Raw genomic sequence first — 56,739 nt, 5'->3', positions numbered from 1 at the left:
AAAACGAAATTCTATGATTTCAATGCAAAACCAGAGGATCAGGAAGCAGCTTTAGTATATTACGATAACACCTATAACCAAAGCACAGGTGTCGACATTACCGTGAAAAATGGCGAAACGTTTGACGTTTTGGCATCACTAAGCGGAAAGGTTACTCGTGTTGAAGAAGATGCTGTTCTCGGTAACGTGATTGAAATCGAGCACGACAATGGGGTTGTTACACAATATCAATCCGTAAAAGAAATTAAGGTCAAGGTTGGCGACGAAGTAAAACAAGGACAAGTTCTTGCCAAGGCTGGACAAAGCTTGTTCAATGAAAAAGCTGGAACGCATGTACATTTTGAAATTCGTAAAGATGGTGTGGCTGTAAACCCAACAAACTACTTTAACAAATCGTTGAGTGCTTTACAGGAAGACACACAATCGAACGATAGCACAGAGTCAGTGGAAATGCCGAAACAAAAGCAAGATGATCAAATGATTGAAGATCCTGCTTCTGATGACACTCCTTCTGATAAAGAAGATCAATCTATTGATTCAAAAGACAAGAAAAACTCTTAATTTTGTAATAAAGGGGGAAGAGGGAACTCTCCTCTTTTTTTTGTTTTTAAGGAAAAAAATGTAACTTTTTGAAAAACTAACCTCTCAGAAACTTTCTTCATGGAGGTAGTTACATGCCAGCAATTATTCGTTTCGGTTTACTTATTATTTCTTGGCTGTCCATCTTTTATCTACCAAAAGAATCAGTAAAAAAATATACACCGGTGGCCACGTTTTCATCATTACTGGTCTTGGTTCTAAGTATCTTATCATTTCGGTTTAAATGGTGGAGAGTCAGAGGAGGCGTATCTAAAAAAATCTTTAATGACTTTAGCTTTATTTTTGGTCCGTATTTTGTCGGCACGATATGGATATTCCATTTGAGTTTCGGGAGATTTTGGCTATATGGTTTGATTAATCTTTTCATGGATACAGTGCTCTTATATCCTCTCAATAAAATGTTTGAAAAACTAGGCATGTATAAATTAATCAGAATCACACCAAAGCAGCTATTATACACAACACTAAGCTTCGCACTCGCACTCTACGGATTTCAACTATACATATCAAAACCAAAATCCAGTGAATAAACTGGATTTTTTTCTCATCATTAGCGTACGAACATATGTGTCCTCCTGTGGCGGACAATTCAGTAGAAATGTCTTTTTATGGTGCCTGACACCATGGTAGAATGTAGTAAAAGGAGGGATTTTTTTGAAAAGATTAATGAGGGGCGTGCTCGCAGTATTTGTTGTTGTCCTTATTATCACTGGCTGCAGCAAGGAACCGACGCCTCAGGACAGATTCTCTGACTACATAGCTCTATGGAATCAGCAAAAGTTTGATAAGATGTATGACTATCTTTCAAACGATGCAAGACAGAATATCACCAAAGATGAATTCACCAGCCGCTATCAAAAAATCTACCAAGACCTTCAGATTAAAGACCTCAAGATTAACTTCAAAAAACCAAAAGAGGATAAACAGGCCGATAAGGAGAAGGCCCAATATTCTTTTACCGCTAAAATGAGCAGTATTGCTGGACCTATTCAATTTACCCAGACAGCGAAGTTGTTGAAGGAAGACCCCAGCGAAAATGAAAAAACGAACTGGTATGTAGACTGGAATACAGAGTATATTTTTCCAAAATTAAAGGAGGGCGATACGATTGGCCTGAACACGATTGCACCTAAGCGCGGAGAGATTCTTGACCGGAACGGAAACGGGCTTGCGGTGAATGGCCAGGCGTATGAGGTGGGCGTAATAGCCGGGGAGGTAAATGAGCCGGTGATGGCGCAGCTTGCTCCTCTGTTGAATATGACGCCGGAACAGATCAATAAGGCTTTGAGTGCAAGCTGGGTGAAGCCCGGGTTGTTTGTGCCGCTGAAATCTGTATCAATGGATGACACGGAGCGGGTTGCCCAGCTTGTTGCACTTGAGCCGGTCAAAACGCGGAAAGTAGAGGCGAGGGTTTATCCTTTCGGCCAGGCTGCTGCGCAACTAATCGGGTATGTCGGGCCGATTACGGCAGATGAGCTGGAGAAGCGAAAGGACAAAGGTTATACAAGTCGTGATGTAATCGGGAAGCGCGGGCTCGAGCAAGTGCTCGATGAGCAGTTGAAGGGCACGAGCGGCGTTAAAATCGTGATTAAAAAGAAGGCTGGCGGTACTGCCACGGGCTCCGGCTCCGGTTCAGAGGAAGTGCTTGCGGAAAAACCTGTAGCGGACGGGAAGAATGTTAAGCTGACGATCGACGGCGGGACGCAGAAGACGATCTTTGACGAGATGGGCGGAGAGGCTGGAGCAGCAGCAGCGATGAATCCGGTCAGCGGGGAGACGCTGGCACTTGTCAGCAGTCCGTCGTTTGACCCGAACCAAGCGGCGCTGGGGTTCTCAGCGGATGAGTGGAAGGCGCTGCAGGAAGATGCCAAAAAACCGCTGACGACACGGTTTAAGCAGGATTATGCACCTGGATCTGTTATGAAGGCTATCACCGCCTCTGTAGGACTTGAGAGCGGGTCCATATCGCCAGGCGATACGGTGCCAATCCTCGGGAAGAAATGGCAAAAGGATGCCTCTTGGGGCGGCTATTTCGTGACACGGGTGCACGAAGGCAGCCCGATTAATTTGGAGAAGGCGTTCGTGTTTTCGGACAATATTTATTTCGCGCAGGCGGCGTTGAAAATGGGAAAGGATGCGTTTGCGAGCGGGCTGAAGAAGTTTGGCTTTGAGGAAGAGCTGACGTATCCGTATCCACTTGAAACATCAAAAATTGGTGCGATGGAAAGCGACATATCGCTAGCCGATACGGGCTACGGACAGGGGCAGATTCAAATGAGCATCGTCCATTTGCTTGCTTCATATACCCCATTTATGAATAATGGCAATATGATTAAGCCGATTCTATTGGACGAAGAGCAGCGGAACCAGGTATGGCGGGAATCGGTGGTCTCGAGTGAGCATGCAGGGATGGTCGCGGCTGATTTAAGAAAGGTTGTGGCCGATGCAGGAGGTACGGGTCATTCTGCAGATATGGCTGACTATCCTTTGGCTGGAAAAACGGGCACGGCGGAGATTAAGCAGAAGCAAGGCGAAACCGGCACCGAAAACGGCTGGTTCATCGCCTACAACACCAATTCTCCGAGTCTGATGGTGGCGATGATGGTCGAAGGAGTGCAGGGCCGAGGAGGTTCGCAGGTACCGGTTAAAAAGGTGAAGAACATTTTTATGAAAATGAAGTGAGGCTTCCAAACCAATCCGAGATTCGGGTTGGTTTTTTTGTCGCCGGTTCCGGCTACAGTTCAGTTCTAGTTCCAGTGAAACGTTTATTATATCGGCGAAACTACTTTTGTGATTTTTTTCGGCTAGGATTCAAACGGCTTATATTGATATTTTTCTAAGTCGATCACACCATTCAAGCCTACTTCTACCCCTTCGGCTTCAAGCGACCACAACTGTTCCTGGTAGGATTCTTCGTCCTGCAGGGCGATTTGCCCCTTGGCATTGATGACACGGTGCCAGGGAAGGCGGTGTTTTTTACTCATGGAATGAAGGATGCGGACGACTTGGCGCGCTGCTCTTGGACTGCCGGCCAACGCGGCGATTTGGCCATAAGTCATAACTTTTCCAGCTGGGATATTTCGAATGATTTCAATGACATTTTCAGTAAAGGGAGTCACAGCATTATTCCTTTCTCAGACAACATAAACTTATTATATAAGATTTGAAAAAATACTTATCCCCCATTCTTTATAAATTTTAAATGTTTTTATCATCGTGGTCGAAGTGGTCGAAGGCGATAGCAAAAAAATTGAGGGATTTTGGGGTAGAAAATTTGAGGTGAACGACGTTTCTGACTACAAAATTGCCATTTTTGAATAATTTTTTGCTCGACAAATTTCTCAGGAAATAATGCCGACCATGACTGTATTTCCTAGAAAAACCTTAATAACAAGCGGTTTTAGGCGATACAACAGGATTGTCGAAAAAATGGAAGGTGTCCTATTTATCAAAAAATTTCCGAAAAGCCTTGTCCCGATTCGGGATTTTGTGCATAAACCCGTATCCAAGCTAATAAACTGTTACAAACCTTTACAAAGAGAGTGTTTGAGGTGAAGAGTCGTTTGAAGTTAGCGGGAATTCAGCCGGGGACATGATTATTCATTGTATGATATCAGAAGGTACATTACTTTCTGCCGCATGGTGCCACCTAAAAAATCGAGTGTCCACCCCAAATGGACAAAATGGCGAAAATGTCTTTTTATGGTGCCTGACACCACAAAAAAACACTCCATTCCATGCGGAAGCAGAATTGGTCGAAGTGATAAGCGGGTCTCATTTCACACTACTCACATCCAATTTAGGGAGGGCGAGAGTGTGCACGATTACATCAAAGAGAGAACTATCAAGATTGGAAAGTATATCGTGGAGACGAGGAAAACGGTTCGCGTGATTGCGAAGGAGTTTGGCGTATCCAAAAGTACAGTCCATAAGGATTTGACAGAGAGACTACCTGAAATTAATCCAGAGCTGGCAAACGAAGTAAAGGAAATATTAGATTATCATAAATCGATTCGTCATCTCAGGGGCGGCGAGGCGACAAAAATGAAGTATCAAAAAGAAGAAAAGGAAGGAGAGGCTGTCAAGTAAGCCATGATCCTTTTCGAAAATAGCTAATTTCTTGATGTTTGAACCTCGTTTCAAACATCACTTTTGTTTTAAAAGAGATTAAATTTTCTAACGAGATTTTCACAGGAAACGCACGTATTTCAAGGTGTTCTCTTATATTCTTCTCATAGCTGTCATACTTCTGCAAAATTCTACGTTATTTTTTTATATTGTTATGGAAATTGTAATGAATATGATACAATAGACAATTAGGAAAAGTATGTGGAATTCCGCTCTGAGGAGGAAAGAAAAGAGAATGTTTGCAAGGGATATTGGGATTGATTTAGGAACGGCTAACGTGCTGATTCACGTAAAAGGCCGTGGAATCGTATTAAACGAGCCTTCTGTCGTTGCCATTGACAAAAATACAAACAAGGTGCTTGCCGTCGGTGAGGAAGCCCGCCGCATGGTCGGCCGTACACCAGGAAATATTGTCGCGATTCGCCCGCTTAAGGACGGCGTTATCGCAGACTTTGACGTTACAGAAGCAATGTTAAAACATTTTATTAATAAACTAAACGTAAAAGGGTTTTTATCCAAGCCGCGCATCTTGATTTGCTGCCCAACGAACATTACAAGCGTTGAGCAAAAAGCGATCCGTGAAGCAGCTGAAAAGAGCGGCGGGAAAAAGATCTATCTTGAAGAGGAGCCAAAGGTAGCGGCGATTGGCGCAGGCATGGACATCTTCCAGCCAAGCGGTAATATGGTAGTGGACATCGGGGGAGGAACGACAGATGTTGCAGTCCTTTCAATGGGCGATATCGTGACTTCTTCCTCCATCAAAATGGCTGGCGACAAGTTCGATATGGAAATCCTCAACTACATTAAGCGCGAGTACAAGCTGTTGATCGGCGAGCGTACAGCTGAAAATATAAAAATCAACATCGGTACTGTATTCCCAGGTTCACGCTCGGAAGAAATGGAAATTCGTGGCCGTGACATGGTGAGCGGTCTGCCTCGCACGATTACCGTTCGTTCCGAAGAAATCGAAGGCTCATTGCACGAATCCGTGGCCGTTATCGTTCAGGCTGCCAAAAGTGTCCTTGAGCGCACACCGCCAGAGCTTTCTGCCGACATCATTGACCGAGGCGTCATTCTGACCGGCGGCGGAGCATTGCTGCACGGCATCGATATGCTGCTTGCGGATGAACTGAAGGTTCCCGTTCTTGTAGCCGAAAATCCAATGGACTGCGTTGCAATCGGAACTGGCATCATGCTTGATAACATCGATCGGATTCAAAATAGGAAATTTGGATAATTGGATTCTGACCACTGCAGATAATTGGTATTTTTTTCTGATTTAGGTTGTATGACATCTAACCACAAAAAGTCTAATGTAGCAGGCTCGGATAAGCCTCATTCATTGGACTTTTTTATTTTTATAAATCTGTGATAATGTCACTTGTTGTATAACAATATTGATTGGACTCCTGCGCGCCAGCGGAAAGCGGTAGTGCCTGAAGCGCAAAGCAACGAAAAATTTTTAAAAAAATTCCCCATTTTTCGTGGTTTTTTAACATGAATTGACTTTTTTCTGTAAAAAGTTAATGTGTAATGATGAATAATTTTTTATAATAGAATAAATGTGACATAATATGTATTAACTCACTGATTTCAAAGGCAACTTCGGAATTCGGTTAAAGGGGAAATAAAGCATGTCTGTTAATAATCTAAACCAACATCAAGTGCGAACGAGAGAAGAATATAAAAAAGCGGCTCAAAAAGTAAACGAAGAAAAGACAGAAGTGAAACCACAAGCCGCAGCCCAAAATGGAAAGGAACGGGTCAGGATCCGTTTGATTCCGATCTGGCTACGTCTAGTTCTGTTGGTCGTGTTCGTCTTTATCAGCCTGATGGCAGGAGCTGTCGTCGGCTACGGAGTACTTGGAGGCGGGAAGGTCGCAGATGTTTTTAAAGAATCCACCTGGACACATATTCGCGATTTAATTGATAAAAAATAAATGGAAGGAAGGGAGCTAATTCCCTTCCTTTTTGTGTACCTTAAGTATAGAATAGAAAATAAATATGAGCTACTAGTAGGAGGTACTAATTCTATGCTTGATATCGATCAAATTAAAGAAATTATACCGCACAGATACCCATTTTTGTTGGTTGACCGCATTTTAGAAGTGGAAGAAGGCGTTCGTGCGGTAGGCATTAAAAATGTTTCCGCCAATGAAGAATTTTTCAATGGCCATTTTCCCGATTATCCAGTAATGCCTGGTGTCTTAATCGTCGAAGCACTTGCGCAGGTCGGAGCAGTGGCCATGTTGAAAAAAGAAGAAAACCGCGGCCGGTTAGCCTTTTTTGCAGGAATAGACGGCTGCCGCTTTAAAAAGCAGGTAAAACCTGGCGACCAGCTTCGCCTTGAAGTGGAAATCATTCGTCTGCGCGGGCCAATTGGAAAAGGAAAAGCCGTCGCCTCCGTTGATGGCGAAGTCGCCTGCGAAGCGGAAATCACTTTTGCATTAGGAGACAAAAAAGAATAAATTTCAGGTAACGACCGGGGCTCCCGGTTGTTTTTTTTCAAAAAAGTTCCATAAAATATTCTCGGTCCCCTGGGGAAACTAATAGCAGACCAAAAGGTCAAATTTTAGTTGAAAGGGGCTTTCTGCCTTGAAGAAAAGGATATCATTACTGCTTTCAGGGTCGATCCTATCTGCAATGTTGCTTGGGTTAACAGGTTGTAATACCAATACGAAAAATGATATGAATCCTCCGCCGCCAACCAATAACAGAATTGATAACGATTTGGACAATGATGGGGTTAATGACAAATACGAGAATAATTTGAATAACCGTAACAATGATTTAAACAATAATAATCTCATTAACCGAGACCACTATCCGGAATCTGAGGATAAAAACACACCTACGGACAAAGACCCAGGCAAGGACAATAATACTCCACGAGAAGAAATAATCGAGGATGATATTGACCGCCACGATGCCGATAATAAAGACGAATAAGAAAAAGGGACAGCCCGAGAGCGGCTTGTCCCTTCTTACATTCCTTTCGCAAAAAGAACTGCGCCCAGAACGACCAATATAATCATTAAGATATAACCCAATCCAACGACAATGGTAATAATCCAGCCCAGCACCTTACGGCCAGTTTGAATCAAGTAAATCCCCAGAGCAATTGGTCCAAAAATGAATCCTAAGATGGCCCAAAGCCAGCGACTTTTATTATGCTTGGGAGCATCAATAAACAAGTAAACCGCAAATGCAATTGCAATTAGTAAACTGATTGTACCACTCAAAACGTTTCACTCCTTTAGGCCTCTATTCTTAGTATGTTTTAGGGATGGGGAAACAATGTATAAGACCAGTCCGAAGACTGGTCTCAGATTAAGTGTTCTTCACTTTAAGCTTTGGCTTGCTCTTCATCTTTTCCTTGAATTCGTTGAGAAGGGCCGTACCCTCCAGTCCTTTTTGAAGCAGATTTTCGAGCAGGAGCTCGGAATAGTCGCTTTTATTACGGCGCAGATGGCCTTCAAATAAGACGCTGATGTGCTTTTCAAATTTCGTTAACGAGCTAATTTTTGTTTGGAAAAACGCAGGGGCGTTCTCCTTTTTTGTGATAACCGCTTCGACAATGATGTCGCGTTTTTGCTCGAAAATGTTTTTGAAATAATCATAGAGGGTGAGATCAGTATAAGCCTCCATCAGCCAGGTGGAGCGTTCGTCTTCTTTATTGAGAATCAAGCCATCTTCTAACGGGACTTCAACCGAAGTGTCATTTTCCACAACTTCCAACGAGAATAACTTAAACGATTTCATCATAACCTCCTGTGTTTATTTTACCTAATTATAACATACGCTAAAAAAAAGCAAATGTCGAAAAATATTTGTCGAAATTAGGAATATCCGCTTTTGTTGAAAAACGAACAACTTGCCATGACAAAAACCCCCTGTAAAAACAGTTTTTTGAACAAAAACAGTCTCGAAAAAGCCCTTAACGCGGTTTTACAGGCGACGGGCCCGGAGCGTATGATGAAACCATCAAATGCGAAGGAGTTGAAGACATGATTAATCAAGTCACCCTTGTCGGCAGGCTGACGAGGGATCCGGAATTAAGGACAACAACGGAAGGTACCCATGTAACTCACATTACTTTAGCGGTGAATCGCCACTATCGCAACCACAATGGGGAGGTCGAAGCTGATTTTGTCCAATGCACCCTTTGGCGGAATGCTGCCGAAAATACGTGTAAATATTGTCGAAAGGGGGCTGTGCTGGGGGTAACTGGCCGTCTGCAAACCCGCCATTATGAAAAAGAGGGAAAGAGAGTGTACGTTACTGAAGTTATCGCGGAATCCGTGCGCTTCCTAAGCACCAAGCCGCAGCGTGACATTGTGCCAGAGCAGAGACGTGAAGCTGCGCCGGAGCCTAGGCGTGAGACAATCCCGGAGCCAAGACATGAGTTTTTTCCAGAGCAAGGCCGTGGTCCAGTCCCAGAGCCAAGACACGAGTTTGTGCCAGAACAAAGACCTGATTCTGCGCCAGAACAAAAAAGGGAGGAAGTCTCCATTGGATTTTAACAATAAAGATACGGCCAACGTAGAGCAGATGCTGGAAAGCTTGATCAAAATGGTTGGAAAAGCCAATCAAAATGTCGACAGCCTGCAAAAGCGCGTTAGTCAGCTGGAATGCCTCATTTTAGAGGAACAGCTTGTAATCAGGGAAAGAAGCCCCCTTAGAATCCACTCCAATTACCCGCATAAAAGCTCGAAAAACATTCCATTTCCCATAAGCTAACCAACGATTTCCCCAGTAAAAGAAAATCAATCATGTCTTCGAGACCATCCCCAAATCTGGATTCCGGCAGCAGTTGAATGCCGGAATTTTTTTAGTATAAAAAATAATCTTTTGGGAAAACTAATTGAAAAACCCCCCTGTTTTTTTTTAGGAAGCCGCTGAACACGTGTCAGCGGCTTCTTTGATGTTATTTTTTCTTTCCAAGGAAGGAAAGATTTAAATTATTGTCGAATAATGTATACAAATGAAATATTTAGGGGGATTTTGCTTGAAGAGTAGAAATTCATTAATTTTTATTGGAGAAAAAAAGTGTAAGAAAAACCTGAAGTTCATAAGGAAACCGAGTTTTTACGATGCCATCCTACTTTCAAATCAATCACCGCAATCACCTAAGACCCCATCCTATCAATCAATCCCGCTTTACAGCAATGCAAACATTCAAATCCACTTCTATGATTCCAACATTCATCTTATCTACCAAAAGCAATCTCTGCAGCTTTTTTCACGACATCGCCAATTAACGGAAACAGAAGTATTTGACCTTTTTCATCACTTTGCCGTCAAAGAAGGAGATAAGGTATCCTACTTAAGCTTTTTCCCGAGTGGAAAAACAAGTGTGCGAAAAAGAAAAAAGATGCGCGTTTTGTCGGAGGAAAAGGAACTGGAGGAAGATAAGGTCGAAGATACATATTTTTCAAAAAAATGAGTTCGAAAAACTGACACTGTTATGACACAGGATTGACACTTTCCTTTGTATTATGACAATTTGTGATACTCTTTTAATCTATTTGTAACATAACTGGTACATTGTTCTGATATAACTATAGTACTAAGGAAGGGAGAAAACGTATGCAAACGACAATAAAGCGTATCATTCTCGTGTTACTTACATTGGTGTTATGTGAAACTGGTACTATGGTTACATATGCACAAACAAATGGCCAAGCCCTACATAATGCTAAGCAGCAGCTTGAGCAGCAGCAAAAATTAGTAGAGCAAAAAGCACAAGAAAAGCAAACAGTTAATAAAGAAATCGAGAATATTCAGCAAGAATTACAATCTCTATATACATTTATTACACAAAACAAAGAATCAATGGCGAATACGCAAAAGAAAATAGATGCAACCAACCAGTTGATCGAAAAGAAGAAAGAAGAAATCGTCGCCCTTGAGGATAAAATCCTTGCTCGCAAAGGGATTATGAAGCAAAGGGCAGTCGCTCTTCAGCAGAACGATAGCGTGAGCCTTGTGATAAACCTTTTCTTTGAATCTGACAGCATCTCTGAATTCATTCAGCGTGCAAGTGCGGCATCTGCTTTAATGGACGCGGATAAAGATATTTTAACAGCACAAAAAGAAGATTTGCAGAAGATTGAAGACGATAAAAAAGAGATTGATAGACAAGAACAGAGATTAGAAGAAGATCAAACCGTACTTGCGAAGCAGCAGGCAGAGCTTGATCAAAATCTCCAAAAGAGACAGCAGGCCTTAACCGCCATGCAGCAGAAATTAAGTCAAATTGTCCAGCAAATGGCATTAGCCGAGCAGGAAAAAGCCGGCATTGAATCACAGATGAAAGACATCCAAGCGAAGATTGCCAGCGAAACAGCACCGGCAAAAGCGCGACCAGTATCAGCTCCTGTTCAAAGCAAGCCATCGGCAGCAGTAAAGGGTAAAGAGATGTATGTATCGGCATCCGCATATACTGCTTCCTGCGCGGGCTGTTCAGGTATAACTACTATGGGCTACAATTTAAAGGCCAATCCAAACCTAAAAATAATTGCTGTTGACCCAAGTGTCATCCCTCTAGGCAGTAAAGTATGGGTAGAAGGCTATGGCGAAGCCATTGCAGGCGATACGGGCGGCGCTATCAAAGGACACAAAATCGACGTGTTTATGCCAAGCCACTCTCAAGCTTTAGCATGGGGCAGAAGAACAGTAAAAGTCATTATTATGCAATAGAATTCAGAAGAGATCCACAAACTTTTAGCGTTGTGGGTCTCTTTTTTTGTTGGGCTTTTGTGGTTAGGATTGGGGTTTTAATTGCCAGTTAGCTCTCATTTATTAGTGTTGTGGTAAATGAAGTGTGTGTTCATTGCCCGCGTGAGCACTTTTTTTAGTATAACGGTAAATAAACTGAAGTTTCATTGCCCGCGTGAGCACTTTTTTTAGTATAACGGTAAATGAACTGAGGTTTCATTGCCCGAGGAAGCACTTTTTTTAGTAAAACGGTAAATGAACTGAGGTTTCATTGCCCGAGGAAGCACTTTTTTTAGTATAACGGTAAATGAACTGAGGTTTCATTGCCCGAGGAAGCACTTTTTTTAGTAAAACGGTAAATGAACTGAGGTTTCATTGCCCGAGGAAGCACTTTTTTAAGTAAAACGGTAAATGAACAGGGGTTTCATTGCCCGAGGGCTCCCTTTTTCAAGCATAAAGGGCAATGAACCCAGCCATCAAGCCAGCATAGCCCACCCTACAACATTTACTTAAGGTCCTGGTTCAGGATGTTGTCCTCAAGGACGGAGAATTTGTCGCCATATACTTTGGTGATGTGCTTTTCGCCCCAGTCGCAAAGTGAATTCAGAATCCCCTCCAGGCTCGAGCCGTATTCGCTCAATTCGTATTCCACCTTTGGCGGCACCTGATTATAAACAATCCGGTTGATTACCCCGTCCTCTTCCAGCTCTCGCAATTGCTGGGTCAGCATTTTTTGCGTAATGTTCGGCATCAGCCGCTTCAAATCACTGGTTCGCTTTTTCCCGTGCGTTAAATGACAAAGGATGACACACTTCCATTTGCCTCCGATTACCTCAAGCGTCGCTTCAACTGATATATTGTACTTCTTTTTTTCCATGGCCAGTCCATCCTCCTATTTGATAGGCACTAAAAAGTACCTATATTACTTTTTGGTATCTATAGCACTTTAAAGTGCGTACTTCCTAATTACTTTCATATATCCCATAATAACATTTGTAAGTTAAAAAACAAGCAAGAGGAGGAAGCATCAATGCCTTTAAATAAAAAACAAAGCACGTTGGCGCTGCTGGCCTTAGCTGTGAGTGCCTTTGCTATCGGAACCACCGAATTTATCAGCGTCGGCCTGCTGCCGCTGATCGCCAAAGATCTAAATATCTCCGTCACCACCGCAGGACTGACGGTTTCTTTATACGCACTCGGGGTCACATTCGGCGCCCCCGTCTTAACATCTTTGACATCACGCATGTCACGTAAAACTTTGCTGCTGTGGATCATGATTATTTTTATCATCGGCAACAGCATCGCCGCCAGCGCCACCACCATCAGCGTTCTGCTGGCTGCACGCGTGATTTCAGCCCTGGCACACGGCGTCTTTATGTCCATTGGTTCAACCATCGCCGCGGACCTTGTTCCGGCAAACCGACGTGCGAGCGCCATCTCGATCATGTTCTCTGGCCTTACCGTCGCCACTGTGACCGGCGTGCCGTTCGGAACCTTCATCGGACAGCAATTCGGCTGGAGGCTCGCTTTCGTCCTGATTGTGGCAGTTGGAGTTATCGGATTGGTCGCGAACCTTGCACTCATTCCTTCATTTTTGAAAAAAGGAACTCAGACAAGCCTTCGCAATCAGTTCAAGCCCCTGACCAATAGCCGGCTTTTACTACTTTTCAGCATCACGGCGCTTGGATATGGCGGGACATTCGTTGTCTTCACCTATTTATCGCCATTGCTCCAGGATATAACTGGTTTTAAGGAAGGAACTGTGGCAATTATTTTACTCGCATACGGTGTGGCTATTGCGATTGGAAACATGGTCGGCGGAAAGCTGTCGAACCGCAATCCAATCAGCGCCTTATTCTATATGTTTATCGTCCATGCCCTCGTGCTTTTTGCCTTGATGTTTACAGCCCCATTTAAAACGGCTGGCTTAATCACGATTATTTTGATGGGACTGCTTGCTTTTATGAACGTCCCAGGCCTGCAAGTTTATGTTGTAATGTTGGCGGAACGTTTCGTGCCGAGTTCTGTGGATGTGGCGTCCGCCTTGAACATTGCCGCATTTAACGCAGGTATCGCGATTGGGTCCTTCCTGGGAGGAGCAATCACCGATTCGATCGGACTCATCCATACCACATGGATTGGAGCATTGATGGTTTTTGGGGCAGTTATCTTAACAGGTTTGAGCCGTTCGTTGGAACGGCGTGACCTTAGTTTTTCAAAATTAGAGGAGGTTTGTTAAATGAACTTACAAACAACAACAATACTAAATAACGGTGTAAAAATGCCATGGTTTGGTTTAGGAGTATTTAAAGTGGAGGAAGGCCCTGTTTTGGTGAATGCAGTGAAGTCTGCAATCAAACATGGTTATCGCAGCATCGATACAGCCGCGATTTATGAAAACGAAGCGGGAGTAGGAGAAGGAATCCGTGAGGGGCTTGCTGAGGCGGGGATTACCCGCGAGGAATTATTCGTCACCTCTAAGGTTTGGAATGCTGACCTTGGATACGAAGCGACCATAGCTGCATACGAAAGAAGCCTTGAAAAGCTAGGGTTAGAATATTTAGATTTATACTTGGTGCACTGGCCGGTTGAAGGGAAGTTCAAGGAAGCATGGCGGGCATTGGAAAAGCTATATAAAGACGGACGGGTTCGGGCGATAGGCGTGAGTAATTTCCAGGTTCACCATCTTGAAGAGTTGATGGCCGATGCGGAGATTAAACCAATGGTAAACCAGGTGGAATACCATCCGCGCTTAACCCAAAAAGAAGTCCAAGCGTTTTGCCTGGAGCACGGAATCCAGCTTGAAGCGTGGTCTCCTTTAATGCAGGGTGGGCTGCTGGATAATGAAATTTTGGTAGAAATCGCAAGCAAATACGGAAAATCGACAGCACAAGTGATTTTGCGCTGGGACCTGCAGAATGGCGTCGTCACGATCCCAAAATCGGTCAAGGAGCACCGCATCATCGAAAACTCGCAGGTGTTTGACTTTGAACTTTCGGATGAGGACATGCAAAGGATCGATGAATTGAACCAAAACCATCGCGTCGGACCAGATCCGGATAATTTTGATTTTTAAAGGGGAAACTGGGTTCTCTTCATTGTGACAGTGGAGGAATAAAGTGTGAACTTCGCGGAATTAATACAAGAGTTCGCGGAATTCCACTGGAAATCAGCGAGATAAACAATAAAATCCGCGGAAATTACCCTAAAACTCACGGAATCAACAAATCGCAACATACAAAAAAGGACTTCGGCAACCATAGTCGGGGTCCTCTTTGTGTTCACTGTACGAGGACAAGTGTACACGGATGGTGCCTGACACCAATCATTAAGAAAGTAATTTTTCTAATTTTCTGTTATATTGGTTTGGAGATAAAACTGTTTGAGTTTGGGGGAGTGGGAAATGGCTGGAACGGTTAAAGCGGATGGTTGGAATGCCGGTTTATATGACAGTAAGCATGCTTTTGTTTCTCAGTATGGTGAGGACCTGGTCAACCTGCTCGCACCTCAGCAGGGGGAAAGCATCCTTGATCTAGGCTGCGGTACAGGGGATTTAGCGAACAAGCTGCATCAAATCGGTGTCCAAACAGAGTTGAAAAAGCCCTCAAAGAAGTTTTAAACCAAAATGGTCAATGGCAGGCGGATTATAAGAGAATTCGAGTGGTAGGAGTAAAAGAATAATGTTCCGCCGATTCAAAATCTCAGGACCTTTTTGGGACAGCAAGCCACCAATAAAAGATACGTTAAAGAAACTAAGAAAGCAGGTGTGCCTATGCATCAAAACGAATACGCCTGGGTCCAACAGACTCGGCAAATATTACTCGACTTTTGCAGGGAGCTGGAACCTGAGGATTTTACCCGCCAAAATGGATTTGGCTTTCAAAGTGTGAGAGACACCTTGGTACATGTAGCCGATTGCTATCACGCATGGATTGGCTCATTTGTTTTATTAAAAACAAAAAAGCCGTTAACCCCAAAAGAAGATTTTCCAAAAATGAATGTAAATGAAATAAAAGCACGCTTTGAACAGGCTGATTCATATGTCAACGAGTTATTGGAATTACTCGGGAATCAATTGAATGAGCCGATACAAAGGGACATCCCCTGGAGAGAAACACCGGAACCACTCACCATCACGCCAGGCAAATTGCTTATGCATACCATTACACACGAATACCATCATAAAGGTCAAATTGTCGCGATGATGCGCCAGATGGGTTATGAACCGCCTAATACAGACGTTTTAGGAACTGAAGATTGATGAATCACTCCAAAAGTGATTGTGCCACTTCCACAAACTTACCCATCCCTTCACGCAGCTGCTTTTCATTGACGTAAGAATAACTTAACCGGATCCAGGAGGATGGTAGTTTTAAGGGATCACAAACTTGGCCCGGCACAAAGGAAATCGATTGCGCAATACTTTTGGTCAATAAAAGTTCTGTAGAAAGATGACCGGGCAGCTTCACCCATAAATTCAGGCCGCCGTTAGGACTGGTCCAATACCAATCCGTTGTCTTCAAAGTTTCCTCCATAATTTCTTTTCGAATTTGCAGGGCGATCCGGAGTTTCTCTAAGTGCTGCTGCAATCTTACGGATGAAAAATAATGGAGGAATATTTTTTGATTAAGAAGCGGCGAGCCATTATCGGATAATGATTTTACCGTGATAAGTGATTTCATTAACGATGATTGGCAAATAACCGCGGCAATTCGCAAACCTGGTGAAATATACTTGCAAAAGCTTCGGATGTAAATGACGGTCCCGGCTGTATCAAATGTGTAAATGGGCGGCGGCGGTGTCTGGTCGAAATAGATGTCATGATAGGCATCGTCCTCAATTAAAAGACAGCGATATCGTTCCGCCAATTCGACCAGCTTTTTCCGCTGCCAGGTGGGAACCGTATAGCCGGTCGGGTTATGGAAGGTTGGGTTGAGATAAAACAGGCGCGGTTTATTATTTTTAAAAAATAATTCAACCTCTGCTAAGTCGTACCCATCCGGATGGATTTCCACCGCTTCGATTTTTGCCCCATATGATTGAAAAAGGTCAATCGCCGCACTATAACTCGGACGTTCGAACAGTACAACGTCCCCCGGCTTAATCAAAGCTTGTGCAACTAAATGAATCGCTTGTTGGGAGCCGGAAGTGATTAATAGATGATCGGCAGCGAGATGGGTTTTATAGCGGCGGATGAAATAGTGACTAAGGACCTCGCGCAGCTCTGCATCCCCCTGCACCGTCGAATAGGTGGCAAGGACCTTTGGATAAAGGTCAAACACGTTCTTCACATAATCGGAAAGGAAATGATTCGGCAAAAGATTGGGATCGATCAACGCCTGAGAAAATTGATAGGAAACCGGTGATTGATGGATTTCCGATAAATGATTTTTTTGAACATAGGCGGAAACGATAGGGTTATCGAAATGTTCCAGGTTTTCCATCCCACCCGGCTCGACGAAATAACCGGCCTTATCTTTTACATATACTTTGCCGTCCTGTTTCAGTAATTGGTAAGCCTTTAAGACCGTTAATCGGTGAATGTCCATTTCAAATGCTAACTTGCGGACGGAGGGCAGTTTGTCATGTTCTTTCCATTCCCCGCGTTCGATTCGGTTCAGCACATAATCATAAACCTCTTGAAAAAGCGGCTTCACATCTACCCCTCCTCTGTAATGTGATTGTACCACGATTCCGGTCAATCTGTTCTATTTGATTCCATCTGTTCTAATGCCCTTCTTTTATGATAGAAAAAAAGGGGGAGTTATAGGAATGATTATAATGAATTATATTTTGATGTGTTTGATTTTTGGAACGACGTTTTTGGGGATTAAAATTGGCGTCGATGCAGGGGTGCCGCCATTTTTATCAGCAGGACTCCGTTTCTTTCTGGCAGGCTTACTGCTGTTTGGCTTTATGGTTTGGAAAGAAAAAACACCGCTGCGGCTGTTATTCCGGAAAGAAATGTTTTTTACCGGAATCTGTTTAACGTTTGGGACGTTTTCAACGCTTTATTGGGCAGAACAATATGTGACATCTGGGATTGCCGCTGTTTTATCAGCGACAGGCCCGATGATGATTTTAGTGATTCAGACCTTGATTTTAAAACAAAAAGGGAACCGGCAATCCTTTATTGGTTGTATGGTGGGGCTCATAGGGGTCACGCTGTTAATCCTGCCTAGTTTTTCAATCGAATTAAACCCCTTTTGGATGATTGGCTGTTTCGCCATTCTAATTGGAGAGGTTTTTTATGCAACAGGGGCGATTTATACAAAGCGGGTCGTCCAAAAATTTGAAACGGTATCGCCGATTGCCTTGAATGCAGCGCAAATGATGCATGGCGGGATCCTATTAATCCTGCTGTCTTTGTTTACCCAGGACATTCAGCCTGAAAAACTCTTAACCACTGCTTCCATTGGCTCCCTTGTTTATTTAACGATTTTTGGTTCGATGATCGGCCATACCATTTTTTATTGGCTGGTCTCACGGACCAATCCGGTTTTTCCTTCGACATGGCTGTATATCTCACCATTGATTGCCGTGATCCTCGGCGTGATTTTCTATGATGAATATATTTCTTGGCTGACCGCGCTCGGGACGTTGACGATTATTGTTGGAACGGTGTTAGTTAATTTTAAATGGGCTGTTTTTCGAGGCGTTAGAAGTTTTTCTTTTAAAAAATAGGGAAGGGACCCTTTTCGATTAGGGTCCCTATTTCATCCTAAATTCACCAGATTTTTCAGTTCATCCGTTGACAGCTCGGTGATCCAGTTTTCGCTTTGAATAATTTGGTCGTTTAAAAATTGCTTCTTCTCGAGCATGGCGTCGATTTTTTCCTCGAGCGTCCCAGTGCAAATCAGCTTGTGCACGTGGACGAAGCGCGATTGGCCGATGCGGTAGGCACGGTCGGTGGCCTGGTTCTCAACGGCCGGATTCCACCAGCGGTCATAGTGGATGACGTGATTCGCTGCGGTTAGGTTTAAGCCGGTTCCGCCAGCTTTTAAGGACAGCAAGAATACCGGGAACTCGCCATTTTGGAACCGTTCAATCATATCGTCACGCTGCGTTTTCGATACGCTGCCATTGAGGAACGGCACCTCGATCCCAAAGTTCTTTTTCAACGTACTTCGAATCATTTCACCCATTTCAATGTATTGCGTGAAAATCAGACAGCTTTCACCTTGCTCGAGGACCGCCTCAATCAATTCAACCAGCTTATCCATTTTATTGGAGCGGTCTAGGAGCTGCCGGTCCGCCGATTTTTCTTTTAAATAAAGGGCAGGGTGGTTGCACAGCTGTTTTAAGCGGCTTAGCATTTGTAAAATTAACCCCTTGCGCTCGAAGCCAGACAATTTTTCAATCTCTGCAAAAGTGTCATGGACGAGCTGCTCGTACAATGATGCCTGCTCAGCCGTGAGCGGGCAGTATTCTTTCTGCTCGAGTTTGTCTGGGAGGTTGAGGGCGACCTCTTCATCCTTTTTCGTGCGGCGCAGCAGGAACGGCCGAATCAACGATTGCAGCTGCTGCACTTTTTCCTTTTTCTCATCTTTTTCAATCGGAATCACGAATCGCTTTTGGAATTGCCCCAGGCTGCCAAGATAGCCGTGATTGGTAAAATCAAAAATCGACCACAGCTCGGATAGACGGTTTTCCATCGGTGTTCCCGTCAGTGCGATGTGGTGGCGGCCGCGCAGCTTGCGGACTGCCTTCGATTGCTTCGTCTGCGCGTTCTTGATGTTCTGCGCTTCATCGATGGCAATGGAGCTCCACTGCTGGGACTCGAACTCCTCGGAATCCAGGTGGCTCAAACCATAGGAAGTGAGCACGACATCGGCATCTTGGACTTTTTCGGAAAAAGCCTCCTCTTTCAGGCGATTCGAACCGTAGTGGAGGTAGACATTCATCTCCGGAGCAAAACGCTCGAGCTCCTTCTGCCAGTTTCCAAGCACAGAGGTCGGACAGATGATCAGCGCCGCCTTCGTCGGAGTTTTCGCAGGTGCCTCATCCTTCGTTTTCTTGCTCCGTGTTGTGGGAACGGTGTCAGGCACCACTGTTTCCTCATCCTTCACCTTCAACAAATAGGAGATGAGCTGGACGGTTTTGCCGAGGCCCATGTCGTCGGCGAGAGTGGCTCCAAATCCGTATTGTCGTAAAAACCAAAGCCAGCTCATACCGAGCTGCTGGTAAGGGCGGAGCTCGCCGTTCAGCCCGGAAGGCACGTCTACAAGCGGTATTTCGTGCACCTCGGACAGTTGCTTCATCATTTGTTTCCATTGACGGTTCAGCTCAATTTGAATTTTCGCAAACGCCTTCGGATTTTCCAGTTCATCCTCTGTTTCAGTGGACTCGATTAGCTCCTGCTCAAGTAAATCACGGACATGCAGTCCTTCTTTTTCAGCCCGCTTCATCAAATCTTGAATTTGGCGGATGAATTGTGGATCGAGCTTGACCCAGCGGCCGCGGATATACACGAGCCGTCTTTTTTCTTCGACCATCTTGCCGAATTCTTCTTCGGACAGGTCGACTCCATTCATCGAAAAGCGCCAGTTAAAGTCAAGCATGGCCTGAAGTCCGACAAACGAAGGACGGTGACTGGAGGTTCCTTTCAGCGACGCTTTCACCTTGAGGTTGGCATTTTTCATGGCCTGCCACCAGGAAGGAAGGAGAATCTCAACATCGAGCGCAAGCAGCGTCTCACTTGCCTCCGTTAAAAACATCCACGCTTCTTCTTCGGTAAGGTGTGTTTTAAGATAACCGTCCTCGCTAAGCCATGGAATCAGCCTGATCCAGCGCGCCTGCTCGCGGTCTACTTTTTCTAAAAATGGTCGCCACTTCGCCGGGATTTTCGCGACTCCTTCGATATCATAAACCTCATCAGTATTTTTCTTGCCGCGCAAAAAGATATCCAGTGTCCAGGCGCCTTCACCCTCAATCGGTTCATCCAGCCGGAGCCCGATGGTGAAGGGGGTGTCGCTTTCCTTAATGCCCACCCATTCGAGCCAGCTTTCTTCATCGAAATAGCGGGCCAACTCACCGCCAGAGATATTTTGCTTTTTCAGGAGGTCGAGCTTTGGTCCGAACAGCTCTTTCATTGCTGAATTCCTGGTGAGATAGGCGTCGAGGGCGCTATTGTATAAATCGGAAATGTAGGTGCGTGTGGATTGTGATGCATTTGGTTCGACCTCTTGTTCCCAAAAAGACGGATCAAACTCATCCTGGACCCGTTCCGGCAGCTTCCAGCGGAAATCACCGTTCTCCCAGACCGAGAAGTCGGGGAGCCAGTCTTTTTCCAAGATGCCTTCATGCAGGGAATGAGCCGCGGCCAGGCAAATCTCGGATTGCTCATTCCAGTCCCATTCAATAAAGCGGTTGAATGACTCCTTGGCAAAAAGGGAGACCAGCTGCCAGCCGCTGACCGCCACACCGGAGGCATCGCCGACTGTCTCAGTCTCAAGGAGTGTCCCGAAGAAGCTTTCCGCATGGCTGCTGAAAACGAGATTCTTCCAGATGGATGGGTCCATGTTGTCGCCATGCTCATCCTGAGCAGTAAGAAAAAATCGGTCTTCACCTAATTTAGTTGTCAGCAATTTCATAAACCTTGTTTTAAGCATCGATATGTAAACTCCTTTAAGTTAGGAAGGGGTTTGTTTGGTTGGGTACCATTTGGATAATATGTGATTTCCATATAATGTCTAATAGTCCAAAATGTTTATGAAAATGTCCAAAGCCCCCGAAAAAATGTCCAATATAACTCTATAAATGTCCAAAACAATAGGAAAATTGTCCAAAGCACATTAAAAAATGTCCAAAAGCTCACAAATGGTGCCTGACACCAAACTTGGCACTACTCTGTTGAAACCTCAATTAACTTGCTCCGCTGGCATTCTTCATGAAATGCCCGCAATCTTTTGGTGCGTTCCATCAGGGTATCCAAAAAGTATTGCCAGTCGTCGACGCGTTTCAGCTTTTTGTACAGGGTCCGAAGTTTTTTCAGATGCCGTACGGCCATTCGGTAACTCGCCCGGTTTTTCTGGTCGATCTCGCGCTGGGCGGTTTGGTGGAGCATCGCCAGCAGCACCTCTGGACGCTCCTTCTCGACAATCTTCAGCCGGTCCTTCGGTAAATCATAAAATTCCATACCGGCAAACGCATGGAGCTCGCCCCAGCGATCGTACTGCCCGCGTTCAAACAGCAAATTCTCATACTCGGCAAAACTGTAAGGAAGTGTCTGCAGCAATGCCCGCTCATACAGATCCGCCCGGTCGCTTTCCGCGCAATAAGAGGCAATCGCCCGGAGCGCAGTCCTTGTGAACGTCGTACAGCTGCGATATCCGCCCAACACCTCTAAATACCCTTTGATTTTTTGTAAAAATAAATCAACCACCGGCCCGACGCGGCGCCATGCCTTCAATTGACTCAAATAATCAATCCAATAAACCAGATAGGGCGTGAACGTGGCATCGTTAACCATCCCGAGCATTTTCATGGCCAGCTCATCGTTTTGCAGCAGAAAATTCAAGTGAATCCTCCCAGCCACAAGTGGAAGAGGATTTTCCCAGTCTTGAAGCTCCTTCCCGCGTGTCTGGATTTTCTCCAATTCAGCCTCGCGCCAAGGCTTCTTTTTAAAAAGCTGGGCCCACAGAAGGCGGTACAAGTAAATCCGCTCATATTCCAGCACCGAAGCACAGGTCAGCAGTTCGAACGCATCGTCCTTCAGTTTCTCGATAAACTCATCAAAGGCAAACGGCAGCGATTGCACACCAAATTTGCCGACTAGCTCCTCGGCATCATCCATTAAATTATGGAATAAATGAAGATAGACACGCTTAACCATTTCTTCACCGTGCCCCAGATCCTCTGTCAGCACAGCGAGCTTGCGGAAAGATACCACAATCCCGATCAAGTCATAGAGCATGCGCCATTCCTGTTCAACCGGTGCACTGGCATGGATACGCCTAGAATAGATATCGTACAACTCGGGAATGACGTATGGACTCGTGTATTTTTTCGTAGCGAGCAGGGTATCAAAACTGACCTCAAATGAGTGCACCCAGCGGCTGTAATCCGGCTTCAGCACACCGTTTGCCTTGATTAAATCCTTCGCCGTCTGCATGCCCCAGTCCGAGAGAGACTTCTTCTCCTGCATCGGTTCACGCCATTCTGCCACCCAGTCCGAGACACTGCCCACCTTCGCATAGGCCGCAAAAAAAACAGCCATCTTGTGCCGGCACCAGCCCTCGTGCGGACATGCACATTCGCTCAACGTATAAAAACTAAGGTCGAGTAACACCTTTACAGGCGTCACATCCTGCACAACCGCTGTAACCTCATCTTTTTCTCTATGTAATTGGGTAACCAGTCCTTGCCGGTACAGCATAAGCCCTTTTTGGACGAGTCGCGCATCCTCGGCAGAATTCGGACTCAGCAAATCCCGGATTTCCTCTGTAAAGGAATCCATTAATTCATTTTCAGGTATCGACTCCAAGGCCGCGACCCCCTTTATTTGAAAAATAAATACGTTTTTTAAAAAAATCCATATTCCTTTATTATACCCAAAAATTTGCGGTTAGAGGAGGGGAACGCACGAAAAGCGTGTTACGGGAACTTAACAGACTATACATAAAATCGCTAGGGCTATATGCCTATTATTTTTTTACTAATGGATGGAATCTTACGTCCAAGTTGGCAATATATTTTTCAGTGTATAACAATTTAAGGAGGCGATAATTAGTTTGAGGAGAAAGATTTTTCTATTAATGCTAAGCTTTTTGCTGTTGCTGCCGGGAGCGGGGCTGGCAGCTACTAGCACAAAAACTATTTTAAAATCCACTAGCAATCAAGTAAAAACTCAAGCGGCTGCGAATGCAAATGACACGACCGCGCTAGTTGTGCAAAATTTTCAAACCTCAACGTCTACAGCAAAGCCGGATGAGGCCGTGCAATTTACGGCAATGGTGACAGACGATTCAGAGGTGGAGGGGGTGGATGTCCATCTTTACAGCAGTTCAGGGCAATTCCGCTACATCTCACTGTCCGCCGATCCAGCATCCGGAAAATGGACGGGAACGTATAAAGTGCAGTCCATCGACGAAAATGGACCGTGGACGGTAGAGGTTTCAGCATGGGATGCAGCCGGCAACTTTGGGCAGCAGGAACAAGGCAAAGTGACCATCGTGAATCCGGCCGTGGATGCTACACCGCCTGTCGTAAAGGACTTGCAAGTCTCTCCGAGAAGTGCAAAACCAAAGGAGACCATAAACTTTACGGCCATTGCGGCAGATGAAACAGGCGTAACGGCAACAACCGTATACCTGACAAGCGACTCCAGAGATTTCCGCGAAGTCCCGTTAAAGTTTGACGCGGCGGCGGGAACATGGGCTGGCTCCTATCAGGTACAAGACAATGATGAAGCCGGATCCTGGACGGTAGAAGTGAATGCCAGCGATGCCGCAGGCAACAATACTTGGTTTAGCGATCCAAGCGGAATTACAATCAATAACGCAAATGCTGACACGACCGCACCAGTGGTGGATAGTGTCGAGCTTTCCACAACACAGGTCAGCCTTGGACAGGAGATCGGTATTTCTGCAGCATTGCAAGATAATCAATCAGGGGTAAGCTCAGCGGCAGTTTCTTTAGCAAGTCCGAGCGGCTTAATGCGTTCTGTTGACCTTACATACAATGAGCAGTCACAAAAATGGGGCGGCATGTATAAAATTAGCCTTGGGGATGAGCCAGGGGAATGGACCTTAAGGGCGCTGGATGTGACCGACAAAGCCGGCAACCGCACTTGGGCTTGGCAAAACGGAAAGACCTTCACCGTCACAAACCCGGATGCAGATACGAAGGCGCCAACGTTTGAAACCGTGGCAATCAGTCCATCAAACGCAAAGACCGATGAAAAAGTAAAAATTGCCGTGACAGCACTCGATGATAAATCTGGTGTTGCAGCGGTAGACGTTCGGTTATCAAATCAGGAGCACCATGCACAGGATTCAGTAAGCCTCACTTATGACGAATCGGCACGTGAATGGGTGGGCTGGTACCAGGCCACGAAGGATACGGTGCCTGGTGTCTGGAAAATTGATTCTATTTTTATAAAAGATAAAGCGGGTAACAGCACGACGGTTTTTGCCGATGGATCATTCACAATTGAATCGGACACAACCCCTCCGGCGAAGCCAGAAGTGAAGGAAGTAACGGATAAGGATGAGGCGGTCACAGGTACGGCGGAGGCAAGCGCGAAGATAGAAGTAAAGGCTGGCGGGTTTGTTTTAGGCACTGCGACAGCTGGTGAAAATGGTCAATTTTCAGTTGCAATTAAACTTCAGGTGTCAGGCACCGAACTGAGCGTCACGGCCACCGATCAAGCTGGTAATGTAAGTGATGCGACAGTAGTGGTGGTAAGAGATGTGGATGCACCTGGCAAGCCGGTCGTGAATGCCGTAACCGATAAGGATCAAGCGGTCACAGGCACGGCAGAAGCTGGTTCCAAGGTAAAAGTAAAGGGCGGCGGTCAAGTAATCGGTTTAGCGGAAGCTGGTACGGACGGCAGTTTTTCGGTCCCGATTCCGATGCAGGTGTCAGGCACCGTATTAACTATTGTCGCTATTGATAAGGTTGGAAACATGAGCGAGTCTGCAACGATTGTCGTCTCGGGGACAGCGGCAAATCTTTCTGGCTGGGTGTTCCAGGACGGAAAATGGTTCTATTATGATCCCGTCAGCTTTATGCTGAAAAAGGGCTGGTATAAGGTAGGAGGCACTTGGTATTATTCGAATACCAATGGCGTTATGCAAACCGGCTGGGTGAAGGATGGCGCCAACTGGTATTACCTCAAATCAAGCGGTGCAATGGCAACGGGCTGGGTGAAGGACGGCGGAGTCTGGTACTACCTCAAGCCGAGCGGAGCGATGGCAACCGGCTGGGTGAAGAGCGGCAAGTACTGGTACTACCTCAACCCGAGCGGGTCGATGGCAACGGGCTGGCTGAAGGACGGCGGGGCCTGGTATTACCTTAACTCGAGCGGCACAATGGTAACAGACCGGGTGAAAATCTCAGGAAACTGGTATTTCTTCAATAGTAATGGGACTTTAAAGTAGAGGGTAAGTGGACTCCCATGGCCGGATGGCTGAGGGGGTTTTTTGTTTGGGGCGGGGATAGCGGGCGCCAATCAGGGAATAGCGGGTGTCAATTAGCGGATAAGCAGAGCCAATCAGCGGATAACGCAGCTCAATCAGCAACTACTAGAAAAAATCGTTCCCTTCCAGTCCCTCTCCCCAAAAAAGACAGGCCCATCCAATTTATGGTATGATAAAAATACAGAAAATTCAAACTAAATAAACGGAGGCCATGGAAATGAAACATTATAATCAATTAAATAAGGTATTAACCGGAGAAGCTCCTAGAGCACCGATTACGGAGCTGCTCGGGATTGAACTAGTAGAACTAGAAGAGGGAAGGGTAGTCTTGGAGATGGAAACCTCGGAACGGTTATACAATCCAATGGGGACACTACATGGCGGAATCCTCTGCGACCTATCGGATGCTGCGATGGGGTATGCGTTCGTAAGCACCTTGGCAGACGATGAAGCTTTTACCACAGTAGAAATAAAACTAAACTTCCTGAAACCAATCTGGAAATCAAAACTTCGTGCGGTAGGACAAGTTATCAAGAAGGGGAACTCAATTGGTCTCCTTGAATGCCATGTTTATGACGAAAAAGAAAGCCTTGTTGCCCATTCCACCAGTACATGCATGATCTTACGAGGCGACATGGCCAAGGGCAGATCGACAAAAGAATAACCTACGACTTTTGATGGAGAAATATTCCCACCAAAGCACAATGTCTCTAACGCAACAAACCACTAAAATGAAATCATCAAATACAGATTGGTGGTATGATCAATGAAAAATGCAAAACTATATGAAACCCATGTTTATTGCAAAAACCTAGAAAAATCAATCGAATTCTATCAGTCTCTCGACCTGGATCTTGCCTATGTGCTTAACGAAAGAAGGGTCGCCTTTTTCTGGCTTGGTGAACTTGGTACAAAAGAGCAAATGCTCGGAGTTTGGGAAGTCCCGGAGGACCAATTTTTCAAAAAGCATTTCGCTTTCGCCCTACCCCTAGAACAATTACATGAACTGCCACAATACCTTGAAAGCAAAGGAATCGAGCTGCGGCCCGCGTTTGGATTAGATGCTTCAGAACCGGTTGTCCATGCCTGGATGCCTGCGGCTTGTTACTACTTTGAGGACCCGGATGGAAACTCGCTTGAATATTTGGCTGTACTAGAGGGAGCCCCGCAGCCCGAATTGGGCGTCATCCATCTCAGCCAATGGAAGCAGCTGCAAAATGTATAAAGAACTCCTTGGTCATATTGGCCATGGGAGTTTTTTATATTATGGAATAAAATATAAAAGATTGGAAAAATTAGATTTGAATTCAAAAGCAGAGGTTGTGACAACATGTATCAACAAATGGAGGATCTACATAAAAGCCTCAACCAAATACAGAAAGAATATTGGATTCATACCGATTTATTTTCCTTTCAATGGTGGGTTATTGCAATTGTTAATTTCGGTCTAATTTTACTATTCATATTCCTCATTGACCGACAAAGAATATTGCCCATCACTATTGCCTTTCTTGTAGCCTTCATTATAGTTGGTACTTTGGATGAAACAGGAGTTAAATACAACCTGTGGGAATACCCCCACCAATTATTCTTTTTTACAGCAAGATTTAATGCTGCAGATTTTGGAATCGTGCCGAGCCTAGTTGCACTTCTCTATCAGTATTGCAGTAAATGGAAGGCTTATATCATTGGCAATCTTCTTTTGTCTGCCCTTATTTCCTTCGTGGGCGCACCTCTTTTTACCAAAATGGGCATATATAAGCTCTTAAACTGGAACTATCTCTACTCATATCTTGTTAGCCTTGTCAGCTTGATGGTGATTAAGGCAATCGTGGATTTGATTGTAAAAAAGAGTAAAAGTTACAATTAGGATACGGAAACAATTATAAAAAATGGCTTCATTTAAAAATTAAAAAGATGTACAAATAGTTCATGAAAAAGGTTCCCTTTGAATATAATTTTTTCGTACGTTATTTAAGAGGGGGATGGGTTCTTATGAGCTGGAATCAAGATTATGCCAATTCGAATAGGAATAGGAAAAATCAAAGTGCAAGTCCGTCTGGGTATACTGAAAACACCGTTCAAACCCACGTGCATGAATTCACCGCGAGTACGAAGTTAGCAGAGGAAGATGATGACAGGCATAATCATCGTTTCGCAGGCGTGACCAGTGAGGTGATCCCGATGGGGGATAGTCATGTTCATAGCATCTTGGTGAATACGGACTTTTTAGATCACCATCACGAAGTCGGGATTACAACTGGTCCTGCTATCGATGTCGGCGGAGGAAAACACATACATTTAATCCAGGGAACAACCACACTGGACGATGGCCATGTTCATGACCTCTTTTTCACTACTTTAATCAACGCGCCGCTTGTATAAAAAAAGCCAGTCCCAAAGGTTCAAGGGACTGGCAATTAATTTAATTATACTCATAATCATATTTAGAAGAATGATAATGATGGAACTTGTGGTTCGCATCGAAATAATCCATTGACACCTGGAATGCTTTCTTCGTGCTATCCCAAAACACGAGCACAATGACATCGGCAGAACCATTCGCCAAATCCTCCGCTCCGAAATCATCGGCATCCCACTTCACTGCCTTATAAGTGCCAGGACCGCTGACTTTCAACGTATACAACCAATACTTTTCGTTCTCAATCCCAACCATATCATGATACCCGGTACCCAGCCGCGACTGCAGCCCGGACTGCGTCAACCCCACATCAATCCACTTTTTCAACCCATCCACAACCGAAACAACATTCGCATTGCCAGCCAGCGTCATCCGGCCGTTATCCATCAAATATAATCCATCAGCAAAATTCTGCCGCAGCATCCCGCCATCACGCAAACTGAAATAATACCAGCCCGAGCCAATCCATTTCCACCCCTTCACCATCGCGCCCTTCGAATCCAAGTAATACCAGGTGCCTGACACCATCACCCAACCCGTTTTCATCGTCCCATTCTGATCCAGGTAATACCATTTGCCGCCATCCAGCACCCATCCAGTCTTCATCACGCCATGCTTGTCCAAATAGTACCAGTGGCTCCCGTCCTGCACCCAACCAGTCCGCATCGCGCCGTCACTGCCTAAATAATACCAGCGGCCACCATCCAACATCCAGCCCGTTTTCATCACTCCAGCAACATAAAAATGCCACGTTCCACCCTCAAGCCTCCAGCCTGAAGAATTCTCCTCCGCCGAAACCACACTTGGAAACAGATGCAGCAGCACACTAGCTACTAGTACAACCAATAACTTTTTCATTTTAAGCAAACGAACCCACCTCACGTTTCTATTACTGGTTTAGTCTTAATATTAGTTCCAAACCCCGTAATTCCTTCCAAAATCGTCAGACAAAAACTGCACCCCTAAATTTAGCTAGTAACTAGCAAAATTAGATTTTTTCCGGGGAAATACTACAAAAAAAGTCAAAATTTCAGGAAATGTACATAGGAATTCTATGTACATGTGTGATACAATTACCAAAAAATGTAGGGATGAGTGTTTTTTAATGAAAAAAAGAATAAAACCTCTTTTTATAATATTAATAGTACTAGTTGCTGTGTTAATATCAGGAAAATATTTATTGGATTTAGTATTTGCAGGTGCATGTGGAAATCAAATTTCAAAAAGTGTCCCATCTCCAGACGGAGATAACATAGCGTATGTTTTCTTAAGAGACTGCGGAGCAACAACGGATTTTTCACCGCAATTATCGATTTTAAAGAAAGATGAAGATCTTGAGAATGAAGCAGGAAATACATTTAGGTCGGATAAAAGTTTTTCGATTGAATGGCTAAACGAAAGCACTTTAAAGGTTACTTATAATAAATCTTCAAAAACCTACGAAAAGGATACTAGTGTAAATGGCATAACGATTAAATATATCCCGGAGTAATATTTAAAAAAGCCAGCCCTCACTTCGGGGCTGGCTCTGTATTCATATTGTCGCCATTTGATAGATTAGAAAATACCTCAAACAACTGGGTGATATACCTACTAAGCTCGAAACCATCTTCTGTAGCAAACTCAGATAATAACAATTTATTCTCCTTCATTTAGCCATTCCCCCTCGATTTCTGAACTATCATCAGTATGGACAAACTATTAGTCTCATATACATGGAGTTATTCTACAAAATAAGAGGTGCATTCTACAAAATTCACTGGGTATTCTACAAACGAAGAGGTGCATTCTACAAATCTAGGTGATAATTCTACAAAATTCTGCCTCTATTCTACAATTGCTTTTTATCCCATAAAAAAAACCCCTCAAATTGAGGAGCAAAGGGGGAACAACTCTTGGTATCTATATGTTTACCATTCTTGCTGAAATTTATACATTGATCATTGTTTTATTTTAATAGGTGATTTTTCTTAAGGGAATATAGGAAAAATTGTAAAAATGTTGAATATGTTAATCTGTTAATAAAAATTTGAAGGGAGTGTCAGGTTGAATAAACTATCTTTAAAACCAATAGACAAAAATAACTGGAAAGAAGCGATTCAATTATCAATCAAAGAAGAACAGCAATCATTTATTGCATCCAATCTTTATTCTATAGAAGAAGTTCAATTTCTGGATAATTTCTATGCGAAAGGTATTTATTTGGATTACCAAATGATTGGATTTACGATGTTCGGGATCGATTCTGACGATGATAATTATTGGATTTACCGACTCATGATAGATAAGGAATTTCAAGGGAAAGGGCTGGGAGTAAATTCTATCCTTCTAGTTATTAATGAGATAAAACGCATTAATAGAGCAAACAGACCTTCTATTATAATTGGTTACCATCCTGAAAATCTAGCAGCAAAATTCGTCTATCAAAAGGCAGGATTCATCGAGACGGAAATTGCACCTTGGGGCGAGCAACTGGCAAGGTATTCTTTTTAAAGGGCGAAAAAGGATTGAAGTGGTTATTAAATTTTGGGTGGGTTCTCCTGCTGCTATGTTCTATTCTAGAGTTAAAGCCAGAAAAGACTGCTCTATGGCAGTCTTTTTGTCTATGATTGTACTCTTTCCAATCTTTTTAATGCTTGTTCCCAGTCATCTATGCTGGATCCTTCCTTCCGTGGTTCCTTAGTTGCGGAAGCTTTGTTGGAACGAACTTTAGCACCCTTCCAATATTGTTTACCCATCCAAGATATGAGGGTTCCGGCCGTCATAATCGGTAAGAAGGGAAGAAAGCCGATGAAGCTAAGGACATATCCCAGCCATTTTTTCCTACCAAACCTGCGAAGGTACCATCCAACTACTAAAGCTGTTAGAGTGAAGGAAAATAGTAAAATACTGAACAAAGATATATAAAAATCACTAATCCCCAACTTTACGCTCCATTGAGAAATAATTGATCCCAAATTACCTGGTACCAGCTCTTTCACATCAACTAGTATTGCTTGCAGGCCAGACTCCAAATTTTCTATGAAACTATTTGGAGTCATTATCACTTACTTTCCTTTAGCAAGGCCAACTCACGCTCTACCGCTTCTTGTATTTCCAAGTTTACCGTTGGGGCAGACGGGATGAAGTAGGAAGCAGCCGAAGCTTGTGCCTCTAATTGTTGGACATAATCTTCCACACGGCGGAATCCCTTCAAGGCATTGTCCGTACTGAAGGAAGCGACTGCTTTTTGGAGCTGCTGTTGTGCCTTTGCCGCGTGTGCACGTGAGATTAGCACAAGTCGTCTATTTGATAATTCGTTGTATTTTTCAAGCAATACATCAATTTGTTCATGAAGAGCGGAAGTCTGTTGTTTCATTGCTGCATGCTGCTCTTGATAGAGCTTCAGTTTTGCTTCTTGCTGTAATTTTTCTTGAAGAGCAATTCTTGCAATCGTGTCTTCACCTTTTTCGACTGCAAGCTCAGCTTGACGTGTCCGTTTTGCAACTACTGCCGAGACCTCTGCCACAAGCAGCTCATGACGTTTTTCTAAGTAAAGCTGATGACCTAATGTTTCCTTTGCCTTCTCAACCTGCTCGTCCAATTCACGCATATATTGATTTAATAGACTGATAGGATCTTCCACCTTATCCAATAATTCATGTAAGTCCGCCTTAACGATTGTCTTTACTCTATTAAAAATACCCATTTTACTTTTCCTCCTTAATAATATTTTTTTCCCATGCATCTAATATTTGTGAGTTGCTGCTTACCACAGGTGTTGCCGTATAGCCGCTTTTGCTGAACCCCTTTTGTTTAGAGGAACCTGCTTTCTTAAACAACCAGTAAGCACCCGCTCCAATTGCTAGAAACGGAAGGGCTCCCTTTAAGGCTGCTGCAAGGCCTACACCAATTAATCCGTAACCAGCCCACTTCTTCCAAATTTTATTTCCAGCATGTTTGCGAAGGGAGATACCGAAGAGTGTAATACCTGCACCGACAAGAGTTCTTGTCCAACCAAAGTCAAAACCAAAGCCATGCTTCCCGCCATGGCGCATCATGCCCTGTCCAGGGCCGCCCTGGGCCATGCCAGGACCTTGTCCGACTTGCATCATGCCTTGTCCAGATCCTCCCTGCATCATGCCATGACCGCCAAAGTGGCCAAAGTGTCCGATACCTTGAAGTAGATGCGAACCAGCCCAGATAGCAGCGGCACCAACCGGAAGCCAAAATAACCATTTTTTCTTCATTGTGTAATTCCTCCAAAAACTGAAATGTATATGTTTTTTTGTTGTTATCTCGCTTACAAGGATGAGTATGCCTATCCCCCCTTAACTTTTTCTTAATAAAAAAATATGATTTTCATAGGAGGAAAGTCCCCAATGAGTAAAACGGCTAAGACCAGCTGTTCATCAAGAGGAATAATTCCTTTTCTATCTGTTGAAGGTTTATAGCCAGCTAGCAGAGAATTTATCACTATAATCAAAATATATAGGTGGAGCTTATGAGAAGATATTTTTTGTTTGGGGTAATTGTAGGTATAGCAGTATTAGTAGTTTTTTGGAGTTATAAACAGGTGTTGGAAGCGAAAGAGAAGGAGAGGGACTTGGCACACTTGAAATACATTCCTATTGTTCGTGTAGGTGGGCAACAGATAGAAATATATGAATATGGTCAGTGTAAAAAGGATTCCAATAAGGAAGAAAAGGCGGAAATAGGTCCACGTTCATGTGACACTGTAACAGAGGAAGAAGCACTGAAAGGAAAAACAGCGGAATTATTTAATAAGGAGTCTGTTCTAACTATAAAAAATATCGAGCCCTCTGGGGAACTCGAAGACAAGGCTGGCCCTGCCAATGGAGTGAGAAGGACAGTTAGCGGCGGTTATACAAAAGATGGTAAGAGTCTGGGGCCAAGTGAAATAAAATTTATTATCAAGGACATGAAGAATGAATTTCTCGAGACAGTTATGTTGCCTAAAGAGCCTGGTTACTATGTAGGCAGAATAACCTTCAGTACTCCTTCAGGAAACAAAAATTATGTATATCACTTTTACTATAAGTAGTTTTTCTTAAATGAAACTGTTACTAAGAGGTGGATATATTGAAAACTTATCGATTACCCATTTTCATTTTACTTATGAGCCTTATATACATATTTGCCATTCCCAGCAAACCAGAATCAATCAAAATGCTATTTAAATTAATCCCAATGTGGCTAATTCTTTTCTATGCTTATAAACAAATAGCTGATAAAAAATCACGCCCTCATTGGATTATTTGGTGCGGATTATTTATCTGTATGCTAGGTGATGGGCTAATTAGATGGTTCGTTATCGGATTAGCAGCCTTCCTAATTGGTCATCTGTTTTATATTGCAGGGTTTACCCGTTATTGGCGTTTTACCAAGCTTTCACTTCTTATGATTCTACCTATTGCATTATATGGCTTTGTTATGGGATATCACGTAATCGCTGCATTGCTTCAGAATCATCTTGATACCTTAGTAATTCCCGTCCTTATTTATATTGTGATTATATCCCTGATGAATTGGACTGGATTTTTGTCACATAATATATGGGCAATAATAGGAAGTATTTTATTTGTTGTCTCAGACTCAATTCTGTCATGGAATATGTTTGTTTCAGAGATTCCCCATTCTGATATCCTGATTATGACAACCTATTATTCAGCGCAATTTTTAATTGCACACAGCTTGCGCTTCTTTCCTAGTTTTGGTATCTATTCTTTGGGTAAAAAATAGGCAGGATTTATTGTCTCGCCTTTTATGTTTTATGCAGCAATTACGGGGGCGATTCTTCTATAACGAGGAATCGCTTTTTCCTTATTGAAGGAACGAGCGGGTCAGTGAAGAAGGATTTTGTATTTTATTCCAGAATATACTTAATTAGTAATATCAAGGAGGAGAAAATCAGTGACGGCAATTATGGTAGCATTAGCGATAACAATCCTAGGTTCAGTAGTTGCTTGGCAATTTAGCAAAGGAAAGTCGAATAAAAGAAAGTATATCATTTGGGGCATTACCATAATGGTAGCAATAGCACCTTTCCTATCATTTTCAATAGGCTTAACATATGCATTTATTGTAAGAAATACTTGGGCGGGATTGATTATGTGGGTTTTGTTTCCAATTATCTTCATCTTAGGGCTTATTGTATTATTGGTTGGTATCTTTAAGGAAAAGGGAACCAAAACAATGTAGATTTATTTACATAGGGTGCTAGCATAAAACTTCGCAATTTTTTATAGAAAAACTTATTATGATGTTTTGCTTAATATTAGAATAAGTGATAATGTACAGGATGTTTTTGTAGAAATAATGAAACTTGAAGAAATGAAGAATATTTGGCTTTTTCAGAAAGAGTTTATATTTTAACGATGCAGAAAAAACAAATGTAGAACAATGGGTAAATGTATTAGACCCTTCTGAAGTAGATGAAGGCTATGCTTTTAGTGAAAGTTGTCCTGAAATTAACGGGTGCATTAATAAATAACAAAGGGTGATCAATAATTGAATAATCCAGTAAAGCTCCAATCTATTGTTGAAGAATTGGAAATACAGTTTGAAGAGTCTCGGACATTTTTAAATATAGAAACGGGTGAAATTATTTCAATAACTTCGGAAAATTTAAGAGTTGCAGAAGAGGAAGAGTCGTTTGATCATTTACCTGGTTGGGAACAGGAGGATATAAGGATTGCTATTGATGTATTTGAAAACTTTGAGAATTACAAAGAACTACCGACAAAATATGAAGTTAATGAGTATGAAATTATGGAAGATTTTTGTCTAAGTGTTAGTGATCAAGTCATACGGAATGCGTTATTAAAGGTAATTAAGGGAAAGGGTGCCTTTAGAAGATTTAAGGATAAGATCATTGATTTTGATATTGAAGAGCAATGGTATTCATTTCGCAATGAACGATATACAGAGATTGCTACAAAATGGTGTCAGGACAATAACGTAAAATACATTGAATAATCTTAATAGGTAGTAGACCTTGCCCCTTTTTCATACATAATTTAGATTCACCGAAGGAGTGATAAAAATGGCACGTGTTTTATTTATTAATGCCGGATCGGAAGGACATATCAATCCAACGATTGGAGTTGTAGAAGAGCTTATTTCACGCGGAGAAGAGGTAGTGTACTTTACAATAGATGCTTTTCGTGAGCGGCTGGATAAGACGGGAGCTACTGTACGAACATTGGACGGTCAAACATTTATTAAAGCCTTTATCTCGGGTGGAAGAAATTATTTACATGAAAGAATTAACGGACTTTTACATACGGCAGATATTGTCATACCTAGCGTGCTTGAACAGGTTGAGGGAGAACATTTTGATTACATCATCCACGATTCCATGTTTGGTTGTGGACGGTTACTTGCCCAAATCCTTAAACTTCCGGCCATCAATTCTTGTACATCCTTTGCGCAGACAAAGGAATCATTCGATAAATTGCTGGAACAGCTTTCTAAAAACATTCCTACAGAACGGCTTAAAGAAATAAACGATGAATATCAAAGCCTGACGGCGAGGTGTAAGGAAAAATATGGTGTTGAAATCCATTCTCCTTACGAAGTTTTTTGTAATCCAGCACCACTTTCAATCGTTTATACAACTAGGGAGTTTCAACCTTTTGGAGAAACATTCGACCAAACTTATAAATTTATAGGTCCATCGATTTCTACACGATTCAATCAAGAAAATGTTGACCTTACAGCAATCAAGGGAGAAAGCCTAATTTATATTTCACTGGGGACTGTCTTTAACCAAGCGATTGATTTTTATAAGCTTTGTTTTGAAGCATTTGGGAACACTGATCATACCGTTGTCATGTCTATTGGGGAAAGAACTCAAATATCTGATTTAGGAGAGATCCCCCAAAACTTCATTGTGAAAAATTATGTTCCACAAACGGAAGTGCTGAAATACACGAAATTATTTATCACGCATGGTGGAATGAATAGTACCAATGAGGGTCTCTACTACGGGGTTCCGCTAATTGTCATTCCACAAAGCGCGGATCAGCCGATCATTGCCAGGCAAGTCGCCAATATCGGAGCCGGTATTCAATTACCAATGCAAGGCCTGACTGCAAAACAACTGGGTGAAGCCGCGGATCATGTGTTAATCGATCCATCTTTCCATAAAGCTGTTTCAAACATAAGGGAGTCCATTCAAAAAGCGGGAGGATATCAACAGGCTGTTGATGAGATTTTCGAATTTAAACGAGAATACGATATCTAAATTTAGAAATAGATGGGGAAGCTTAAGCGCTCCCCATTTTTTGTTGAACTAATGGAGAAGTTTAGTGTAAGAAGGAAAATCGCGTGAAAAGAAAATTACATTTAATAATTACAAAAAATATCTAGTTCCTCTATGGATGAATAAATAGCTTTATTTTTATAATTAGGTAACACTTATATAACATATTGTTAAAATCAACATAATGCTATATCCACTGTAAAAGATTGTATTTTTAAACCGAATAAATTTCCGTGAAAGGAAAATTTCGCTAAAGAAATCAATTATTTGGAAACATTAGATGGCGGATAGCCCTTAATCGATTTAAACACATTGCTAAAATATGAGACATCATTGAATCCGCACCGTGCAGCAACCTCAGTTACAGAAAATCCACCTGTAGACAACAACATCTCAGCATTATTGCAACGAATTAAATTCAAATATTCCTTGAACGAGTAACCGGTATTTTCTTTAAAAATCTTTCCGAAATAAACCGGATGAAGATTGAAGAGCGTGGCTATTCCAGACAATTCAAGTTTATACGGGTAGCGCTCATTAACGTAATCCAACACTTTTTTCACTCTTAGATCTGTTTGTATATAGGACGACTTATGAGAGGAAATCAATAGAAGCTTATGGATAATCAGCATAAATAGAGCTCTAGCTTGCATGATATATCCCGGCTGCTTACTCATCCATACTTGTGTGAACTGCTTGATATAACCTCTAATCTCACTCGTAATGACATTTTTCGTCACGGGTTCCAATGGCAGAGCGATAGGACTGCCCTCTGGTGTCCAATTGAAATTAAAAGCGAAAGAATGCATTGGATTTTCGTAGAATGTATGTGCTTCGCGAACGCTGCCCTCAGGTATGTATATGACGTCCCCGGGTTCGACAGTGTATTTTACTCCATTAATGAAATAGTTGGATTTCCCGGCCACAACGAAAGTCAGGTCCTGGAAGCCGATTTTTTTGTTAATGATTTCCCATTCGGGAAAACAACGTCTATCAACAAAAAGAAGAATATGTGGAACCAAGTTTTGTAGCATTTCCATATCCATGTGTACACCACCCATTTATAAACTTAATAGAATGGGGCTAAATTCTCAAGAGGTAATTATAGGTTCATATTATTAAGGAAATCTTTTAAGGTCATAGGACAATGAAATTAGAAAAATGAGCTTTTGGTACTGTCTGTAGCAGTATTCTCACGTAAAGGAGGTGGTGAGACGAAAAATAATTATTTTGCAATGAATGACACCAATGGAAATGAACATAGAGTACCCCACTCAAAATAAAATCGGGGAAATATTCTTCTTGGAGGACATATTCATGGAAAATAAACGATCTCTTAAACGGCTGATTAAAAAAGCCGCTATGGGGGCTTTGTCTCTATCACTGTCAGTAATGCTGGTGGCACCAGTCTTAAATAGCGGCTCGTTAAATGCCGATGCGGCTACCACCACAGAATTACCTCCCGCAGGACAAACCTACGAACATTACCCGGCACTAAAGGATGTCTATAAAGATTACTTCACCTTTGGAATCTTTGGAAGTGGTGCAATGGATGAATTGCTTTACAATTACGCTTCCTATACACCGGGTAATGAGATGAAACCTGAGAATACACAGAGAGAAAAAGGCATTTTTACATATGATAGTGCGGATAATGCGTTTAAAACCTATTTTGATAGAAACCCAGATATGCTTTTCTACGGACATACTCTTGCGTGGCATTCACAGACACCTACGTGGATGTGGGATGCACCACCAGCTAGATACGGTCAGCCCGGTACATTCGATAGAGAAACGGCTCTAGAAAACCTCAATACCCATATTGAAAATGTACTCGGCCACTACGGCAGCCGTATTCAAGCTATAGATGTTGTAAACGAAGCAATCGGAAACGCCATCCCTGGCGATTGGAAAGCGTCCTTAGCCAAAGGAGAAGGCTGGTATATGGCGCTAGGCTCGGAATGGGTAGAGCGTGCCTTCTTGAAAGCAGCCGAAGTTGTTGACAGAAATGGATGGGATGTCAAACTGATCTACAACGATTTTGGTCTTGATTCCCCGGCTAAAGCTCGTGTTGTTTATGAGATGGTAAAAGCTATTAATGAAAAGTATGCAGGTGTCCGGCCAAATGGTAAACCCCTGATTGAAGTGATTGGTATGCAGGCACACTACAACCTCTCTACCAATGTGAAAAACGTTGAGGAAAACATCAAACTGTTTGCGACACTCCCAGGGGTCAAGGTTAACATTACCGAGATGGACATTGCTTTACCACCAGGTGAACTTACACCTGAGAATGAAAATAATCAGGGTATGAAGTATGCAGAATTATTTCAAATCTATCGGAATTATGCGGCAGGACCAGCCAATACTACGGGCAATCCAAAGGTCATCGATTCAGTGAAACTGGCAGGCGTAAGAGATGTACGAACTGGTTGGAAGGGCGGCGAATTTGCCATGCCGTATGACTATGATGGACGAGCCAAACAAGCATTGCTGGGTATCCTGTACCCTGCCGAGTTTCTTGCAACCCACGATTACATTGAATCGGAAAAAGAAGAGCAAAAGCAAATCGACGGTGTCTATGTGTATGATACTGGAAAAGGAGACAGTTGGTCAGGAGCAAATATCATACTAGGTAACGACGAAACCCAGTGGCCGTGGTCCACAACAGATGTGGGCGGCAAAGTAGCTTTCACTCCCGAGAAAGACGCAACCTACCGTTTAAGTTTCAACTATACCGCAAAAGGTACTACCTCTATTCGTGTACGTTGGATAAAAGATAATTTAAATGGTAGTTATACAAGTGCTGATGGAGCGAACGTAAGCAGTCACCCGTATTCTGCTAACCAAGTGGCTAAGTATATACCTGCGTATTTTAACAGTGGCATGGTGAATATGGGAAGCTACACATTAACGACTGAATTTAAATTAGATGGTTCACAACCTGCTGATGGTCTGATTGGTAACATCGCCATCCGTGGCGGCGGAGGTGGTAACGCCTTCTCCATCAACTGGATTAAGGTGGAAAAACTTGGAGCCAACGGAGAGCCCGAAACACTTCTTGTTAATTGGCCAGAGGGTATAGATAGTGAGGCTCCAGTAACTACAGCAAGCGGTGTACCAACTAATTGGACCAATCAAGACGCTACGGTAAAATTATCAGCTACTGATGAAAATTCAGGTGTTGCGAAAACCGAATATAAGATTAACAATGGTGAGTGGGTCCCTTATACAAATGGAATTCAAGTCACCACCGAAGGTGTGAATACGGTTTACTATCGGAGCGTGGATAAAGCCGGGAATACGGAAGTTACAAAATCGGTTAAAGTGATGATTGACAAAACTACACCAACCTTAGACTTTTCATTTAATCCATCAGTCATCATGGATCGAGATCATCAGATGGTTCCAATAACAGCAACCGTCAATGCTAATGATTCTTTATCGGGCGTTGCTACTGTGCAGCTGATATCTGTTGCTAGCAATCAGTCCGATAATAGAACCGGTGATGGAAATTCCACACAAGATATCCAAGAAGCGGATTTTGGAACATTCGATACTAATTTCTTGATTCGTGGAGAGAGAAGCGGCAGCGGAGACCGTATTTATACCGTCACTTATAAAGCAACAGACAATGCGGGAAATTCTACCGTTACGTCTCAAACGATTATCGTGAAGCACGATAATTCCAGTAAGTAAAGAAAGCTAAAAGCAGTGATATGCTCATAATATCACTGTTTTTATTATTTTAGAAAACTAAATTAATAAGATGAACAAACTAAAAAAAGAGTTGCTTTCGCAAGCAACCCTTTTAAAGTGAACTCGGGGGACCGTGTTTTACTTATAAAAGAGAGAGTGCCTGTTGAGTTGACCATGTACCACTGCTGAATGCATGATAATTGGTAATAGCTGCTTGAAAATCCTTCTCGCTTATGGTGGCAGTGGCATCATAAACAACAGCTGTTTGGAATCCATTCTCGATTAAGTCTCTCATATGGGATTCTACACAAATGTTTGATAGAACACCTGCCAAAATCACCTTTTCTTTTCGATGCTGACGTAATTGGTACACAAGATCATTTGTCTGCGGACTGGCAATCTTATGGGCGGTCGCAATCACAGTTTGGCTAGATAAAATGTAGGGCTTAAGTGAAGGAACCCAGTCGGCTCCGACAGAAGTGTAGTCATTTTGCTTTTGATACATTCGAAGCTTTAATAGCATTTCTTGTTCGGCCCCCGTAAATTGCCAACTATAATCATGGGGATATATATAATGAGGGGAGATAAAAAGTTGATATCCTTTACTCATGGCTGTCCTTATTAGAATTTCAAGGTTACCTAGTGTGTTGTATTGCTCAATAATTTTTTTGGTTAAATGGTATCCTTTACCTCCGGGGGACAGAAAGTCATTTTGTGGGTCCGTTATGACGATAGCTGTATTAACGGGTTTTGGTATAAACATTTTTTTCCTCCAATTCATATAAATAAGTTTCCAGTCTTTTAATTCAACTTATGTTCTTTGTTGAATATATATTGATGTGTGCTTGGACAAATTCTATTTTTAATCGAGTTTGGTATTAAATTGGAATAGTCACTGTTTTTAGCGAAGGGAAAGTTTGTGAGGAATTGTCCTTAAAATAACTGTGGCAAGAGGTAAAAATCCAACTGCTATTATAGCAGCTTTTTTTTACACTAAAGGAGCAGTTTAGTGGAACATTGAATTTTTTGATTACCGAATAATAAAACTGAATCCTTTTCTGTGAAATGGTAATTATATGGAAGGGGGGATTAAATGATAGGTCTAATTACCGCAATAATTATATTTAATTTCATTTCATTTAAAACCAATAAAAGACTGACATTTAATCAAATTCTTCATATTTGGACATTTTCCGTTGCGTTTCAAAGTGTATTTGACGTTTTCGTGGTTTATAAATACGACGGATACTGGTTTTTCAAAAAAAATGTTTTAGAATGGGCAAGTATTCTTCCGCATTTGATTTTAGTCCCATCTGTAAACATAATGTTTTTAAATTGGTTTCCTTTTAGAACCAAAGTTACAAAACAAATTTCTTACATTTTCCTTTTCACAATAGCATGCGTAATATATGAGGCAATTACCTTACTTCCTGAACCTTGGGGATATTTTCATTATGGATGGTGGAAATTATGGCATGCAGCTATTTTTGACCCTATACTTTTGCTTATTTTAGTAGGTTATTACAAATTGGTATGTAAGGCAGAAAACAAAACCAGAACAAGCTTTTAAAAAAGATTTTCCCAATTTGTGAAATATTGTACTTAAACAAACGGGTGCAAGAGTTAAAGAAGGGGATCGCTGCAGCGATTCTTTTTTCTTGTTGCACGAACGGGGCATTTACTTGAATAAGCAAAATGCATCCATATTTCGAAAACGCACATTTAAATTCAAAATATGAAACAATCCGATTAAAATTTTAAATACTACATAATGATATACTCTTGAGGTGATATAGTGAAAAAATCAAAATTACTTCTAATTATGCTAATTCTCCCTTGGATAACAGTTCCGTTTATGGGTTTAAATTCCTTTAAAAAATATCTTCCTTCAGCACTTTTTAGTTGCACTTTTACAAAAGCTTTAGATATGTACGGTGAAAAAAAGAAATGGTGGAAGTTTTATAAAGGTATCGGGGCTTTGGATAGTATGAATTTTTTTAACTTTGGTCCTTATCTTGTTACCAGTCTTTGGATGTTAAAAATAACTTATGGTAAATTTCCATTATATTTAATTGTTAATGCAATTAATCACATTACATTTACCTTCATTGGACTAAAAGTTTTAAAACGTTACAAAATTGCTGGTTCCCTAGTTAAAATGAATAAATTACCGTATTTACTGTTACTTACTTTTAGAGGAGTAGTTCTATATGGTTTTCAATTGATAATTGACTTGAAAAAATCAAATTATAAGATTTAGCAGCTTATTAAAGCCTTTTCTTATTCCGCTAACCGGGTTTACCGAATGGGTAAAAAGACCTAGTTTCGATAAAAATAAACTAGGTCTTGAGAATATTATTTATTTAGTAGTTTTTTAACACTCGCTAATTTTACACATACACATAATACCTCAATAGCGGTTTCAAGTTCAGTTACTGTAGGGTATGTTGGGGCAATGCGAATGTTCCGATCTCTTGGGTCTTTGCCATATGGAAATGTTGCACCTGCATTAGTCAAAGTAACTCCTGCTTCAGCAGCAAGCTTAACTACTTCCTTCGCGCAGCCATCAAGAGTATTCAAACTAATAAAATAACCACCGTTAGGTTTACTCCATGAAGCAATATTATATTTTCCCAATTGAGAATGAAGTACTCTCAATACCATATCAAATTTAGGTTTAATGATCTCACTATGCTTTTTCATATGTAGATTAATATTTTCTACGTTCTGAAAAAAACGAACATGACGCAATTGATTAATCTTGTCAGGGCCAATTGTTTGGTACGATAGCTGCTTTCGGATAAAATAGATGTTTTCTTCATTAGCAGCCATTACAGCAATACCAGACCCCGGGAAGGTAATCTTTGATGTTGAGGAAAAAATAAAAACTCGATTTGGGTGACCTGCATCTTTACAAGCTTCAAGGATATTTTTTACCATGGCGTGTTCTTCAGTAAGATGATGGACGGTATAAGCATCATCCCAAAAAATCTTGAAATCATTCGCTTTGGTATACATACTAGCCAGGCGTTTTACAACTTCATCACTGTATGAGGTGCCCTCAGGATTACTATATTTCGGAACACACCATATTCCTTTTATTAAGTCATCTTTACTTACTAGTTCTTCGATTTTATTCATATCCGGACCATCTTCTAACATATCAATGGTGATCATTTCAATATTGAATAGTTCACAAATCGCAAAATGTCTATCATATCCAGGACTAGGACAAAGAAACTTCACTTTCGGTAGTTTCCCCCAGGGGACCTTGCTGTCTATTACGCCATGAAGTAATGCCCTGGAAACTGTATCATGCATCATACTAAGACTGGAATTGCCCCCAATAATTACTTCCTTGGGATTTACCTGAAGCATTTCAGCAAATAATTCTTTTGCTTCTTTCAAACCATCGACCGAACCATAATTACGAATGTCTATCTTTTCAGCGCTTTCTATTGAGCTTGTAGAGTTCAATACGTCAAGCAGCCCTAAGGAAAGGTCGAGTTGTTCTGGACTAGGTTTTCCCCTAGACATATCTAGTGAAAGTTTTTTAGCCTTATATTCATAATATTTTTCTTCTAATTTTGAATACAGTTCCATTAATTTTGAATGAGCCATGTTGTTTAAGTCAGTCAAATTTATTTCCTCCCTCTACACTTATACAATAGGTATTTATTCGGTAACTTTTCAAGTAATCCTTCAAGAATATTAATCCGTAAAAATTCTTTGTTCAATTCATCCAAAAGTAGACAATTAAATGGATTCTTTTGTAGCCATCGAAGCCACTTTCTTTATTCATCTACCGGGCAGGTTAGCTTAACAAAAGTTTGATGAATATGGGATAATCATTCACGATGGTCAAAACTTATTGAAATGGAGGTTTATAAGATGTTAAAAAATGATGAATATTTTATGAGAAAAGCTATAGAAATGGCTTTACAAGCTAGAAAAGAGGGAAATGAACCTTTTGGAGCTATTTTAGTTAAAGATGAAGAAATTGTGATGATTGGAGAAAATAAAATAAATACCTTCTGTGATCCTACTCATCATGCAGAAATTGGGCTTATCAGAAAGTTTTGTTCTGAACAAAATATTTTTGATTTAAGCGAATATGCCTTATATACTAGCTGCGAACCTTGTGTAATGTGCTCTGGAGCAATGGTTTGGTCAAATTTAGGGAAATTGGTATATAGTGTATCACATGATCAATTAGCAGAAATAGCTGGGAGTAACATTATGATATCCTCCAAGGAAGTTTTTGAAAAAAGTCCTCAAAAACCAATAGTGATTGAAAGAATATTAAATGAAGAAGGTTTAAAAGTATTTGAGGGATATAACTTTAAATAATATGCATTTATTATTAAGTCGTTAGTGATGCCATATACTGGTATCACTTTTTATATTTCAACATTTATTCCATAATCTGATTTCGATAAATATTTTTAATAAAGATTAGAAAAAATAAGTTCATCATGAAGGAGGAGGAGCTTATCCAATGAAAAAAATTTTGTTCATTAGCGTGCTTTTATTAATTTCCTTTTTCTCCTTTCAAGTAAATTCGGATGCATCCGATAACAGTCGAGAAAAATATGAAAAAACTGGGCGTGTTATTTGGGAAGTAAACACAAAAGAAAAGTTAGTTGCCCTTACTTTCGATGATGGACCGCATCCTATTTTCACTCCTCAAATACTGAATATATTAGCAAAACATGATGCTAAAGCTACATTTTTTGTAGCTGGCAATAAAGTAGTCAGATTTCCAGATCTTTTAAAAAGAGAAGTTAAAGAAGGACATGAAATTGCCAATCATACATTCCATCATATTTATGGGAATATAACCTCTGCAAAACTATCCTCTGAATTGGATGAAACGGATAAAATTATTAAGAAATTCACTGGTTTAAAGCCGTCTCTCTATCGTCCCGTAGGGGGATTTTATAATGACGTAATTATTAATACCGCTATAAAAAATGGAAAAGAGGTCGTATTATGGACATGGGATCAAGATTCTCGTGATTGGGCAGATCCTCCAGCAAGTCAAATTTACAGTAATATAAAAAAAGGGGTAAAACCAGGTAATATCATTATCTTTCATGATTGGCATGGTAGTGAATATACTCAAACCTGTTCTACAACAAAAGCCTTAGAAAACATTTTGGACTTTTTAGACAAAAACGGGTATAAATGTGTAACGGTAACTGAATTGCTCTACCGTTCAACGCAAATATTTCCAGAGTCTTTTGGAATCTATCCTTCAAAGAAAGGAAAAACTTCTCCCATTGAATTAATGTTTTAAAAATACATTTTTTCGCATCGTTTTTGTGCAATTGTTCTTATCCAGCTGCCATTTTGGCGGCTATTTTTATTAAGCTAACGGATGCAGAAAAGTTGAACAGAGGATAATAAAATAGATTGCTTGAGGCATATTTAGAAAAACTTTTATGAAGGAAGTTGATTTAAGTGAATAAGAAGAAAGCATACTCGGTTTCTTTAGTTAATATGAAAGAAGAGAGATGGAAAATCCATCTCTCTAACCATTAAAACTACTATATCCAAAGTTTAAATAATCCTTCAGTGATCCCTAAGTTGTACATATAGAAGATCCCAAACGCTATACTAATCACACCGGTTACTTGAGTAAGTGTTTTATTCAGCGTTACTTTTTTGGCACTGAAAACGAATGGAATCCCTATTATTGTGGTAAAGAAAAGCATTCCAAGAATTGTCCCTGTACCAAATATAAGGATATAAATAGCTGCTTCCCAAACATTTTTAACGGTACTCATCGTTAATAGAACCATCGCTCCACTTCCAGCAAGGCCATGTACTAAGCCAATCACTAATGATTTTAAATAGGAAACATGTTTATGTTGGTGGTTATGCTCATGTTCACCACCATGGTTATGAGAGTGGACATGTTTATGATTTTCTCCATCGTGCTTATGCTGATGTAAGTGGATTTTCCTAAAGGAAAGGATAGTTGAAGCACCAAGATAAACAAGCATAATACCTACTAAAAACTCTAGTGACATAGCCCATTTTTCAGGTATTTCACCTTTCATAAAAATAAGAATAATACCAATAATAAATAATGTGGCAGTATGACCTATTCCCCAGAATACTCCTGCTAAAGACGAGCGAAGTAATTTTTTACTTTGACTAGCAATGGTAGACACAGCGATCACGTGGTCTGGTTCTATTGCATGCTTAATGCCAAGCACAAATCCTAATGCTAGAATTGAGAGAAAACCTATCTCCACTAATTTTCCTCCTTAAATACATATATGGATAATAAAAAAACCAAAACGAAAACCCTATATAAATAGGGCTTTCTTAATAATAACACAGAAGTGGATTGATAGTTTGTTTATTAAACATATTCATTCAAAAAAAGGCTTAGGGTCCTTCTTTTTAAAAATAAAATTCATTCCCGTTTTCTATATAGAGTGTGTTTTGTAATCCGGTTTGGTTTACTAGATATTCAAATAGATTTTTTGCGGTGTTTCTGATTATCACGCTTAGACCTAAGTTGTCAAACACACGTGCATAGCAGCGGATTATCAAGGTGTCATTTTCTTTTAACAGATGATAATAGACGGTCTCTTTCTGTACTTTCGAAAAACAGTGGATAAATAGATATTCATCTGTTGGTTCGATTCCTTTTATCAAAAGTTCTTTTTGAACAATTCGTGTTATTTCCGCGATTTGTTTTTCTGATAAATTTATTCTCATACCAGATTCACCATCTTTTTTTAAAATTAAGAGAGTGACACTTTTGCCACTCCTCATAACTTATTTAATCCAAGCGCCATCTGCACGCCGATTTACCATTGCTATATTCTAATTACATTTAGAATTTTAACACATACCCTCTAATCTATGAATGGGGCAGGTAGTAAAAGCTGCGTTTATTTAAGCAAAAACGTCTCTCCAGCTTCATCAAATGCGTGCTTATAATCAAACGCAAAAGGAGTCGGTCCATTCTGAATATAATAGTTGTATCTCTTGAAAGCTTCCTCCCAGGATACATCCTTCACCTTTTCCGTCCACCACACTACATAGGTAGGTTGTTTCACCTGTTTGGGTTCAATCCACTTGTTCCTGTCGCGTAAGGCTTGCTGATGTCGACCTGAATAGGTAAAGCGATATAATGATTGCAGGCTTTTCCATACCGTTAGTGTAAGAATTGGCGCACCGTCCCCCTTGATCGCTTCTTCAGGGAATGGCACTCCATAAGGTGAAAACTCCTCTAAAAGCTGCCCTGATTTAGCGGCCTGTCGAATTATTTCGTATCCCACTTCAAAAAACTCGCGAGAAGCAGGATGTTCATACGGATGAGTCAGCCTGCCAACAGTATAGATTGCAACAAAAGCCATTATAATCACTCCATTTCCACTTTTTACCTACATATATTCAAGAAGGAATGGGCTAATTCCTATTGGTTAAATTGATTAAAACTAAATAGCGGTGGTATTCTACAATTTTGTGGTGGTATTCTACAATTCTAGGGGTGGTTCCTACAAATTTAGGTGGGTATTCTACAAAAATAATCCCTCATTCTACAAATGAGGGATTACTTCAATAATTTTAAGGGTATATCCAACAAATTTGTGGTGGTATTCTACAAATTTAGGTTGGCATTCTACAAAAATAATCCCTTATTCTACAAATGAGGGATTACTTCAAAAAATATAAATGTATATTCTACAAATTTGTGGTGCTATCCTACAATTTGTGGTGTGTATTCTACAAAATTGGCTTGGCTTTCTACAAATTCAATTCCTCATTCTACAAATGCATCATTCTTCGCTTTTGTACTCTAAAATATCCCCAGGTTGACACTCTAATGCTTTGCAAATTGCCTCTAGAGTTGAAAACCGAACCGCTTTTGCCTTTCCATTTTTCAATATAGAAAGATTCGCCATTGTGATTCCAACCTTCTCCGAAAGTTCCGTTACGCTCATTTTCCGCTTAGCCAGCATCACATCAATATTGATTATTATCGCCATCGTTTTTCACCTCAGACCGTTAAGTCATTTTCTGATTTTATGTCAATCGCCTCTTTTAGAAGCTTTTGAAGGACAGCGGCAAAGACTGCGATCACCATGGAAGCAAAAGGAACAACCAAACCGACAAAGATGACACCTGGGGCATCGTCTTTCTCCGCAAACAGATAGAAAATCGGCAAGACTAAAACATGCAGGGCAGAGATTGTGATGGCGCATTGTTTGATTTTCTTTAAAGCATTTACAGATAAATCGGAGAAAGCTTCATTTTTGTCAATATAGCGTAAAAGTTTGAAAGCCTGATACAAAGCAAAGTAAAAAGGGATCGCCGATGCATAAAAAACTGCGGAAACGAGAAATTTTATATTAGCAAACCCTGGAAGCAATTTTGCTACAACCTTCTCGATCTCAGGCACCAAAAAAATGCACAAAGCAAGAATTGGGATCCCTATAAGAATAACAGCTATCTTTAAAAACAGTGTTGTCACTTGTTTCATAAAAAGCACCTCACTTATTTATTGTAAATTTGATTTTAATACAATATTTATCGTTTTTCAATAAATTATTATTGATTATAATTATATCTACAAAAATTTCATTACGAAAAAAAGGGCCAAAAAAAAAGCGTTGTATTATGATACAACGCCCAATTTTGCCGTCTCATTTCTCTGAACCTAGTGCCAGAGATTCCCTATGGCATTGTTTATGATGTATACGGAATAAGTGGAGGAAAATCGGAAAAAGTGTATTTGACTAACTTGAATTAATCATTTAATCCCTTCCCATCGAGAATCTGCTGCACATATTTTTCAACCCTTGATTCTCGAGTTTTGGATTGTTTGGGCTGAGAAAAATGAAGGATATACGCTCTTTGCCGTCCCGGCGTCAAGGCTTCAAATGCCGTTTTCAAGGCAGGCATTTCAACGAATTTATTTTCAAGCTCTTCTGGAATTATGTATTCTGTCGTCTTTTTAAAATCCACTTCCAAACCGGCTTTTTCCACTTCAATGGCTTCGTAAATATAGTCTTTCAAGATGGTTTCCATATTAACGATTTCTTGAACATTGGTGAACCGAATCTGGCGCGCCGCCTGTACATTCTCCGTTTGTTGGATCAGAATCCCATGGGCATCCTTTAACAAGGCACCTTTGTGAAACAGAAGCGCACAATATTCTTTGAATCCATGTATTAGAACGATGTTTTTATCCTTAAACGTGTAACAAGGATGCATCCACTTAAATTCTTCGGTCAGCTCACAGTCAAGAACGATAGCTCGCAGCTTTTCATATTCTTCCTTCCACTTTTTTGCTTTACCTAAAAATTCATCAACCTTCGGATTCAATTTACTATTTGTCATCCAGGACACTCCTCATCATTACTTCCGCCAAAAAGTGGAACAGTCTGCCTTATCCAAAATATTAAACTCAATCATTCTCTCAAGTAAGGCGAAATCAACCGGACTACCCCACGGGAGACGTATCAGCCCCTTGGTGTGACTATAGCCAGACTGGACAATTTCTTCAGAAAAACGAGTAATACCTGCCTCTTCAGGGGCAACAGCCAAATGTTGTTTGGCAACGCTAAAGCCAATAATATAGGTGCCGTGATCAGTAAACATAGGCTGATTCCACTTAATTTCTGGCACTAAATGTGGGTATTTATTAGCTACCCAACTCAAAACTTCTTCCGTTCGGTCCCGATGTTGCGGGTTATCAATACGAGCTAAGAATTCTGCAAAAACTTCCATGTCGTTCCCTCCTAAAATAAATATTGGAATAAAAAAGAGGATATAGTAAATACTATATCCTCTAATCTTTAATCTAAACTTCTTTAGTTATATCATACTGTAACAATTGGCGATGATCATAAAATTTTTCAAAAATAACGCCCATTAAATAGAAAAATAATAAGCCAAAACAAATGTGAATGAGGGTAAATGTACCTCCAAATGAAGCAAATTCATATACAATAACCGGTAATTTCGCGGTAGTCCAAACTCCTAAGAAAAATACAATGTAGCGTATGCTTGCTCCTTTTTTTAATAAAAGTGCTGCAATCGGAAAAGCTAGGTAGAGGGGGCCAGCTGCAATTCCGCCCAATAATAGGGAGAACAAAATGCCATAGATGCCGGATTTTTCCCCCATATATCTAATTAGTGTTTCTTTCTCCACCCATTTGTCAAGCAAACCGACGAATATTAAGACAGGAGGGAGTAGAAACAGCATATCTAAAATGCTTTTTCCGGTTAATTGAATTGCTTTCCATCCCACTGATTGGTTTATAAAGGTAAGGATCATAAGACCAAATAACAAAATCAAAAAGAAACGATATCTTTTTAATTTTTTCATCCCATCACCACCCAAATAATATATGAAAATAGTAAAGCCATTAACATTGCAGAAGCGTTGCGAGCATAGGCAAAGCTGCGCCCAAATATCTTTTGTTCCATAGGTAAACTTGTGATTCCTACGGACATTAACGTAGACATTAATACAGCTACTTGAGGGAGTCCTGCACCATTTTGGACTAATGTGTGTCCAAGAGGAAATACAACAAAGCTTGGAACTAGTGCAATAGAACCAATTAATGCTGAATAAACAATACCTGTCAATCCAGATTTCTCTCCAATGATGGATGAAATGAAAGATGGAGTTAATATGGATAGTGATAGTCCAACGAAAAGCATAATGGATAGCATGTCAGGTATAATATTTCGAAAGCTTTTCCATGACTTTGATAGAGCATCTCTAGTCTTATTACGATCTTTTATAAAAGAAATACTCAGAAGAAGAATCGCCAAAGAGTAAAGGATCGCACCACTAATCATGATCGTACTCCTTCCATTCTTTGTATTTATTTAAGAAAAAGGATAAATTCTTCATTTTTTCTTCAATATCTATTTGAAAATCATCTAATTTTCTTTTTCCAACTGGAGTAATTTTGTACATCTTAATCAGCTTATCTTGTTCAGATGTGTCCAAATAAGACTCAACAGCCCCTTCTTGTTCTAAAGTTTTTAAAGTGCGATAAAGAATGGCACTATCAATTGGATTGATGGGAAGCTGTTGTTCACATTTCTGCAGAAGTTTCCCTCCATAGCTATCTCCCTCTGTTAAAAAAAGCAAAAGAAAGGCACCTGTATGTCTCCCTGTATGTTTCATAAATATATAACCCCCTAATCAATATCTTACTGTTAATAACAGTATACTGTCATAGACAGTAATATGTCACTAACAGTATGTTTTTTTTTATAAAAATTAAAAAGGTACACCTCCAAGTATGAAAGTGTACCTTAAAAAATTATCTATTCATCTCGCGTTGTATCTCCGGATGATTCATAAGGATGTCATTTCCGTAATAGTAACTAATGGCCAGTGCAACAACTAGTCCGATGTAGATGAAAAATAACTGTGCTTTTGTTTTTTTATCCGTTTTATAATAGGTTTTCGTTGTCAGTACTTCCTTTTTATATGCTGCTAATTTTCCTTCTAATTGCTGGAGAATCCCCTCAATGACCTGCTGATTGTTGTTGCTATCTTCTTCACTTATAGAAAAGGTTCCTGATAAGTGTTGAAGATAAAGCTCCTTTTTCATTTTTTCAATTTCTGAATTCAGTTTATTGAGTGTTTCGATTATCTCCCGGCTCGTGACTTTCCTTTTTGCCTTGCTGGCCATTTCTTGGACGGAATTTAAATCGTGGGATTCTTGTTTTAATTTTACTAGTAAGTGCTCAAGCTCTTGGACTTCCAGTTGATCGTCCTTTAAACTTTTTTGTTTTTTATATAATTTATACCATTCCATTGAGCCCAGGATGACGATAAAGAATCCCAGGAAACTAATATTCATAATGGAATATGCCAATAATAAGATAATCCCTAATCCCCACAGCTTGGTACTAATCCCTGCGGCGATTCTTCCGCCATCTAATGGGGTGATGGGGATTAAATTAAATAAATTGATTATCGCTCCCAATATTATCAGCAGGGCCCAGAATGGTTCATGTGTGTATAAATACAAAGGTATAGCGGGCAAAAAGGATAATAATCCAAATAGAGGCCCCATGTAGGCGACATATCCCTCATCTTTTGCATTTTTTGGCATTTCCTTCATTCCAATAACTGCCCCCATAAAAGGAATAAATATAGCTGGGCTGACAGGCAGCTTAATCCTTTTAGCCGCAAACAAGTGTCCCATTTCGTGGACAAACAGTAGGTAGACTAGAGCTACTGCAAACTTCCAGCCAAAGATAAAGGCATAGGCTCCGAGCGTAATAAACATGCTCAAAAGCGTTTGCAGCTTAAGAAATTTAAAAACTACTAAAATATATTTTAATTTACCTAATAATAAAACTCCGATTGTTCCTAATATTCCTAAAGAGGTTTCCTTTTTTTTCACATAAACATCTCCTTTTGTAGAAGAAAATGACGCCGTATGTCTATTATACAAGAATATATTGGAAAGATGCTTTAGAATTAATTACGATCAATATAGAAGGGATTTTTGGAGAAAAAGTCTTCAAATGGAAGGTTTTTAATCATTGTGGAAGTACTTCTCACTTTAAACAAGTTATTAAATAAACTATAATTATCGTATAATAGAAATTAATAACCTTAATACAATAGAAATAGTAGTATTTGAGACAGAAAAGGTGTGTTACTTGGTCGCGCCTCAGTTTGGTGTGCCGCTGCATCTTTCTGCAAATTTCAGGAGAAAAGGTTGGTAAAAATGATGAGCATAAAAGAAACGAAGACAGACGTCATTTTAATCGGTGCAGGAATCATGAGTGCAACTTTAGGGACACTCTTGAAAGAATTAGTACCGGAAATGGAAATTACTGTGTTTGAAAAGCTCGCCAACGCTGGAGAAGAAAGCTCTAACGAATGGAATAATGCGGGAACGGGGCATGCGGCACTGTGCGAGCTTAACTACACCGTCGAAAAACCAGATGGTTCTGTAGATATTAGTAAAGCGATTAATATTAATGAACAGTTTCAGGTCTCCATGCAATTTTGGTCTTATCTTGTAAACAGTGGGCTGATCCAAAATCCAGAGGAGTTTATCAGACAATTGCCTCACATGAGTTTAGTACATGGGGAAGAAAATGTAACTTTTTTAAAGAAGCGATTTGAAGCGCTGTCAAACAATCCCCTATTTAAAGGGATGGAATTTTCCGATGACCATGACAAACTGATTAATTGGATTCCGCTTATAATGGAAGGCCGTACCTTGAATGAATCGATTGCGGCAACCAAAATCGATTCAGGAACAGATGTTAACTTTGGTGCTTTAACGCGCATGTTGTTCGACCACTTAAAGAAGCAGAACGTAGAATTGAAATACAATCATCAAGTTGATGATATTACACGGACTAGCGATGGTTTATGGGAAATGAAAGTGTGGAATATGGCTACTGGAAACATCGAACGTCATACTGCCAAGTTCATCTTTATTGGCGGCGGAGGCGGAAGTCTTCATTTATTGCAAAAAACCGGTATTCCTGAGTCAAAGCATATTGGAGGATTCCCTGTAAGCGGACTATTTATGGTATGTAACAATCCGGAAGTTGTCGAGCACCATCATGCAAAAGTATACGGTAAGGCAAAGGTTGGTGCACCGCCAATGTCTGTACCGCATCTTGACACAAGATTTATCGACAATAAAAAGTCGTTACTATTTGGACCATTTGCCGGTTTCTCACCAAAGTTCTTAAAAACGGGCTCCATGATGGATTTGGTGACTTCCGTAAAACCAGATAATCTCGTAACGATGTTGGCTGCCGGTGCAAAAAACATGTCATTGACTAAATACCTGATCGAACAAGTAATGTTATCGAAGGAACAGCGCATGGAAGAGTTGCGTGAGTTTATCCCGAGCGCGAAAGCCGAAGATTGGGATTTAGTCGTAGCAGGCCAGCGTGTGCAGGTTATCAAAGATACGGAGGCAGGCAAAGGAACGCTTCAATTCGGTACAGAAGTAATCACAGCTGCTGATGGCTCAGTCGCCGCGTTACTTGGCGCATCTCCAGGTGCTTCAACGGCTGTTCACGTTATGCTTCAGGTAATCAATAAGTGCTTCCCGGACCAGGTTTCGGAGTGGGAAGGGAAAATCAAAGAAATGATACCTTCCTATGGCGTGTCACTAATGAAAAACCCAGAGCTTCTGCAGGAAATTCATACTTCCACAGAAGAGGCACTAGGCCTGCGTGAAAAAGAATTGGTCTATAGTTAAGTAATTAAAGCAAAGAACCTTTGATCCATTTTTGGATTGGAGGTTCTTTTTTTTTATTTGTGGGTTAATAATGCTCGTCTGGTGCCCTTGCAGGCGGATTTTGAAGCTCTGTCTGATGCACTTAAACAAGTAGAGGGTTTGGAATTTTAAAGTTGAAGCGGTTCTACTATTTGTTCCCCATTCATCCCCATGTAAATAGCCTTTTTTTCAGTAATATTTATTTTATAGGTTTTAATTCCTGCGTTAGCAATCTCTCTTAAAAAGTCTAAAAAGGGAAGTGTAATGTTTGCGATTATTTGTATTGCCTGATTTCTATCAAAGTGATTTGAAATCACAAAATTAACCTGAGGTTCAGTTTTTAGCTCTGCGTGCTCGCCTTTGTATGTGGCTTGACCTGTGGCAACATCAATATCGTATTCAACAATTCCTATTTGAGATAATTCCTCCAAAAATTCTGCAAAGCTTGTCTTTCCAGTGCTTCTTCTTTCAATAATCTCATGAACCTCTGTCTCAGTAATTTTGTCAGTCATGATCCGTTCCCCCATCTAGAATTTTTCTTCATCATTTTAACCGTAAAGATGGTTCTTATGCCTAAAATAGAAATGATCAGAGGATACGACAGTAGAAAAAATCTAAAATGTCCCATAGACGGTTTCTATGGGACAAAACCAAGCGCCCAATACCTTAAAATGTCCCATAGAGGGTTTCTATGGGACAAAATCATGCATCAAATATCTTGAAATGTCCCATAGAGGGTTTCTATGGGACAAAACCAAGCATCAAATACCTTAAAATGTCCCATAGAGGGTTTCTATGGGACAAAACCAAGCATCAAATACCTTAAAATGTCCCATAGACGGTTTCTATGGGACAAAACCAAGCGTCCAATACCTTAAAATGTCCCATAGACCGTTTCCATGGGACAAAACCAAGCGTCCAATACCTTAAAATGTCCCATAGACCGTTTCCATGGAACAAAACCAAGCGTCCAATACCTTAAAATGTCCCATAGACCGTTTCCATGGGACAAAACCAAGCGTCCAATACCTTAAAATGTCCCATAGACCGTTTCCATGGGACAAAACAACCCCCAAACCAAAGAACCGAGTCCACAATAAGGAAATTGATGTCATTCGCATCTTTCAAGAAAAAATTTTAAAAAATCTTTCGTCCAAAATAAACCATTATTCGGTCTAATAAGGTAGAGAACAAAAAGGGGTGAAAAAATGACTTTATCTGGAAAAGATGGCATCTTGAATGAAAAGTTATTTATTACATTATTTGAGACACATAAAGATTCAATATATAGGATGGCCTATTTGTATGTGAAAAATCAAGCTGACTCCTTGGATATTGTCCAGGAAGATTATCCAATCGATATTCGAACTGTGGATGACCAGGATACGAAACTAGAAAAAATCTTCATTCGATTTTTGAAGGATTAGTAGCGAAGAAAGAAGAGTACAAAGTCAATTTTTTCACCTACTCAACGAAAAATCAGCTAGTGATTACCATCGAAACCTCGCTTGAGAAAAAGGACCAAAAGCTAAAAGAGCAAATTCGAAAAGAAGTTTTAGCACGACTAGACAAAGAATATAAAAAGCCTTACACCATTAACATGGTAGGCTTAGAAGAACTGAAACCAATTGGGGAGTAAAAGAGAGTCAATTTAGGAATCTTCGCCACTGCTTACATTTGAAACTTTTATTTTACCAGAATTGATATTGGTGAATGAGTTTAAGCAGCCATCGCCAAAATTAAAATTGCCGCCGATGATTGTGCTATTGGCGGTATGGCTGTTTTGAGTAGTTGCACCGAAATTAATGTTGGCATTATTTATTAGTGTTCGCACCTTAAATTGACCAATATTGATTGAGCCTGCCATTTCTATCACCATCCTTATTACATATTATTTTAAAATAAGGCTTGTGATTGTCCACATGCCCAACAAAAATATGTTACTAGCCTTTTTTCAGCTTCTTCACAATCAATATCAAAAAAAATAAAAAAGGAATGTAGATGTAATTGATGATAAAGGATATTTTCCCCGTAAAATCGAGGAGGATGTGAATTTGCTGTCGTGTCTTAAAAAAATTAATGGCGATTAATACGACTATTGAAATCAAAAAAACCCCGTATTTTTGTTTTAGATTCGTCACCTTTTTTAACATCCGGCTGGCACACCATAGGCTAATGCAAACACTGGGGATAATCACAAGATTCCAATTGGCGATCCCAATGATTTCAAATCTCTCCACAAAAGGCACTTCGACTATTTTCCACATCGTTAAAGTGGGCCAGATGTACCGTTGCAGCTGTCCCTCTGAAAAATAAGCAAACGTTATAATAGAAAGATATAGATATTGTAAAGTGGTAAAAAACACACCATAATGCACCCATTTCTTTGATTTTTGTGGTTCTTTTATATACGGATAAACAAACAATAGTACCTCATAGCCGAGGTATGTAATGGACATTTGATAAGAGGCTTTGACTAATTCTATTATCGAGTGATCAAAGATTGGA

The 56,739-nt window shown here is 41.0% G+C and carries 65 protein-coding genes and 2 pseudogenes (2 of these 67 running past the window's edge); 38 read left to right on the top strand and 29 right to left on the bottom strand.

Annotation, left to right across the window (positions count from 1 at the left end; all coding sequences use genetic code 11):
- The 3 genes from spoIIQ to AC59HZ_RS19995 all read left to right on the top strand — a co-directional run.
- Positions 1-561, top strand: the 3' portion of a protein-coding gene (spoIIQ, locus tag AC59HZ_RS20005; protein ID WP_496547734.1) for a stage II sporulation protein SpoIIQ. It extends 273 nt beyond the left edge of the window; 561 of the gene's 834 nt are visible here — the last part of the coding sequence; its start codon lies beyond the left edge, outside the window; its stop codon occupies positions 559-561.
- Between the two features lie 113 nt (positions 562-674).
- On the top strand, positions 675-1,130 hold the full coding sequence (locus AC59HZ_RS20000) for a hypothetical protein (protein ID WP_496547558.1): 456 nt from the start codon (positions 675-677) through the stop codon (positions 1,128-1,130).
- Positions 1,131-1,254: 124 nt separating this feature from the next.
- Positions 1,255-3,282 (top strand): penicillin-binding transpeptidase domain-containing protein, encoded by a 2,028-nt coding sequence (locus tag AC59HZ_RS19995; protein WP_496547557.1) that lies wholly within the window; start codon positions 1,255-1,257, stop codon positions 3,280-3,282.
- Between the two features lie 122 nt (positions 3,283-3,404).
- On the opposite strand, the gene AC59HZ_RS19990 is transcribed toward AC59HZ_RS19995, so the two are convergent.
- Positions 3,405-3,719 carry an MGMT family protein gene (locus tag AC59HZ_RS19990; RefSeq protein WP_496547556.1) on the bottom strand — a complete coding sequence of 105 codons (315 nt, stop codon included), beginning with the start codon at positions 3,717-3,719 and terminating at the stop codon, positions 3,405-3,407.
- Between the two features lie 697 nt (positions 3,720-4,416).
- On the opposite strand from AC59HZ_RS19990, the gene spoIIID reads away from it, so the two are divergent.
- The 5 genes from spoIIID to AC59HZ_RS19965 all read left to right on the top strand — a co-directional run bounded on the left by spoIIID (position 4,417) and on the right by AC59HZ_RS19965 (position 7,677).
- Positions 4,417-4,689 (top strand): sporulation transcriptional regulator SpoIIID, encoded by a 273-nt coding sequence (gene spoIIID / locus AC59HZ_RS19985; protein WP_007086083.1) that lies wholly within the window; start codon positions 4,417-4,419, stop codon positions 4,687-4,689.
- 274 nt (positions 4,690-4,963) lie between these two features.
- Positions 4,964-5,965: a rod shape-determining protein gene (locus AC59HZ_RS19980; protein WP_496547555.1), complete on the top strand. Its 1,002-nt coding sequence runs from the start codon at positions 4,964-4,966 to the stop codon at positions 5,963-5,965.
- A gap of 397 nt (positions 5,966-6,362) precedes the next feature.
- Positions 6,363-6,668 carry a DNA-directed RNA polymerase subunit beta gene (locus AC59HZ_RS19975; RefSeq protein WP_496547554.1) on the top strand — a complete coding sequence of 102 codons (306 nt, stop codon included), beginning with the start codon at positions 6,363-6,365 and terminating at the stop codon, positions 6,666-6,668.
- A 93-nt stretch (positions 6,669-6,761) separates the two neighbouring features.
- Positions 6,762-7,196, top strand: a complete 435-nt coding sequence (fabZ, locus tag AC59HZ_RS19970; protein WP_223594799.1) for a 3-hydroxyacyl-ACP dehydratase FabZ — start codon at positions 6,762-6,764, stop codon at positions 7,194-7,196.
- Positions 7,197-7,323: 127 nt separating this feature from the next.
- Positions 7,324-7,677, top strand: coding sequence for a hypothetical protein (locus AC59HZ_RS19965; protein WP_496547553.1), 354 nt, complete (start codon positions 7,324-7,326; stop codon positions 7,675-7,677).
- Between the two features lie 35 nt (positions 7,678-7,712).
- Here AC59HZ_RS19965 and AC59HZ_RS19960 read toward each other — a convergent pair whose 3' ends face one another.
- Both AC59HZ_RS19960 and AC59HZ_RS19955 read right to left on the bottom strand, forming a co-directional pair.
- Entirely contained in the window at positions 7,713-7,970 is a 258-nt protein-coding gene (locus tag AC59HZ_RS19960; RefSeq protein WP_430070103.1) for a hypothetical protein, read from the bottom strand.
- An 88-nt stretch (positions 7,971-8,058) separates the two neighbouring features.
- A complete protein-coding gene (locus AC59HZ_RS19955) occupies positions 8,059-8,493 on the bottom strand; it encodes a YwpF-like family protein (RefSeq protein ID WP_496547552.1) in 435 nt (144 codons plus the stop codon).
- Positions 8,494-8,735: 242 nt separating this feature from the next.
- Between AC59HZ_RS19955 and ssb the strand changes: the two are divergent.
- The 4 genes and pseudogenes from ssb to AC59HZ_RS19935 form a co-directional block, all read left to right on the top strand.
- A pseudogene (ssb, locus tag AC59HZ_RS19950) lies at positions 8,736-9,056 on the top strand (single-stranded DNA-binding protein); the annotation flags it as partial.
- A gap of 184 nt (positions 9,057-9,240) precedes the next feature.
- The gene (locus AC59HZ_RS19945; RefSeq protein WP_496547551.1) at positions 9,241-9,468 is read left to right on the top strand and encodes a hypothetical protein; all 228 of its coding nucleotides are present in this window, start codon (positions 9,241-9,243) and stop codon (positions 9,466-9,468) included.
- A 268-nt stretch (positions 9,469-9,736) separates the two neighbouring features.
- On the top strand, positions 9,737-10,174 hold the full coding sequence (locus tag AC59HZ_RS19940) for a hypothetical protein (RefSeq protein ID WP_496547550.1): 438 nt from the start codon (positions 9,737-9,739) through the stop codon (positions 10,172-10,174).
- A 143-nt stretch (positions 10,175-10,317) separates the two neighbouring features.
- Entirely contained in the window at positions 10,318-11,430 is a 1,113-nt protein-coding gene (locus AC59HZ_RS19935; protein ID WP_496547549.1) for a 3D domain-containing protein, read from the top strand.
- Between the two features lie 523 nt (positions 11,431-11,953).
- Here the strand turns inward: AC59HZ_RS19935 and AC59HZ_RS19930 are convergent.
- A complete protein-coding gene (locus tag AC59HZ_RS19930; protein ID WP_430070119.1) occupies positions 11,954-12,325 on the bottom strand; it encodes a winged helix-turn-helix transcriptional regulator in 372 nt (123 codons plus the stop codon).
- A gap of 153 nt (positions 12,326-12,478) precedes the next feature.
- Here AC59HZ_RS19930 and AC59HZ_RS19925 point away from each other — a divergent pair, with 153 nt between their 5' ends.
- From AC59HZ_RS19925 to AC59HZ_RS19910, 4 genes and pseudogenes are all read left to right on the top strand, one after another.
- Entirely contained in the window at positions 12,479-13,687 is a 1,209-nt protein-coding gene (locus tag AC59HZ_RS19925) for an MFS transporter (protein ID WP_496547548.1), read from the top strand.
- Complete coding sequence (pgoN, locus tag AC59HZ_RS19920; protein ID WP_496547547.1) at positions 13,688-14,524, top strand: glyoxal/methylglyoxal reductase; 837 nt, start codon at positions 13,688-13,690, stop codon at positions 14,522-14,524.
- Between the two features lie 327 nt (positions 14,525-14,851).
- A pseudogene (locus tag AC59HZ_RS19915) lies at positions 14,852-15,031 on the top strand (SAM-dependent methyltransferase); the annotation flags it as partial.
- Positions 15,032-15,160: 129 nt separating this feature from the next.
- Positions 15,161-15,709, top strand: coding sequence for a DinB family protein (locus tag AC59HZ_RS19910; RefSeq protein WP_496547546.1), 549 nt, complete (start codon positions 15,161-15,163; stop codon positions 15,707-15,709).
- Positions 15,710-15,713: 4 nt separating this feature from the next.
- On the opposite strand, the gene AC59HZ_RS19905 is transcribed toward AC59HZ_RS19910, so the two are convergent.
- Positions 15,714-17,150 (bottom strand): aminotransferase-like domain-containing protein, encoded by a 1,437-nt coding sequence (locus tag AC59HZ_RS19905; RefSeq protein WP_496547545.1) that lies wholly within the window; start codon positions 17,148-17,150, stop codon positions 15,714-15,716.
- A gap of 70 nt (positions 17,151-17,220) precedes the next feature.
- Here AC59HZ_RS19905 and AC59HZ_RS19900 point away from each other — a divergent pair, with 70 nt between their 5' ends.
- Complete coding sequence (locus AC59HZ_RS19900) at positions 17,221-18,132, top strand: DMT family transporter (protein WP_496547544.1); 912 nt, start codon at positions 17,221-17,223, stop codon at positions 18,130-18,132.
- A 32-nt stretch (positions 18,133-18,164) separates the two neighbouring features.
- Here the strand turns inward: AC59HZ_RS19900 and AC59HZ_RS19895 are convergent, their stop codons facing one another.
- Together AC59HZ_RS19895 and AC59HZ_RS19890 are read right to left on the bottom strand one after the other, a co-directional pair.
- Positions 18,165-21,059, bottom strand: a complete 2,895-nt coding sequence (locus AC59HZ_RS19895; RefSeq protein ID WP_496547543.1) for a DEAD/DEAH box helicase — start codon at positions 21,057-21,059, stop codon at positions 18,165-18,167.
- Positions 21,060-21,292: 233 nt separating this feature from the next.
- Positions 21,293-22,933: an SWIM zinc finger family protein gene (locus AC59HZ_RS19890; protein ID WP_496547542.1), complete on the bottom strand. Its 1,641-nt coding sequence runs from the start codon at positions 22,931-22,933 to the stop codon at positions 21,293-21,295.
- Positions 22,934-23,180: 247 nt separating this feature from the next.
- On the opposite strand from AC59HZ_RS19890, the gene AC59HZ_RS19885 reads away from it, so the two are divergent.
- The 6 genes from AC59HZ_RS19885 (at position 23,181) to AC59HZ_RS19860 (ending at position 27,974) form a co-directional block, all read left to right on the top strand.
- On the top strand, positions 23,181-25,550 hold the full coding sequence (locus AC59HZ_RS19885) for an N-acetylmuramoyl-L-alanine amidase family protein (protein WP_496547541.1): 2,370 nt from the start codon (positions 23,181-23,183) through the stop codon (positions 25,548-25,550).
- 17 nt (positions 25,551-25,567) lie between these two features.
- Entirely contained in the window at positions 25,568-25,762 is a 195-nt protein-coding gene (locus AC59HZ_RS19880) for a hypothetical protein (RefSeq protein WP_496547540.1), read from the top strand.
- 44 nt (positions 25,763-25,806) lie between these two features.
- Entirely contained in the window at positions 25,807-26,253 is a 447-nt protein-coding gene (locus tag AC59HZ_RS19875; protein ID WP_496547539.1) for a PaaI family thioesterase, read from the top strand.
- A gap of 102 nt (positions 26,254-26,355) precedes the next feature.
- Positions 26,356-26,814, top strand: coding sequence for a VOC family protein (locus AC59HZ_RS19870; RefSeq protein ID WP_496547538.1), 459 nt, complete (start codon positions 26,356-26,358; stop codon positions 26,812-26,814).
- A gap of 105 nt (positions 26,815-26,919) precedes the next feature.
- Complete coding sequence (locus tag AC59HZ_RS19865; RefSeq protein WP_496547537.1) at positions 26,920-27,459, top strand: CBO0543 family protein; 540 nt, start codon at positions 26,920-26,922, stop codon at positions 27,457-27,459.
- 125 nt (positions 27,460-27,584) lie between these two features.
- The gene (locus tag AC59HZ_RS19860) at positions 27,585-27,974 is read left to right on the top strand and encodes a YmaF family protein (protein WP_496547536.1); all 390 of its coding nucleotides are present in this window, start codon (positions 27,585-27,587) and stop codon (positions 27,972-27,974) included.
- A 40-nt stretch (positions 27,975-28,014) separates the two neighbouring features.
- Here AC59HZ_RS19860 and AC59HZ_RS19855 read toward each other — a convergent pair whose 3' ends face one another.
- Positions 28,015-28,869 (bottom strand): hypothetical protein, encoded by an 855-nt coding sequence (locus AC59HZ_RS19855; RefSeq protein WP_496547535.1) that lies wholly within the window; start codon positions 28,867-28,869, stop codon positions 28,015-28,017.
- Between the two features lie 247 nt (positions 28,870-29,116).
- Here AC59HZ_RS19855 and AC59HZ_RS19850 point away from each other — a divergent pair, with 247 nt between their 5' ends.
- Entirely contained in the window at positions 29,117-29,503 is a 387-nt protein-coding gene (locus tag AC59HZ_RS19850) for a DUF5412 family protein (RefSeq protein ID WP_496547534.1), read from the top strand.
- A gap of 19 nt (positions 29,504-29,522) precedes the next feature.
- On the opposite strand, the gene AC59HZ_RS19845 is transcribed toward AC59HZ_RS19850, so the two are convergent.
- On the bottom strand, positions 29,523-29,663 hold the full coding sequence (locus tag AC59HZ_RS19845) for a hypothetical protein (RefSeq protein WP_496547533.1): 141 nt from the start codon (positions 29,661-29,663) through the stop codon (positions 29,523-29,525).
- Positions 29,664-30,057: 394 nt separating this feature from the next.
- Here AC59HZ_RS19845 and AC59HZ_RS19840 point away from each other — a divergent pair, with 394 nt between their 5' ends.
- Entirely contained in the window at positions 30,058-30,504 is a 447-nt protein-coding gene (locus AC59HZ_RS19840; protein ID WP_496547532.1) for a GNAT family N-acetyltransferase, read from the top strand.
- A 110-nt stretch (positions 30,505-30,614) separates the two neighbouring features.
- Here the strand turns inward: AC59HZ_RS19840 and AC59HZ_RS19835 are convergent, their stop codons facing one another.
- Genes AC59HZ_RS19835 through AC59HZ_RS19825 form a run of 3 tightly spaced genes read right to left on the bottom strand, consistent with a single transcriptional unit; the run spans position 30,615 to position 32,240 of the window.
- The gene (locus AC59HZ_RS19835) at positions 30,615-31,052 is read right to left on the bottom strand and encodes a hypothetical protein (RefSeq protein ID WP_496547531.1); all 438 of its coding nucleotides are present in this window, start codon (positions 31,050-31,052) and stop codon (positions 30,615-30,617) included.
- 2 nt (positions 31,053-31,054) lie between these two features.
- Positions 31,055-31,699: a PspA/IM30 family protein gene (locus AC59HZ_RS19830; RefSeq protein ID WP_496547530.1), complete on the bottom strand. Its 645-nt coding sequence runs from the start codon at positions 31,697-31,699 to the stop codon at positions 31,055-31,057.
- A 1-nt stretch (position 31,700) separates the two neighbouring features.
- On the bottom strand, positions 31,701-32,240 hold the full coding sequence (locus AC59HZ_RS19825; RefSeq protein WP_496547529.1) for a hypothetical protein: 540 nt from the start codon (positions 32,238-32,240) through the stop codon (positions 31,701-31,703).
- 254 nt (positions 32,241-32,494) lie between these two features.
- Here AC59HZ_RS19825 and AC59HZ_RS19820 point away from each other — a divergent pair, with 254 nt between their 5' ends.
- The 5 genes from AC59HZ_RS19820 to AC59HZ_RS19800 all read left to right on the top strand — a co-directional run bounded on the left by AC59HZ_RS19820 (position 32,495) and on the right by AC59HZ_RS19800 (position 36,259).
- Positions 32,495-33,055, top strand: a complete 561-nt coding sequence (locus AC59HZ_RS19820) for a hypothetical protein (protein WP_496547528.1) — start codon at positions 32,495-32,497, stop codon at positions 33,053-33,055.
- Between the two features lie 29 nt (positions 33,056-33,084).
- The gene (locus tag AC59HZ_RS19815; protein ID WP_496547527.1) at positions 33,085-33,753 is read left to right on the top strand and encodes a lysoplasmalogenase; all 669 of its coding nucleotides are present in this window, start codon (positions 33,085-33,087) and stop codon (positions 33,751-33,753) included.
- Positions 33,754-33,924: 171 nt separating this feature from the next.
- Positions 33,925-34,212 carry a hypothetical protein gene (locus tag AC59HZ_RS19810; protein ID WP_496547526.1) on the top strand — a complete coding sequence of 96 codons (288 nt, stop codon included), beginning with the start codon at positions 33,925-33,927 and terminating at the stop codon, positions 34,210-34,212.
- A gap of 309 nt (positions 34,213-34,521) precedes the next feature.
- Positions 34,522-34,989, top strand: coding sequence for a UPF0158 family protein (locus tag AC59HZ_RS19805; RefSeq protein ID WP_496547525.1), 468 nt, complete (start codon positions 34,522-34,524; stop codon positions 34,987-34,989).
- A gap of 67 nt (positions 34,990-35,056) precedes the next feature.
- Positions 35,057-36,259, top strand: a complete 1,203-nt coding sequence (locus AC59HZ_RS19800; protein WP_496547524.1) for a macrolide family glycosyltransferase — start codon at positions 35,057-35,059, stop codon at positions 36,257-36,259.
- 281 nt (positions 36,260-36,540) lie between these two features.
- Here the strand turns inward: AC59HZ_RS19800 and AC59HZ_RS19795 are convergent, their stop codons facing one another.
- Positions 36,541-37,323, bottom strand: a complete 783-nt coding sequence (locus tag AC59HZ_RS19795; protein WP_496547523.1) for an AraC family transcriptional regulator — start codon at positions 37,321-37,323, stop codon at positions 36,541-36,543.
- 271 nt (positions 37,324-37,594) lie between these two features.
- On the opposite strand from AC59HZ_RS19795, the gene AC59HZ_RS19790 reads away from it, so the two are divergent.
- Positions 37,595-39,976 carry an endo-1,4-beta-xylanase gene (locus AC59HZ_RS19790; RefSeq protein WP_496547522.1) on the top strand — a complete coding sequence of 794 codons (2,382 nt, stop codon included), beginning with the start codon at positions 37,595-37,597 and terminating at the stop codon, positions 39,974-39,976.
- A 142-nt stretch (positions 39,977-40,118) separates the two neighbouring features.
- On the opposite strand, the gene AC59HZ_RS19785 is transcribed toward AC59HZ_RS19790, so the two are convergent.
- Positions 40,119-40,739, bottom strand: coding sequence for a cysteine hydrolase family protein (locus AC59HZ_RS19785; RefSeq protein WP_496547521.1), 621 nt, complete (start codon positions 40,737-40,739; stop codon positions 40,119-40,121).
- Positions 40,740-41,069: 330 nt separating this feature from the next.
- Here AC59HZ_RS19785 and AC59HZ_RS19780 point away from each other — a divergent pair, with 330 nt between their 5' ends.
- Positions 41,070-41,546: a hypothetical protein gene (locus AC59HZ_RS19780; protein ID WP_496547520.1), complete on the top strand. Its 477-nt coding sequence runs from the start codon at positions 41,070-41,072 to the stop codon at positions 41,544-41,546.
- A 225-nt stretch (positions 41,547-41,771) separates the two neighbouring features.
- A complete protein-coding gene (locus AC59HZ_RS19775) occupies positions 41,772-42,236 on the top strand; it encodes a hypothetical protein (protein WP_496547519.1) in 465 nt (154 codons plus the stop codon).
- A 95-nt stretch (positions 42,237-42,331) separates the two neighbouring features.
- Here AC59HZ_RS19775 and AC59HZ_RS19770 read toward each other — a convergent pair whose 3' ends face one another.
- Positions 42,332-43,615 carry an aspartate aminotransferase type Ic gene (locus AC59HZ_RS19770; protein WP_496547518.1) on the bottom strand — a complete coding sequence of 428 codons (1,284 nt, stop codon included), beginning with the start codon at positions 43,613-43,615 and terminating at the stop codon, positions 42,332-42,334.
- A gap of 252 nt (positions 43,616-43,867) precedes the next feature.
- Between AC59HZ_RS19770 and AC59HZ_RS19765 the strand changes: the two genes are divergently transcribed.
- Entirely contained in the window at positions 43,868-44,326 is a 459-nt protein-coding gene (locus tag AC59HZ_RS19765; protein ID WP_496547517.1) for a nucleoside deaminase, read from the top strand.
- Positions 44,327-44,474: 148 nt separating this feature from the next.
- Positions 44,475-45,275: a polysaccharide deacetylase family protein gene (locus AC59HZ_RS19760; protein ID WP_496547516.1), complete on the top strand. Its 801-nt coding sequence runs from the start codon at positions 44,475-44,477 to the stop codon at positions 45,273-45,275.
- Between the two features lie 250 nt (positions 45,276-45,525).
- On the opposite strand, the gene AC59HZ_RS19755 is transcribed toward AC59HZ_RS19760, so the two are convergent.
- From AC59HZ_RS19755 to AC59HZ_RS19705, 11 genes are all read right to left on the bottom strand, one after another.
- On the bottom strand, positions 45,526-46,239 hold the full coding sequence (locus AC59HZ_RS19755) for an urease accessory protein UreH domain-containing protein (RefSeq protein WP_496547515.1): 714 nt from the start codon (positions 46,237-46,239) through the stop codon (positions 45,526-45,528).
- Between the two features lie 151 nt (positions 46,240-46,390).
- Positions 46,391-46,711 (bottom strand): hypothetical protein, encoded by a 321-nt coding sequence (locus AC59HZ_RS19750; RefSeq protein WP_496547514.1) that lies wholly within the window; start codon positions 46,709-46,711, stop codon positions 46,391-46,393.
- Positions 46,712-46,887: 176 nt separating this feature from the next.
- Positions 46,888-47,355 carry a DUF3291 domain-containing protein gene (locus AC59HZ_RS19745; protein WP_496547513.1) on the bottom strand — a complete coding sequence of 156 codons (468 nt, stop codon included), beginning with the start codon at positions 47,353-47,355 and terminating at the stop codon, positions 46,888-46,890.
- A 423-nt stretch (positions 47,356-47,778) separates the two neighbouring features.
- Entirely contained in the window at positions 47,779-47,988 is a 210-nt protein-coding gene (locus AC59HZ_RS19740; protein WP_496547512.1) for a helix-turn-helix domain-containing protein, read from the bottom strand.
- A gap of 11 nt (positions 47,989-47,999) precedes the next feature.
- On the bottom strand, positions 48,000-48,482 hold the full coding sequence (locus AC59HZ_RS19735; RefSeq protein ID WP_496547511.1) for a DUF2975 domain-containing protein: 483 nt from the start codon (positions 48,480-48,482) through the stop codon (positions 48,000-48,002).
- 266 nt (positions 48,483-48,748) lie between these two features.
- The gene (locus AC59HZ_RS19730) at positions 48,749-49,342 is read right to left on the bottom strand and encodes a YdeI/OmpD-associated family protein (protein ID WP_496547510.1); all 594 of its coding nucleotides are present in this window, start codon (positions 49,340-49,342) and stop codon (positions 48,749-48,751) included.
- Positions 49,343-49,360: 18 nt separating this feature from the next.
- Positions 49,361-49,732: an iron chaperone gene (locus AC59HZ_RS19725; RefSeq protein ID WP_496547509.1), complete on the bottom strand. Its 372-nt coding sequence runs from the start codon at positions 49,730-49,732 to the stop codon at positions 49,361-49,363.
- Between the two features lie 73 nt (positions 49,733-49,805).
- Positions 49,806-50,333 (bottom strand): permease, encoded by a 528-nt coding sequence (locus tag AC59HZ_RS19720; RefSeq protein WP_496547508.1) that lies wholly within the window; start codon positions 50,331-50,333, stop codon positions 49,806-49,808.
- The gene (locus AC59HZ_RS19715; protein WP_496547507.1) at positions 50,330-50,812 is read right to left on the bottom strand and encodes a hypothetical protein; all 483 of its coding nucleotides are present in this window, start codon (positions 50,810-50,812) and stop codon (positions 50,330-50,332) included. Before AC59HZ_RS19715 ends, AC59HZ_RS19720 begins: the two co-directional genes overlap by 4 nt.
- Positions 50,805-51,146, bottom strand: a complete 342-nt coding sequence (locus tag AC59HZ_RS19710; protein ID WP_496547506.1) for a PadR family transcriptional regulator — start codon at positions 51,144-51,146, stop codon at positions 50,805-50,807. Before AC59HZ_RS19710 ends, AC59HZ_RS19715 begins: the two co-directional genes overlap by 8 nt.
- A 139-nt stretch (positions 51,147-51,285) precedes the next feature.
- The gene (locus tag AC59HZ_RS19705; RefSeq protein ID WP_496547505.1) at positions 51,286-52,380 is read right to left on the bottom strand and encodes a site-2 protease family protein; all 1,095 of its coding nucleotides are present in this window, start codon (positions 52,378-52,380) and stop codon (positions 51,286-51,288) included.
- A gap of 333 nt (positions 52,381-52,713) precedes the next feature.
- On the opposite strand from AC59HZ_RS19705, the gene AC59HZ_RS19700 reads away from it, so the two are divergent.
- Positions 52,714-54,213: a malate:quinone oxidoreductase gene (locus AC59HZ_RS19700; protein WP_496547733.1), complete on the top strand. Its 1,500-nt coding sequence runs from the start codon at positions 52,714-52,716 to the stop codon at positions 54,211-54,213.
- A 146-nt stretch (positions 54,214-54,359) separates the two neighbouring features.
- Here AC59HZ_RS19700 and AC59HZ_RS19695 read toward each other — a convergent pair whose 3' ends face one another.
- Positions 54,360-54,743: a DUF1398 family protein gene (locus AC59HZ_RS19695; protein WP_496547504.1), complete on the bottom strand. Its 384-nt coding sequence runs from the start codon at positions 54,741-54,743 to the stop codon at positions 54,360-54,362.
- 696 nt (positions 54,744-55,439) lie between these two features.
- Here AC59HZ_RS19695 and AC59HZ_RS19690 point away from each other — a divergent pair.
- Positions 55,440-55,658 (top strand): hypothetical protein, encoded by a 219-nt coding sequence (locus AC59HZ_RS19690; RefSeq protein ID WP_496547503.1) that lies wholly within the window; start codon positions 55,440-55,442, stop codon positions 55,656-55,658.
- A 59-nt stretch (positions 55,659-55,717) separates the two neighbouring features.
- Positions 55,718-55,870, top strand: coding sequence for a hypothetical protein (locus tag AC59HZ_RS19685; protein ID WP_496547502.1), 153 nt, complete (start codon positions 55,718-55,720; stop codon positions 55,868-55,870).
- Between the two features lie 12 nt (positions 55,871-55,882).
- Here the strand turns inward: AC59HZ_RS19685 and AC59HZ_RS19680 are convergent, their stop codons facing one another.
- The gene (locus AC59HZ_RS19680) at positions 55,883-56,098 is read right to left on the bottom strand and encodes a spore germination protein (protein WP_496547501.1); all 216 of its coding nucleotides are present in this window, start codon (positions 56,096-56,098) and stop codon (positions 55,883-55,885) included.
- Positions 56,099-56,174: 76 nt separating this feature from the next.
- Positions 56,175-56,739: the 3' portion of a GerAB/ArcD/ProY family transporter gene (locus AC59HZ_RS19675; RefSeq protein ID WP_496547500.1), read on the bottom strand. 524 nt of this gene lie beyond the right edge of the window; only the last 565 of its 1,089 coding nucleotides appear in the window; its start codon lies beyond the right edge, outside the window — the gene reads right to left on this strand; its stop codon occupies positions 56,175-56,177.

The organism is Neobacillus sp. DZ-9, assembly GCF_059587065.1.
The sequence above is the reverse complement of the archived record's forward strand: the minus strand, read 5'-3'. Positions and strand labels throughout refer to the sequence as shown.

Excerpts from the sequence above, each read along its gene's own strand:
- AC59HZ_RS20000 (WP_496547558.1), top strand. The coding sequence starts at position 675 with ATGCCAGCAATTATTCGTTTCGGTTTACTTATTATTTCTTGGCTGTCC.
- AC59HZ_RS19980 (WP_496547555.1), top strand. The coding sequence starts at position 4,964 with ATGTTTGCAAGGGATATTGGGATTGATTTAGGAACGGCTAACGTGCTG.
- AC59HZ_RS19975 (WP_496547554.1), top strand. The coding sequence starts at position 6,363 with ATGTCTGTTAATAATCTAAACCAACATCAAGTGCGAACGAGAGAAGAA.
- fabZ (WP_223594799.1), top strand. The coding sequence starts at position 6,762 with ATGCTTGATATCGATCAAATTAAAGAAATTATACCGCACAGATACCCA.
- AC59HZ_RS19955 (WP_496547552.1), bottom strand. The coding sequence starts at position 8,493 with ATGATGAAATCGTTTAAGTTATTCTCGTTGGAAGTTGTGGAAAATGAC.
- AC59HZ_RS19935 (WP_496547549.1), top strand. The coding sequence starts at position 10,318 with ATGCAAACGACAATAAAGCGTATCATTCTCGTGTTACTTACATTGGTG.
- AC59HZ_RS19930 (WP_430070119.1), bottom strand. The coding sequence starts at position 12,325 with ATGGAAAAAAAGAAGTACAATATATCAGTTGAAGCGACGCTTGAGGTA.
- AC59HZ_RS19925 (WP_496547548.1), top strand. The coding sequence starts at position 12,479 with ATGCCTTTAAATAAAAAACAAAGCACGTTGGCGCTGCTGGCCTTAGCT.
- pgoN (WP_496547547.1), top strand. The coding sequence starts at position 13,688 with ATGAACTTACAAACAACAACAATACTAAATAACGGTGTAAAAATGCCA.
- AC59HZ_RS19900 (WP_496547544.1), top strand. The coding sequence starts at position 17,221 with ATGATTATAATGAATTATATTTTGATGTGTTTGATTTTTGGAACGACG.
- AC59HZ_RS19895 (WP_496547543.1), bottom strand. The coding sequence starts at position 21,059 with ATGCTTAAAACAAGGTTTATGAAATTGCTGACAACTAAATTAGGTGAA.
- AC59HZ_RS19880 (WP_496547540.1), top strand. The coding sequence starts at position 25,568 with ATGGCCGGATGGCTGAGGGGGTTTTTTGTTTGGGGCGGGGATAGCGGG.
- AC59HZ_RS19875 (WP_496547539.1), top strand. The coding sequence starts at position 25,807 with ATGAAACATTATAATCAATTAAATAAGGTATTAACCGGAGAAGCTCCT.
- AC59HZ_RS19870 (WP_496547538.1), top strand. The coding sequence starts at position 26,356 with ATGAAAAATGCAAAACTATATGAAACCCATGTTTATTGCAAAAACCTA.
- AC59HZ_RS19865 (WP_496547537.1), top strand. The coding sequence starts at position 26,920 with ATGTATCAACAAATGGAGGATCTACATAAAAGCCTCAACCAAATACAG.
- AC59HZ_RS19860 (WP_496547536.1), top strand. The coding sequence starts at position 27,585 with ATGAGCTGGAATCAAGATTATGCCAATTCGAATAGGAATAGGAAAAAT.
- AC59HZ_RS19855 (WP_496547535.1), bottom strand. The coding sequence starts at position 28,869 with ATGAAAAAGTTATTGGTTGTACTAGTAGCTAGTGTGCTGCTGCATCTG.
- AC59HZ_RS19850 (WP_496547534.1), top strand. The coding sequence starts at position 29,117 with ATGAAAAAAAGAATAAAACCTCTTTTTATAATATTAATAGTACTAGTT.
- AC59HZ_RS19845 (WP_496547533.1), bottom strand. The coding sequence starts at position 29,663 with ATGAAGGAGAATAAATTGTTATTATCTGAGTTTGCTACAGAAGATGGT.
- AC59HZ_RS19835 (WP_496547531.1), bottom strand. The coding sequence starts at position 31,052 with ATGACTCCAAATAGTTTCATAGAAAATTTGGAGTCTGGCCTGCAAGCA.
- AC59HZ_RS19830 (WP_496547530.1), bottom strand. The coding sequence starts at position 31,699 with ATGGGTATTTTTAATAGAGTAAAGACAATCGTTAAGGCGGACTTACAT.
- AC59HZ_RS19825 (WP_496547529.1), bottom strand. The coding sequence starts at position 32,240 with ATGAAGAAAAAATGGTTATTTTGGCTTCCGGTTGGTGCCGCTGCTATC.
- AC59HZ_RS19820 (WP_496547528.1), top strand. The coding sequence starts at position 32,495 with ATGAGAAGATATTTTTTGTTTGGGGTAATTGTAGGTATAGCAGTATTA.
- AC59HZ_RS19800 (WP_496547524.1), top strand. The coding sequence starts at position 35,057 with ATGGCACGTGTTTTATTTATTAATGCCGGATCGGAAGGACATATCAAT.
- AC59HZ_RS19795 (WP_496547523.1), bottom strand. The coding sequence starts at position 37,323 with ATGGATATGGAAATGCTACAAAACTTGGTTCCACATATTCTTCTTTTT.
- AC59HZ_RS19790 (WP_496547522.1), top strand. The coding sequence starts at position 37,595 with ATGGAAAATAAACGATCTCTTAAACGGCTGATTAAAAAAGCCGCTATG.
- AC59HZ_RS19785 (WP_496547521.1), bottom strand. The coding sequence starts at position 40,739 with ATGTTTATACCAAAACCCGTTAATACAGCTATCGTCATAACGGACCCA.
- AC59HZ_RS19780 (WP_496547520.1), top strand. The coding sequence starts at position 41,070 with ATGATAGGTCTAATTACCGCAATAATTATATTTAATTTCATTTCATTT.
- AC59HZ_RS19765 (WP_496547517.1), top strand. The coding sequence starts at position 43,868 with ATGTTAAAAAATGATGAATATTTTATGAGAAAAGCTATAGAAATGGCT.
- AC59HZ_RS19760 (WP_496547516.1), top strand. The coding sequence starts at position 44,475 with ATGAAAAAAATTTTGTTCATTAGCGTGCTTTTATTAATTTCCTTTTTC.
- AC59HZ_RS19750 (WP_496547514.1), bottom strand. The coding sequence starts at position 46,711 with ATGAGAATAAATTTATCAGAAAAACAAATCGCGGAAATAACACGAATT.
- AC59HZ_RS19745 (WP_496547513.1), bottom strand. The coding sequence starts at position 47,355 with ATGGCTTTTGTTGCAATCTATACTGTTGGCAGGCTGACTCATCCGTAT.
- AC59HZ_RS19740 (WP_496547512.1), bottom strand. The coding sequence starts at position 47,988 with ATGGCGATAATAATCAATATTGATGTGATGCTGGCTAAGCGGAAAATG.
- AC59HZ_RS19735 (WP_496547511.1), bottom strand. The coding sequence starts at position 48,482 with ATGAAACAAGTGACAACACTGTTTTTAAAGATAGCTGTTATTCTTATA.
- AC59HZ_RS19730 (WP_496547510.1), bottom strand. The coding sequence starts at position 49,342 with ATGACAAATAGTAAATTGAATCCGAAGGTTGATGAATTTTTAGGTAAA.
- AC59HZ_RS19725 (WP_496547509.1), bottom strand. The coding sequence starts at position 49,732 with ATGGAAGTTTTTGCAGAATTCTTAGCTCGTATTGATAACCCGCAACAT.
- AC59HZ_RS19720 (WP_496547508.1), bottom strand. The coding sequence starts at position 50,333 with ATGAAAAAATTAAAAAGATATCGTTTCTTTTTGATTTTGTTATTTGGT.
- AC59HZ_RS19715 (WP_496547507.1), bottom strand. The coding sequence starts at position 50,812 with ATGATTAGTGGTGCGATCCTTTACTCTTTGGCGATTCTTCTTCTGAGT.
- AC59HZ_RS19710 (WP_496547506.1), bottom strand. The coding sequence starts at position 51,146 with ATGAAACATACAGGGAGACATACAGGTGCCTTTCTTTTGCTTTTTTTA.
- AC59HZ_RS19700 (WP_496547733.1), top strand. The coding sequence starts at position 52,714 with ATGAGCATAAAAGAAACGAAGACAGACGTCATTTTAATCGGTGCAGGA.
- AC59HZ_RS19695 (WP_496547504.1), bottom strand. The coding sequence starts at position 54,743 with ATGACTGACAAAATTACTGAGACAGAGGTTCATGAGATTATTGAAAGA.
- AC59HZ_RS19690 (WP_496547503.1), top strand. The coding sequence starts at position 55,440 with ATGACTTTATCTGGAAAAGATGGCATCTTGAATGAAAAGTTATTTATT.
- AC59HZ_RS19680 (WP_496547501.1), bottom strand. The coding sequence starts at position 56,098 with ATGGCAGGCTCAATCAATATTGGTCAATTTAAGGTGCGAACACTAATA.